Consider the following 57,671-nt stretch of genomic DNA (forward strand, 5'->3'; position numbering starts at 1 on the left):
TGCCTATTTAAATTAGATAACTCTATAGTATCACCATCTATTAATACAAAATTCTCAAAACCTAACCTTAAGGCTGCTTCTGCTATTACACTACCTAACCCTACTCCTGCAAAAACAATTTTAATATCTCTTATATTGTTTTGCTCTTTTGGAGAAATATATAACACATTTTTATGATACCTTTCATTTTCATGCATTTCTGGTATAACTTTTAAAGCTTTCATCATTTTATATTCTAATTTTTTATTAAAATTCTTTTCTAAAAATTATTATGACACTAATTCTAATTCTTCTATCTTATTTCTAGTAAGCCAATTCTCAACATCTGTAATAATTACAGGGTAAGTAGGACTTCCCAAACATTCCTGACACTCGCCTATTATTTGCATATTCACTCCTAAATCTCTAAAAATATGATATATTAAAACATCAGATTCAGCTATAATTAAGCTATTAGGTTGCTTATTAATTACGCCAAAAATTTGAACTAGTAAATTATGAATTAACCTCTTTGATGTAAGTGACGAATCATGTTCTTTAAGTTTTTTAGAATTTACTGCTAACCTTCCTAAGTGCCAAATTTGATTAACCTCTAATTGTTTTTCTTTAATTACTTCAAAAACATTAATGTTAAATTCATATTCTACAGCAAAAAGTGTCCTACCAGTTTTTAAGGTTGCTTTAATAGTACCTATTAAAATATTTTCTAAATTTTTAAATCCAAAATAAATTGAGTTTTCAAATTGTTTAATATCTTCATTTCTCATATCATTCTGTTCATTATCCATAGGAATCCATGAATATTTTTTATAATAATGATAAGAATACATTTTAAAAACAAAATCAGAAAAATTAGTAAGGTCCTCCTCTCCTATTTGACATAAATTTAATTGCTTATAAGAACTAACAAGTTTACTTTTAAATAGTTTTTCGAAATACATTTTTAGAATTATTAATAGATTACTGAATACATATATTTTCAGCAAAATTAGTAGGATATTAAAACAGGAAATCACCCATAACGGGTGATTTTTTATTATAAAAACTTTCACTTTTCAAACAACTTCATTCAATGAAGTTTTCCTTATTTTTGCTGAAAACAATATTATTTTGAAAAAACTATTTATTTTATCACTTTTACTATTAGCCTTTAATAGTTTTTCTCAAACAAAAAAAATTAGAATTATTTCTAGTGAATTTTCTGAAGCTGATGAAAAAAAATACCCAGGAGCAACCATTTTAATTGGAAATGTTAAAATTGCCCATGAAGGTGCAACTCTAGACTGTAAACAAGCTTTATTATACAAAAAAGAAAACTTGTTTAAAGCTGCTGGTGAAGTGGTTATTGAACAAGGTGATAGTATTATACAGTATAGTGATTTTGCAATTTATAATGGAGATACAAAAAAAGCTGTTTCTTGGGGAAATGTTGAAATTAACGATAAGGAAATGAAGATGAATACTGATACACTTCATTTTGACCGAAAAGAACAGGTATTATTTTACCAAACTGGTGGTACTATAAAAGATAAAAAAAACACATTAAAGAGTTTAAAAGGAACCTATTTTTTAAAAGAAAAAAAGTTTATCGCTAAATCTAAAGTAACTGTTGTTAATCCTGAAAGTCATTTAGAATCTAACCATCTTGATTATTACACCAATACAAGTTTAGCTTATTTATATGGACCTAGTACTATTACCAATTTGAAAGATAGTACTAAGGTATATTCAGAAAGAGGGTTTTATGATACCAATACTGAGATTTCTTATTTTGTTAAAAGAGCTAAACTATTCTTAAAAAACAGAACTATAGAAGCTGATAGTTTGTATTATGATAAAAGAAAAGGATTTGCTTCTGCTACTAACAGGATAAAAATAATAGACACTTTACAAAACACTGTTACCAAAGGAAATTATGCTGAATTGTATGAACAAAAAGACTCTTTGTTTATTATTGATAGAGCTGTAGCAATTACTGAGCAAGAAAAAGATTCTATGTATGTTCATGGTGATAAAATATTAATTACTGGTAAGCCTGAAAAACGAATAGTTAGAATTTTTAATAATGTAAAAATTTTTAAATCCAATTTACAAGGAAAGTGTGACTCTATACATACTAGTCAAATAACAGGTTTAACAAGAATGTTCAGATCTCCCATTTTATGGTCAGGAAAAAGTCAGATTACTGGAGATAGCATTCATCTAGTGTCAGATAAAAAAACAAATGAGTTGGACTCTCTACGTGTATTACAAAATGCTTTTATTATTCAAAAAGACTCGTTATCCGACGATAACTATAATCAAATAAAAGGAAGAAACATCTACGGTAAATTTATTGAGAATGATTTAAGAACTATGCTTGTAAAAGGAAATGCAGAATCTTTATATTACAATAGAAATGATGAAACTCAAAAATTAGAAACTATAACAAAAGAAATTGCTAGTGATATTGAGTTTAAACTAGAAAATAACGAAGTTGTAGAAACAAAATATTTTAAAAAATCAGAAGGAAAAACATTTCCTCCTTCTGAATTTCCTAAAGGAGAAAAGAAATTTAGAGGCTTTGTATGGCGTGGAGATGAACAACCCTTGGTTATGGAAGATATTTTTATTAAAGATAAAGCTTCAATTTTTCTTAAACCTAAAAGAAATAATAAAGCTGTTATAAAAGCTAAGAAAAAACTAAAAAAGGAAAACGAGAAAAGAAGAACTTTACCAAAATATGATTTTAAACGAGAATAGTTTTTTTAATGAAAAATGATTTTTTAAAGTATCAAGCACAAACAACGCCTCACCCATTAGCAATTGAAATTTCACACGCTAAAGGAAATTATATTTATGATAGCTCAGGTAAAAAACTTTTAGATTTTGTAGCTGGTGTTTCTGCAAATAGCATAGGACACAATCATCCAAAAGTAAACGAAGCTATTCAATATCAATTAACACAATATACCCATGTAATGGTATATGGTGAATTCATTCAAAAACCACAACTAGAACTTTGTAAAGCTTTAGCTAAAACATTACCAAAAAACCTTTCTTCTGTTTATTTAGTTAATTCAGGAACTGAAGCAACTGAAGGCGCTTTAAAACTTGCCAAAAAATTTACTGGTAGAAGTGAAATTATAGCTGCTAAAAATGCCTACCATGGAAATACACAAGGAGCTATGAGTGTTTGTGGTGCTGAGCAACAAAATCAAGCCTATAGGCCATTACTACCTGGAGTTAAATTTATTGAATTTAATAATGAAATTGATTTACATAAAATAACAAAAAATACAGCTGGAGTAATTTTAGAAACTATTCAAGGAGGTGCTGGATTTATTGAACCTAAAAACAATTATTTAACCAAAGTAAAAAACCGTTGTAAAGAAGTTGGAGCTTTATTAATTTTAGATGAAATTCAAACTGGAGTTGGTAGAACTGGAACCTTTTGGGGCTTTGAAAATTATAATGTAATTCCTGATATTATTATTGCTGGTAAAGGACTTGGAGGAGGAATGCCTGTTGGTGCTTTTATTTCTTCAAATGAGATAATGAGCTGTCTTAATAACAATCCTAAATTAGGACATATTACTACTTTTGGTGGTCATCCTGTTATTGCAGCTGCTAGCCTTGCTACTATCAAGGAAATTTCTGAAACAAACCTTATAAAAGAAACTTTAAGGAAAGAACAATTAATTCGTAGTATTTTAGAAAAACACCCTAAAGTGAAAGAAATTAGAGGGCGTGGTTTAATGCTAGCTTTAATTGTAGAGAGCCCTGAATTAGCTTCCGAAGTTATTTTAAATTGCCTTGATAAAGGATTAATTTTATTTTGGTTACTTTTTGAAGGAAAGGCTATTCGAATTACCCCACCATTAACCATAAGTGATGAAGAAATACATGAAGGATGTAACATCCTATTAAATGTATTAAACAAATAATTATTTTTTTTAGTAGATTTATAGCAAACAACCCTATATGCAAAAATCTACTTCAGTTAAACGACTTTTTGATTTCCCATATTATCAACTAGATAAATACCCTCAAAAAAAATGTTTTGTTTATAAAAATCTTGATTCATGGAAAAGTATTTCAACACATGAATATATTGAGCAAGCTAATAAAGTGAGTCGTTCATTACTTAAACTAGGTATAAAACCAGGTGATAAAGTAGCTGTAATTACAGCAACAAATCAACCTAAATGGCATATTTTAGATATTGGTATATTACAAATAGGAGCTGTTAATGTTCCATTATATCCTACTTTTTCTGAAAACGATTACGGATATATCTTACAACATTCTGATAGTGTTTTTTGTTTTGTTTCAGATAACGAATTATATAAAAAAGTAAAAAGCGTACAAAACAACACAAATTTAAAAAAGATATACTCTTTTGAAGAACTCGGTACTGAAAATGGTTGGGAATCCTTTTTAGAATTAGGAACGAATAATGAACTTCAGCCACAAGTTGAGTGTCTTAAAAAAGAAGTTAAACCTAATGATTTAGCAACTATCATTTATACATCAGGAACTACAGGAACCCCCAAAGGAGTTATGCTTTCTCATAACAACATCGTAAGCAATGTTTTTGCTGTTGGTAATACTTTAAATTTACACGATAATAAAAAAAGAGCTATTAGTTATCTTCCTGTTTGTCATATATTCGAAAGAGCATCTTCCTATTATTGTCAATACATGGGCTTCGAAATTTATTTCGCAGAAAGTATTGATAAAATTGGAGATAATTTAAAAGAAGTTCAACCCCATTTTATGGCTGTTGTTCCTCGATTACTAGAAAAGGTTTTTGATAAAATTGTAGATAAAGGAAGTAATTTAAATGGGTTAAAAAAACAACTCTTCTTTTGGGCTTTAAAATTAGGAGAAGCTTACCAACCTTATAAACAAAATGGCTGGTGGTATGAAAGTAAATTAAAAATAGCTCAGAAAATTATTTTTTCAAAATGGAAAAATGCATTAGGAGGCCATCTAGAATTTATGATTGCAGGAAGCGCTCCTATGCAATCAAGATTAATAAAGGTATTTACCGCAGCTGGAATACCTGTTTTAGAAGGCTATGGCTTAACGGAAACTTCACCAGCCGTATCTGTAACAGATATACGAAATAATGGCTTTAAAATAGGCACAGTAGGTAAAGTACTTAATGACGTTACAGTTAAGATAGCTCAAGATGGTGAAATATTGGTAAAAGGCCCAAATGTAATGCTTGGTTATTATAAAAATATTGAATTAACCAATAGTGTAATAAAAAACAATTTCTTCCATACTGGTGATATTGGAGAATTAGATAGTAATGGTTTCTTAAAAATTACTGATAGAAAAAAAGAAATTTTTAAAACATCTGGAGGAAAATATATTGCCCCAGCAGTGCTTGAAAGTGAATTTAAAAAATCTCGCTTCATAGAACAAATAATGGTTATTGGTGAAAGTGAGAAAATGCCTGCTGCACTGATTCAAATTTCTCAAGAATTTGTTCAGAAATGGGCTAAAAGACATAACTATCAAATTTCTAGTTTTACTACTAATGAAAAACTTATTGAAAGAATATCAAAAGAAGTTAATTTTTATAATAAAAAATTTGGAAAATGGGAACAAATAAAACATTTTGAAATTACTCCAGATGAATGGAGCATCGAAGAAGGTCATTTAACACCAACACTCAAAATGAGAAGGAAAATTATCTTAGAAAAATACAACTATTTGTATAAAAAAATATATAATCAACAATAAATCAAACATTAAAGCTTTATTTGTGCAATCGACTTAATTTTTATAATTTGCAGAGCCCTAAATATGAATTTATGCCGATTGAAATTACACGTCTTTTTGACTTCCCTTATTACCAATTAGAAAAATATAACTTACCAAAAGCATTTACCACAAAATATAATGGTAAATGGGAATCTATATCAACGAAAGAATATATAGCCCAAGCCAACACTTTAAGTCGTGGTTTAATTCGTTTAGGTGTTCAACCAAACGATAAAATAGCTGTTATATCTACCAATAATAGAACTGAATGGAACATTTGTGACATTGGTATTTTACAAACTGGAGCACAAAACGTTCCTATTTATCCAACAATTTCTAAAGAAGACTATGAATATGTGTTAAATCATTCTGAAGCTACTTATTGTTTTGTTTCAGATACCACTATTCTAGCAAAACTTAACCAAATAAAATCAAACACAAAACTTAAGAAAGTTTTTACTTTTGATGATATTCCTGGAGAAGAAAGTTGGACTGAAATTTTAAAACTTGGTAAAGATGAAAGTAATCAACCTGAAGTTGAAGAAAGAAAAGAAGCAGTTACCTCAGAAACTTTAGCTACCTTAATATATACTTCAGGTACTACAGGTAGACCTAAAGGAGTTATGCTTTCTCATGGTAATATTGTATCAAATGTATTAAGTAGTGAACAACGAGTACCCTTAACCTATGGTAAAGAAAAAGGGTTAAGCTTTTTACCTGTTTGCCATATTTTTGAACGTATGATATTGTATTTATATCAATACTGTGGTGTTTCTGTGTACTTTGCTGAATCTATAGAAAAATTAAGCGAAAATGCACAAGAAGTCAAACCTAATGTTATGACTGCCGTTCCTCGTTTATATGAAAAAATTTATGATAAAATTTACGCTAAAGGAGCTGAATTATCTGGCATAAAAAAGAAACTTTTCTTTTGGGCTATTGATTTAGGTTTAAAATATGAACCATATGGAGCCAATGGATGGTGGTATGAAAAACAATTAGGTATTGCTCGTAAATTAATCTTTTCTAAATGGCAAGCTGCCTTAGGAGGCGAGTTAAAACTAATGGTATCTGGTTCTGCTGCATTACAATCAAGATTAACAAGAGTTTTTGCTGCTGCTGGAATGCCAGTAATGGAAGGTTATGGACTTACTGAAACTTCTCCTGTAATTTCTGTAAATGATGTTAGAAATGGCGGATTTAGAGTTGGAACAGTAGGAAGAATAATTAATGGTGTTGAAGTAAAGATTGCTGAGAATGGAGAAATTTTAGCAAAAGGACCTAATATAATGATGGGATATTATAAAGATCCTGAAAAATCAGCTGAGGTACTTAAAGATGGTTATTTTCATACAGGTGATAAAGGTGAAGTTTGTGAAGAAGGTTTTCTTAAAATTACAGGTAGAACCAAAGAGATGTTTAAAACATCTGGCGGTAAATATGTTATTCCACCATTATTAGAAGGTGAATTAAAGCAATCTCGTTTTATAGAACAAATAATGGTTATTGGTGAAGGTGAAAAAATGCCTGCTGCATTTATTCAACCAAATTTTGCATTTGTTCGTGAATGGGCTAATCGTCATAATATTAATTTAGATGACAATAAAGACCTTATAGCAAATCATAAAGTAATTGAACGTATTCAAGAAGAAGTTGATGCTTGTAATGCTAAATTTGGTAAATGGGAACAAATCAAGCGTTTTGAACTTACCCCTGAAGAATGGTCTATAGATGGAGGGCATTTAACTCCAACTATGAAAATGAAACGTAAAATAATCAAGCAAATCTATTCAGATTTATATGATAAAATTTATAGGTGCTAATTTATTAGAATACTAACACATACTATCACTGTATATTTGTAACGACAAACATACAGTGATTTTTTTTTGCGAAACTCTATGAACAAGCTACATTATTTTAAATCTGATACAACAAATATTCAGTTACCTAAAAAAATAGGATACCCTCATAATTACACACCTCATTCAATAGCAAAAATAGCTGCAGAAGAACTACAAGAATATCTATTAACACAATCAGATTTTAAACATGATTTTGGTTTATCTAATAATAGTACTAAAGCTTTAGGTAAAATGTTTGGAGTTTTAGTTGTTAAGCACCCTACAGGTAAAATAGGTTATATAGCTGCTTTTTCAGGTAAGATGGCTAATAAAACACAGCATAATTTTTTTGTCCCTCCTGTTTTTGATATCCTGGCTCCTAATGGTTTTTATATACAAATAGAAAACAAATTGAATATTATAAATGAACAAATACATTTATTAACTAATAAAAAAGAATACTTAGAATTAAAGAAGCAATACTATACACAAAAAAAAAATCATGAAGAGCTATTAAATCAAGAGCATTCTAAAGTTAAAAGAAATCGTAAACTTAGAAAAAAACAACAGTTAGTTAACAACCAACTAAATATTAATGAAGAGTTTTACTTACGTGAATACGAGGTTTATTTAAATGATAAGATAAACTCATTAAGACAAACTTTTTTGAATTATGAAAATAAAATTGAGTTATTAAAAAAACAACGAGCGGAAACTTCAGCAAATATTCAACAAAAAATATTTAAACATTATCTATTTACAAATGCAAACCTGCAATCTAAAAATTTATTAGATATTTTTAATAATACTCAAAATATTCCAGCAGGAAGCGGTGACTGCTGTGCTCCAAAACTTTTTCAATACGCTTTTAAACATCAACTAACTCCTATTGCTTTAGCTGAATTTTGGTGGGGTAAACCGTTAACTACTTCTATAAGGAAACATTTACACTACTATGTAGCGTGTTCTGGTAAATGTAAACCTATTCTAAATCATATGTTACAAGGATTAATAGTTGAAGAAAACCCATTGATAAAAAAATTAAATAAACCACAAGAGTTAAATATTATTTATGAAGATAAATATATGTTAGCTATTAATAAACCTGCTGAGTTTTTAACCGTAGCTGGAAAAGAAATCTCCTATACAATTGAAAGCTTAGTCCGTGAAAAATATCCAAACGCTACTGGGCCTTTAGTTGTACACCGATTGGATATGTCAACATCTGGTATATTACTTATTGCAAAAACAAAAGAAACTCATAAAGAGCTACAAGCTCAATTTATTAATAAAACTATTCAAAAACGGTACGTAGCTATAGTAAATGGTATTCTACCAAATCAAAAAGGTACCATCAATCTTCCGTTACGTGTAGACTTAGAAGATCGTCCAAAACAATTAGTATGTTACGAATATGGAAAGGAAGCTCTCACTCATTGGGAAACAGTTAGTGCTAACAAAGGAAGGACTAAAATTTATTTATACCCTATAACTGGTAGAACACATCAATTGAGAGTACACATGGCTCATCATTTAGGCCTAAACTCTCCTATTGTTGGTGATGACTTGTATGGTACAAAATCAAATCGTCTTCATTTACATGCAGAAAGCATTTCTTTTATTCACCCAGTTACTAAAAAAGAGATGAAATTAACAATTCCAGTTCCTTTTTAGATGTTTACTTAATTTTATACAACAAAAAATCTCCCTTCATTTCTGAAAGGAGATATCCCTTAAATATTAGCAGAATGTATTGTGTTTGAAACTCTTAGACAAACACACTGCAATTTATACAAAATAAAAACAACAAACACTAAGGGTTATCCCTATAAGTAAGCTAAGGGTTTACCCTTAATTTACTACACACTAACCATTAGTTAACAATAAAAAAGCTCTCCGAAGAGAGCTCAAACTAAAAACTAACTTAAAAAATCTATTAATGAAATAACTTTTTATAAAAATACAACAGAGGCTACCTTCATTCTTATAAATTAAGTTTACTTACTTGTAAGCTACGGTAAAATGATAGAAAAGTGTAGATAAACGAATTTCTCTCTTTTTATAAAACTATTAAACAAATGCTTATATCTAAATTGCTTTTTTAACTTAAAAAGTAAACAATTATTCAGAAGCATTTTATCTATAAATACACTTTATTTATATTTACACTATGGATGTTATTATTATTACAGGAGGAAGTAAAGGTATTGGAAAAGCAATAGCTAAGAAATATGCGATTGAAAACTATAAAGTATATTCTTTAGCTAGAAGTACTTCAGATATAAAAAATATTACTCAAATTACTGTTGATTTAAGTAATTTAAAAGATACAGAAACTTGTTTTAAAAATCTTCTAGAAGAAATTAAACAACTTGAAATTACCTCTATCACATTAGTAAATAATGCAGGTAGATTAGGTAAAATAACAACAATTGAAAATTTAACATCTAACGATATTAATACTACTATTCAATTAAACATAACTACTCCAATTATATTAACTAGTTTATTTATCAAATTAACACAAAGTATTACTTGTAAAAAACAAATAATAAATATCTCATCAGGAGCTGCTACTAAGCCTTATGAAGGTTGGAGTGCTTATTGTACATCTAAAGCTGCTATTGACATGCTTACCAAAACAACTGCTTCTGAACAAGCATCTATTAAAAATGGAGTGAAATGTATTGCTCTATATCCAGGTGTAGTTGACACTAATATGCAATCACAAATAAGAAACACAAGTGAAAATGATTTTAAAAACCTACAACGTTTCATTGATTTAAAAGAAAACAATGAGCTATATACCCCTGAATTTGTAGCTAATACTATTTATACAATTGATATAGAAGACAGGTTGGTAAACGGAGCTATTTTTGATATTAGAAATGTTTAATTTTAGTAGAAATAAATGTAATGACAAATTCTAACTTCATAGTAAGAACAACGAAGCTATCTTAAAATTCTAAAGTACAAACTGAAAAATTACTTCAGTCGTTATCATTCTTTCGTAATGAAAGTATAAAACGTCATAGCGAGGACAACAAAGCTATCTTAAAATTCTAAACTACAAACTGAAAGAATACTTCAGTCGTTATCACTCTTTCGTAATGACAATATAAAACGTCATAACGAAGACAACGAAGCTTTCATAAAATTCTAAACTACAAACTGAAAGAATACTTTAATCGTTATCACTCTTTCGTAATGACAAATTCAAACGTCATAGCGAGTGCAATGAAGCTATATTAAAATTCTAAACTGCAAACTTAAAGATTACTTCAGTCGTTATTACTCTTTCTTAATGACAAATTCAAACGTCATAGCGAGTGCAATGAAGCTATATTAAAATTCTAAACTGCAAACTTAAAGATTACTTCAGTCGTTATTACTCTTTCTTAATGACAAATTCAAACGTCATAGCGAGAGCAATGAAGCTATCTTAAAATTCTAAACTACAAACTTAAAGATTACTTCAATCATTATTACTCTTTCGTAATGACAAATTCAAACGTCATAGCAAGAACAACGAAGCTTTCATAAAATTCTAAACTACAAACTTAAAGATTACTTCAGTCGTTATCACTCTTTCGTAATGACAAATTGTAACGTCATAGCAAGAGCATCAAAGATATCTTAATATACTATGTTTAACCTGTTTTATCTAAAAATAGTATTATCTTTTATAAATGCATTTTTGTAACGCTCACTAAAAGGTATTTGGCCTTTGTTCTGTAGAATAATTAAGTTATCTTCAAAGTAAATCTCTTTTATTTTTTTAATGTTTACCAAATAATTACGATGTACCTGCTTAAAGTCAGGATTTGATAACATCTCTTTTAATTTTGTTAATGATAGTTTTATTAAATAATTCCCTTCATCACAAAGTAAACTACAATACTTCTCTTTAACTTCTATATAGTTTATAGAACTAACATCTACTTTAACAACACTCCTTTTCTTTTTTATAAATAAAAAAGAAGGACTTAATACTGCATTTTGCTCATTAAAACTGATACTATTAGATTGCTGATAACACGATTCAATAGCTAATTCTAATGAATATAAAAGCTCTAATTCATTATATGGTTTTAATAGATAAACCATAGGATTAGTAAGCTTAGCTTCATCAAAAACAGTTTTGCTTTGCATACTCGTTAAAAATAAAAATGGCACATTCATATCACGTTGATTCAAACGTTGAGCCAACTCTATTCCTTCTGGCCTACCATCAATCATGATGTCTAAAATAATCACATCAAAAAATCGATTTTTAATCTCCTTCTCTGCCTCCTCTGCATTTGCCACTCTAACAACCTCATAGTCATTTGTTTCTAAAAAAGAAATAAGCGCATTAGCTTCTTTATCTAAATCTTCTAGTAGTAATAGTCTTAGTGTGTTCATAGTATAAAAATATAGCTAATTTGTTAACAAAACCAATTTTTCTACTTCTTTATAACAAGTTTTAATCTATACGTTTGTTTTTCTGATTTTTACCCTAAATGATTTAAATGTAAAAGTTAGAAAGGTTATTGCTTTAGTACTTTAACCCTAATGACAAATTATTAACGTCACAACGAAGTACGAAGTTGTCTTTATATAATGCACTTCAAATACAAAGATTACTTCACTCCACTGTATTTCGTTCGTAATGACACTATCAAAACGTTACAACGAGGCACGAAGTTGTCTTTGTATTACGTGTTCCTAACTAAAAGATTACTTCACTCCACTGTATTTAGTTCGTAATGACACTATCAAAACGTCACAACGAGGTACGAAGTTGTCTTTGTATTATGTGTTTCTAACTAAAAGATTACTTCACTTCACTGTGTTTCGTTCGTAATGACACTATCAAAACGTCACAACGAGGTACGAAGTTGTCTTTATATAATGCACTTCAAATACAAAGATTACTTCACTCCACTGTATTTCGTTCGTAATGACACTATCAAAACGTTACAACGAGGCACGAAGTTGTCTTTGTATTACGTGTTCCTAACTAAAAGATTACTTCACTCCACTGTATTTAGTTCGTAATGACACTATAAAAACGTCACAACGAGGCACGAAGTTATCTTTATATAATGCACTTCAAATGCAAAGATTACTTCACTCCACTTCGTTTCGTTCGTAATGACACAAGTATAACGTCACAACGAGGCACGAAGTTGTCTTTGTATTGCGTGTTACTAACTAAAAGATTACTTCAATCATTACAACTATTTCGCAATGACATAAAAAAAAGAGATTGCAAATTACAATCTCTTTTTTTATTTAAACTGGTATACTTGGCAGTAGAATAGTAATTTTTGTTCCTTTACCAACTTCACTGTCAAAAGTAAGTGTTCCGTTATTTTTCTTAATTAATGTTTGACAAAGTATTAATCCTAGTCCAACACCTTCAGAGCGATCTATTTTATCAATACTTAAATCTTTAAGTGCATTAATTTTCACTAATCTATCTTTAGGTATTCCAACGCCAGTATCTTCTATTGATATAAATGCTTCTGTTTCAGATTTAACACCAGTAGTTACCTTTATCTCTCCTGCCCCATTCATATACTTTACAGCATTGTCAAGCAAGTTTCTCAATACTATTTTCAGCGACTCTTTATCTGCTTTTACCAAAGCGTTTTTTAAATCACTTTCAATACGGATGCTCTTAGCTTCTACTAGTATTGTATAATCATGTAATACATGTTGCACCATAGGACGTAATGCATACTCTTTTTGATCAAATATTAACTGATTACTTTGCTCTAATGACCAATGCAAAACATTATTTAATAAATGACTGGTACTATTAGTTACAGCAATTGCTGCATTAGTGGCTTCTTTTATGGCTACTAAATCTTTATTATCAATATGAGTTTTTAACTCTTCATGCTGATACCGAATAGTATTAATAGGCGAACGCAAATCATGTGAAACGACAGAAAATAAATAATCTTTGGTTTTATTAGCTACATTTAAATCTTCTTTCTGTTCCGTAATTAACTTATTTTTCTTTTTAAGTTTTCTATAAAAAAGGCCTAAGAATCCAATAAATATTAATAACCCAGAAGAACCAATAATCAAACCATCTCTTTGTATTTTTTGACGCTTTAATTTTTCATCCTGTACAGCAATTTCTTGCTGCTTTTGTGCTAAAGATAATTTTTTATCTCGCTCAGTAAGTTCCCATATTTTATCTCGATTCCAAATGGAATCTTTCCATTTACCATACTCTATATAATAACCAACACTTTCTTTATAATTCTTTCTATTTCGCTCAACAACAGCCATATTTTTAGATGAATTTTGTTTAAGCTCTATATCCGAAAAGTCTTTGGATAAAAGATAAGCCTCTCTAAACAAAGGAATAGCCTCATCATCTAAATATTGATTATAATACACGTTTGCTAGTTCCATTTTGGCAGTTATCAATCCTGTTGTGTCTCTATCTTCTATTAATGATAATCTTTTAGTGAAAAATTCTTTAGCCTTATCATACTTCTTCGTATGCATATAACATACTCCCAGGTTATGATAAGAAGCTTTCCGCAATCTTAATGTTGTTACACTACTTTTTTTACTCCATTTTTCGTAATAGAATATTGCTTTATCGTAATTTTTTAAACTCAAAAATACTCTTCCTAATTTTTGTAGCTTTAGGGTCTTAATCTCATTATTTTCAGAAATAGATAAAAAACTAGATAAAGCCTTTTTATATAATCTTTTTCTGATAGCTGAAGTTCCCTGAACATAATTAAGGATATCACTTTCGTTTTCCCCAAAATTCTCTAAAAGAGCTTTATTACTATAAGCATAGCAAGAGTCATAATTTTTGTTTTTATAAAAATCAATCGCCTTACAAAATGACTCTCGTTTATTTATTAAACATAAACTATCAGCTTTTTTTAAAAATAAATCTAAATCATACCTTTCAACTTGTCCATAAGTATTTAGAAACACAAACAAGAATAAAAAGAATAATTTAGATTTTAAAAAAAAAATATTACTAATCTCCATCTACAGGAGTACTTACAGTCCCTCTATCTGTTTCAGGATCTTCATCTTCATCTCTAACCCAAATCATATCTGCTGAAGCACCTGACTCTACTTTATAAGTAAACTGAATATAGTATAAATCATAATTAGTAGTCTCCTCTTTACAATTAAACTCTACACGGAACTCTCTTCCTTGAACGGTATCAGTTCCTCCTTCTTTATTTAAAATATTTACAGGGTTTATACCATAATAATTTAAATAAATTTCATTACCTTGTAACTGTAACCCACTTGTGTTTTCTACTCTGTTCAAAGGATTGTCTGGTAAATAAGCTAATACGGTTACTGTGTATGGAGTGCTATTAGACCCTTCGGCTCCAGATATATTAACTAAAGGACCTGTAGGCCTATTTGCGGCTGGAATATTTGTTACAAATTTTTCAAATTTTACTAATGATAACGTTACATGATTAACTGTTACTGAGTTTCCCATAATTTTTATATTGTTTGGTTTGTCTATAGAATCAAAAATACAATAAAAAATGAATTATGAAATAAAAGTAAAATTTAGTTATTAGGTATTACTTAACAATTGTTCTAAATGTTAAGTTTACTCGAGGTCTATGAACTTTTTTTGTAGGAGGTAATCTATGCAGCCAATTACTTTGAGTTTCACCTTTCATTACTAATAATGATCCATGTTGTAATATTAATGAAACTACTTCTTTTGTTTTTTTATGTTTAAATCCAAATTTACGCTCTGCTCCAAAAGTTAGTGAAGCTATAGCTCCATTTTTCTTTAAATCTTTTTCGCCATCAGCATGCCAAGCCATACCTTCTGAACCATCATGGTATAAATTTAATAGGCATGAATTATAGGTTTCATTCGTTTCTTCTTCAATAAGTTTCTTGAGTTCTAATAATTCTTTAGTAAAAGTTAATGCTACTTTAGTAGTATTAGAATAAGAATACTCAAAAGGTTCTGTTGCATACCAAGCAACTTTACGTTTGGTTACAACACGTTTTCCAAAAATAATGGCTTCATCGTTTCGCCATTCAATAGCTTCTAACAAATGTTTATAATACCAATCCGCTTTGGCTTTAGAGGTAACTAATCCATAATATAAAACTGTTCCCTCTTTAGGTAATAAGTTTTTAGGCTGTTCTTCAAACTGTGAAAACAAATCCATTAATTTTTTTATATCAAAGATACGTGTTTTAATTATCTAGTATTAAATCTAACATAATTTCACCAATAAGCTTTTCATATAGTTCTAGCTTATTAGCAATTAAAAATGCCACTAAGAAGAACGATATAGTCTAACTGCAAACAGATTACTTCAAACCTTTATAACCTTACAAAGACGATTTAGTTATAATGATTTAAACATTGTTCACAACTTTCATTTTCACTTTATAAATTTGTTTGTGTGTTGTTGCTGGGTTTTCTATTTTTGTTCAAGTAAACAATAAGAGTTAATGGAGCATTTTATAGTATCAGCACGTAAGTATCGTCCTCAAAATTTTGAAGATGTAGTAGGGCAACAAGCCATTACTAATACGTTAGAGAATGCTATAAAAAATAATCATTTAGCACAAGCTTTATTATTTACTGGACCTCGTGGAGTTGGTAAAACTTCTTGTGCTCGTATTTTAGCAAAACGAATTAATCAAGAAGATGCTACTACAGATGATGAAGATTTTGCTTTTAATATTTTTGAATTAGATGCTGCTTCCAATAACTCTGTAGATGATATTCGTAGTTTAACAGACCAGGTTCGTATTCCTCCTCAAACAGGTAAATACAAAGTGTATATTATTGATGAGGTTCATATGCTGTCTCAAGCGGCTTTTAATGCTTTTTTAAAAACATTAGAAGAGCCACCAGCACATGCTATTTTTATATTAGCAACTACTGAAAAGCATAAAATTATACCTACTATTTTATCACGTTGTCAAATTTTTGATTTTAACCGTATTGGTGTTTTAGATGCTAAGGAGTATTTAAAAACTATTTGTGCTAAAGAAAGTATAACAGCTGATGATGATGCTTTACACATTATAGCACAAAAAGCAGATGGTGCTATGCGTGATGCATTGTCTATTTTTGATAGAGTAGTAAGTTTTTCAGGAACTAATTTAACGCGTGAAGCGGTTACTCAAAACTTAAATGTTTTAGACTATGATGTTTATTTTCAAATAACTGATTTACTATTAGAAAATAAAATTCCTGAAGTTTTAATGGCCTATAATACAGTTTTAGGTAAAGGCTTTGAAGGACATCATTTTATTAACGGTTTAGCTAGCCATTTTAGAGATTTATTAGTTGCTAAAGACACTGCAACAATAGCACTTCTTGAGGTAGGCGACTCAACTAAAAAGAAATATTTAGACCAAGCAACCAAAGCTAATATGCAGTTTTTAATACCTGCAATTGATAAAGCTAATGATTGTGATTTAAAATATAGGGCTAGTAAAAACCAACGTTTGCTGGTTGAACTAACATTAATGCAAATAGCCTCTATCACTTTTGATGGAGCAAAAAAAAAATCTAGCAACTACATAATTCCAGCTACTTTTTTTACATCATTATCTCCAGCCAAGCCTAAAGTGGTTAAACAACAAGTTGATACAATTGTAAAGGAAGCTGTTTCAAACGCTAAACCTGTTTCTCCTAAACCAAAGGAAATTAAACCTAAAGAGGAATCAACTAAACCCCTACTTAAAAATATAAAGAGACGTACCTCTGCCCTATCTCTAAAAAGTATACATCAAAAGAAGGAGTATAAAAGTACTCAGGAAGAAGAAAACTATGATAATCACCCTAGAACACCTTTTACTCAAGAAGAGCTAAAAGATGCATGGAAAAAGTATTATTTTAAGCTACAAGATATGGGTGAGCGTAGTATTGCTGCAATTATTGCTTCTGACGAACCCCAATTAAGAGAAAAGTTTCAAGTTGCAATATCTTTACCTAATGATTTAATGAAATCTCAGTTAGAAAAAGGTAAACGTAAATTATTAACTTTTTTACGTGAAAAACTTAATAATTATGGTGTTCAAATTGTTATAACAGTTAATGAAACAGTAGAAAAGAAATTTGCTTATACTCCGCAAGAGAAATACTTAAAGTTAAAAGAAAAGAACCCTCTTCTAGAAAAATTGAAAAGTACTTTTGGTTTAGATGTTTAATTTTTTTTAGTAACAAAACAACTTTTTGTGATACTAATAATTTATACTATTAAATTACTTTAAAAATTAAAATACTATGAATTATATTTTAGGGGTTGCTTTTATATTAATTCTACTTTTTTTAATTAATAACTTTCTAAAAAAAAGACAATTAATTAAATTCAGAAAACATCTTTATAATAATTGGGGTAAGAAAAAAGAAAACGAATACTACAATTTTTATGTAATAGAAAAGTATTTTAAAAACAATCCCCATAAAGACAAAGCGTATCATATAATTACTGAAAAAAGTAAAATAGATATTGATATTGATGATGTATTTAAATTTATAGATAGGACAGTTTCAAAAGTTGGACAGCAATATTTATACTTTAAATTAAGAACCATTGATTCAATAGATAACTTATTAAAATTTGAAGGTTTAACTTCATTGTTTCAAAAAAACAAAGACCTTAGTATTTCATGTCAATTAGAACTTTCTAAACTAAATAGTAATAATTCATATTACTTAGAAGAATTAATTAATGGGAAACAACTTACAAAACCCAAATTTTTATGGTTAGTTAAATTATCAACTCTAATATCTATTACTTCATTTGTTGTAATGTTCTTCTATCCTATTGTAGCTCTATTATTAGTACCTGTTTTAGCTGTTAACATGGTTTTACATTATAAAAACAAAAATAATATAGGATATTATTTAAATGGTGCTTATCAGCTTTCAAGGGCTTTAAAAGTAAGTAAATCATTAAGTAAAATAAATGAAATATCATATCATTTTGGAAACTTGTCTTTTCTAAAGAAAATAAATTCAATAAAATTCAAAACAGAATTTATTGCTTTTGAAAAAAAAATTGATAATGAATTTTTATTTACTTTTTGGTTTGTTGCTGAAATTTTTAAGATTTTATTTAATATTGAATACTTAGCTTTCTATAGCTTTGTTGGAGCCATAGAGAAAGAAAAAGAAAGTATTGATGATATGTTTGTTTTTATAGGTAAAATAGATGCTGCTATATCAACCGCTTCTTTAAAGTCAGGAAATCTTAAAACCTGTACTCCAGAATTTAATAAAAATAATGTTTTAAAAGCTTTAGATATCTATCATCCACTTATAGATAATTGTGTTTCTAACACAGTTAACTTAACTAATAAAAGTATGTTGTTAACAGGCTCTAACATGTCGGGAAAAACTACATTTATTAGAACAATAGCTATAAATAGTATTTTGGCACAAACATTACATCTTTGCTTTGCTAAAGAATATTCTGCACCATTTTATAAAGTATTTTCATCAATTAGAATAACTGATGATTTACTAGATAATACGAGTTACTATTTACAAGAAGTTTTAACTATTAAAGATTTAATTAAAGCTTCTGAAGATAAACATCCTTGTCTATTTGTTTTAGATGAAATTTTTAAAGGAACCAATACAGTTGAAAGAATATCTGGTGGAAAAGCTATTCTTAAGTATTTAAATAAATTACAACACACAGTTTTGGTTTCTACCCATGATATTGAACTCACTGAATTATTAGTAGAAGAAAACTATGATTTATTTCATTTTAGTGAACAAATAGAAAATGAAAAATTAGTTTTTGATCATAAAATAAAAAATGGAAAGTTGAAAACTAGAAACGCAATTAAAATTTTAGATTTATACAAGTACCCTAAAGAAATAATCGTAGATGCTAGAGAGGTAGAAACTACTTTTAACAAATAAATTCTAAAAAATATAACTAAATACTAGTTAATTTTTTTCCATTTATCTTCATAAGTTGGAGCTATCTTTTGTAATACTTGAATCATTTTTTGCTGATTTCTAGTAGGCTTACCGTCAGAAAAAACATTTACTATTTCATCTCCTTTGGCATCTAAAAAAATTCGAATCATGTAATTACCAACCGTAATATTATGAAGTCTATCTAGTTGAATTACATTAGTTTCAATTGTTTCTTTTGCTTTATCTTTATTTTCAGCAAAGCTATCAAAACCATTTCTATGGTAATTATAATATATATTTCTAAGTACAGTAAACTTTTGTGATAGTAAATTATCTATTAAACTAAACCTATTCTGTTTACCTATATTATTTTGCCATCCACTTTCTCCATTAGATTGTGCTTGTAGCATAGCATTTTCAGCTTGTTTTAAATACTTTTCACCACCTTTTTTGGCAAATGTATCTGCATCAACTCCTACAATTACATACGCATAAAATGCTATTACAGAAACTAAATTAGAGTCGTATGAATTTGGGTTGTAAATTAATGGATCAAATTCATTATACTTAAAGTTAAAATTAATATCATTAATATTCAATATAGGAGTAGTATATGAAGATTTATATACAGGTCTAGTAGCTTGAACTTGTAAACTTGCTGAAAAATTATTGCCGTTTTGTTCGTTTATGATAATAGTAAAAGCACAATTTATACGTTCTTGAATTTTAAACGTTTTATTGGTCCATTGCTTTTGATTTATAAACTCTGTTAAAGAACTTTGTAAAGTTTCATAAACCTGCTTATTAGAACTTTGAATTTTATCAGAATTAATAGTTACTAGAGCATTTAATTCTTGTGAACTAACAGCTGTAGTAACCAATAATGTTAAAGCAAAAATGAAAAACTTACGCATATAATTTGTTTATTATTTCGTTAATAATGTCTTTAGAAACTTCTTTTTTAGATTTTAATTCAAATACATTTTGATTAAAATCAACATCAATAATATTAATTTTATTAGTATCAGTTGCAAATCCGGCTCCTTCATCTCTTAAAGAGTTTAATACAATCAAATCTAATTTTTTTCGCTCTATTTTGCTTTTTGCATTTTCTACTTCGTTATTCGTTTCTAATGCAAACCCTATTAATAACTGATGCTTTTTTATTTCTCCTAATGATTTTAATATATCTTTAGTAGGTTCTAATTCAATAGTTAACGCTGCATCCTTCTTTTTTATTTTCTGAGTAGCAATATTTTTTGGTTTGTAATCAGCAACAGCTGCTGCCAAAATAGCAACATCAACGTCAGCATAGTACTTGTGACAAGCGATATACATATCTTCAGCAGACTTTACGTCTATTCTATGAATCAGTGAGTGGTTTACTTTTTGAAATGATGGACCTGAAACTAAAAATACTTCAGCACCTAAATTAGCTGCTGTCTTTGCTATTTCAAACCCCATCTTTCCTGAAGAATGATTACCTATAAATCGAACTGGATCAATTGCTTCATATGTAGGTCCAGCAGTTATTAAAATTTTCTTTCCTTTTAATGGAAGTGTTGATAAAATATCATTTGTAATAAACGATACAATATCTTCTGGTTCTGCCATTCTTCCCTCTCCTACCAATCCACTAGCTAATTCACCTGAAGTAGCTGGTATCATAACATTTCCGTAGGATTGTAGTTTATCCAAACTGTTTTTAGTTGACGGGTGCTTGTACATATCTAAATCCATTGCTGGAGCAAAATATACTGGACATTTAGCTGACAAATAGGTTGCTAATAATAAATTATCGCAAGTTCCATTAGTCATTTTAGATAATGTGTTTGCTGTAGCAGGAGCGATAATCATTATATCAGCCCAAAGACCTAAATCTACATGGTTGTTCCATAGTTCATTTTCTTCTTCTTCTTTATCATAAAAAGTAGAATGAACAGGGTTTTTAGATAAGGTTGATAAGGTAAGAGGGGTTATAAAATCTTTAGACGCAGGAGTCATAATTACTTTGACTTCTGCGCCTGATTTTATAAATAAACGAACTAAGTTCGCCGTTTTGTATGCGGCAATTCCAGCTGTTACGCCTAGTAATACTTTTTTACCGCTTAATACAGACATATTATTCTGCGTCTGGTGTTCTGTAATATACTTTACCATCTAACCACTCATCAACTGCAATAGCATGTGGTTTTGGTAAACGTTCGTAGAATTTAGAAACTTCTATCTGTTCTTTATTTTCAAAAACTTCCTCTAAACTATCATTGTAAGTAGCAAACTCATCTAACTTATCAACTAACTCCTTTTTTAAATCAGAGTTAATTTGTGTAGCTCTTTTTGCTATTACAGAAATTGCCTCATAGATATTATCTGTAGAAGCTTCGATAGCTTCTTTATCATAAGTTATTGTACTTACAGGTGCTTTCGTTTCTTTATAATCCATTTTTTAACTTTTAACTAATTGTTCTTGTGCCTTTTGTAATGCTGATAGCATATCATTAGAATCTGTCATGAATTTTGATTCAGGAAAGTTTCTTTTTAATTTATCATATGCTTTTACAGCACTTTTTATTCTTTCTGCTTTTCTTCTAGCAGTACTTTTCATTGCAAAGTCATGAGCCGCTTTTAAACGGTAAAACAATGCTTCTTCTTTAAAACTTGTACCTAAATAATCAGATAACAAATTATCAAAAGCTACTATAGCTGCTCTATAATTTCTAGTATCATAATCAGCAGTTCTATAATATGTTTTTGCTATTTCAAATGCCTTCTTTTCTAATTTATAACGTAATTCAGCATAATACTTGTTTGCTTCTGGTAATTTATCTGAATTAGGATAGTTATCTATAAATCCTTGAAAAGACTCCAACGCTTTGTCGGTATCTGTAGGATCTAAACTAAACCTTGGTGCTGCCTTATAATAACTTAAAGCTGATAAAAAAGCAGCTTCTTCTTTTTTAGAACTCTTAGGATAATTTCTTGTAAACCTATTAAAATAATACCCTGCTAAACTATAATTTTTTTCATTAAAGTTTGATTGAGAAACCATAAATTGGATACGTTCCATTTGTGGTTTACCTCTATAAGAAGGTGTTATTTTTTCAAATAAACGTAAAGCCTTACTGTATTTTTGAGATTCATACATTTTTACAGCCATTTTATACTGCTCTTCTACTGTACCTCTATTTAATACTTTTTGATATTGGCCACATGATGTTAATACCAATAACATTACAATTATATACGCTAAATTTTTATTTTTTTGCATCTGGCAAAATTAATGATTAATTATGGATTATTAAAACGATTTTTTTACTCAATGTAAAGTATTGCAATAAACCATAAAATCTGCTATAAAAATCGTAAACAACTCCTAAATCTTTGTTAATCTTATTGAGGCGCATCAGGTGCTTGCCCTACTAACTGCTTTACATCATTATCAAATAAATATAAGCCTCCTTTATCATCACCAATTAAATTAATTTTATCTAAAATGTTTCTTGCTAAAGCTTCCTCTTCTATTTGTTCTGATACATACCATTGTAAAAAGTTATGAGTTGCATAATCTCTTTCTTCTAATGTAATGTGAACTAAATCATTAATAGATTTAGAAACCATAACCTCATGATCAAATAATGTTTGAAACATATCTTTAAATGAACCAAACTCAGTTGGAGGCGCTGCTAATTCAGAAATTTGTGCATGACCACCACGTTCATTAACAAACTTTACCAACTTTAACATGTGCATGCGTTCTTCATCTGAATGTGCGTACATAAACTGAGCAACTCCTTCAAAACCTTGAATTTCTGCCCAACATGCCATTGATAAATATACCTGAGACGATTCTGCTTCTATTTTTATTTGTGTATTTAGTACTTCTTCTATTTTTTTTGATAACATACTTGGGTGTGATTTATTTCTTATACAAAGATGCTAAAAAAAGACTACAATTAAGTTATTGTAGCCTTTTCTATATATAATTTTTGTTTAGACAAATTATAGATTATCTATAAAGTCAGATATTTTAGTTTGTAATTCTTCTGAAGCCTTTACTAATGGTAAGCGAACTTCATCTAAACAAATACCTTTTTTCATTAATACTGCCTTAATTCCTGCTGGGTTATTTTCTTCAAAAATATAATCAACAATATCCATTAATTTATAATGAATATCAAATGCTTCTTTATTTTTACCAGCTAACCCCAATTGAATCATTGTAGAAAACTCTTTTGGTAAACCTTGACCAATTACTGATATAACTCCTGCTCCACCAGCTAAAACAACTCCTAAAGTTAAATCATCATCACCTGATATAACTAAAAAGTCTTCTGGTTTGTCTTTAAGTAAAGAATAATATTGCTGCTGAATATTTGCTGCTTCTTTTACCCCAATAACATTATCAAAATCATTTGCTAAACGTAATGTAGTTTCTGGCAGCATATTTTTAGCTGTTCTTCCAGGTACATTATATAATATTATTGGCTTAGGGCTAGCTAATGCAACTGCCTTAAAATGTTGGTAAAAACCTTCTTGTGTTGGCTTACTATAATATGGAGCTACTGATAATATTGCATCAATATTAGATAAATCTAAAGTTTGAAGTTCTTCAACAACTGTTTGAGTATTATTTCCTCCAACTCCTAATACTAAAGGTAAACGACCTTTGTTTGTTTCTACAATTACTTTTATTATTTCTTTCTTTTCCTCTTTTGTTATAGTTGCACTTTCAGCTGTTGTACCATTAATAACTAAATAATTTATTCCGTTATCAATATTATAATCCACTAACTTTATAAGTGCATTATAATCTACTGTTAAATCCTCTTTAAAAGGAGTTACTAAAGCTACTCCTGTACCTATAAACTTTTGCATTATATTTTATTTAAAATCGTTAAATATTTTTTTAATTCTTGATTTAAAATTGCTTCATTAAATGTAGCATCTGCTACAACTAAATCATATAATCTATCATCAACTTCAGCAAACCCTACTTTTAGTTTTGCTTGCGATTGCAAAGTTATTACATTAGTGTATAAATTTGATGATTTTGTATAATTTATAAGCAAGTCATACTCTTTTTTAACAAAGTTTTTTAAATTGTCTGATTTTAAACTAGCTTTATACCCTAATTCTTCTTCAGTAAAAAACATTGGTGTTATTTCTTGTTTTTTTGAAAACTCTCTCTGCACTAAAAAAGTTATATCTTCCTTTTTAAAAGGCAATTTATTTGTTAAGTTAGCTTGAATTACGTTGACTAATGATTCATTATCAAGAATTACAGCTATTGATTTTACTTTTCCATTCTTACTTTTAACTATAGGTTTTCTTTCTATTAATTTATTATAGTACTTTTCTATTGACTTCTGCTTAAGTTTACCTATCATTTCACTTTATTTCTTCTGCTAAAATAATTTATTTATTTACAATTTCTAATAATATAAACTGATTAAGTTGCTTACCATATTTTTGAAAATTATCATCAGAAACTAACAGTAAAGATTGATTTCCATTTGGTAAAGTTGGTCCAAAAGTTATTCCCTCTATATTGTCTATAATACCACCTGTTAATTTTTCTTTCACCGATGTAAAATCAAATAATAATTCTTTCTTTAAAGAAATAAATTTTTCTTTTTTCAATGATTGAATTTCTAAAGTATTTGTAGTATTACTTTGAACCGTTGCTTTAAAAATTCTTACAGTATTCCCATGACTCCCATAACCACTTTGATATATTCTTTCAACAACAAAAAAACTATCATTAGTATATTGTAAAATAGCTGTTACACCATTAAGGTTTATATTTCCTTTTGCTGGTTTGTCAATTTTTTCTAATTGATAAGCATATTGTTTTGTTGCTTTGTTTGAAGTACTATCAAAATAACTAATTCTAATTGGTGAATTGGTTACTTCAAAAGTAGGTTCTTCTCCATCTACCCCTAAAGGCCCTTCCATAGCAACCCAAAAACCGCTTTTGTCTATACTCTTAGTCGAACTTTCAAAAGCTGCATTATGTTTTGGCTTTCCTAAATCTATATTTTTAAAATAGCTAGGTATTTTTACTTCTTTTTTAAACTTTCCTAATGAGTCAATTACAAAAACTGAAGGCCTTTTTCCTCCATTTATATTCCCTTCACTAGTTAAATTTATATTATTCTCATTATCAATAAAAATAGATTCTAAATCTAACGCATTGTTTTTAAAAAAAAGACTAGTAGTATCTTTTACTGATATAACATCTATAAAATTAATAGTTGAAATTTTATTTTGCTCAATAGCTATTTTACTAACTAAAATTCTTGGATTAGAAGAATCATCAACTACCATGTAGTATTTATTATTTGAATAATCTATACCAGAAAGGCCTCCAACCATATTATTTTTAAATAGTATAGAATCACCAACTACGTGCTCATCTAAATAATTTAATTTAATAGATTTTTTTTTACAACTCGAAAAGATTAATAAAAATATAATTAATAGGTTATAACGCATACAAAAACTATATAAAAAAGGATTGTTTTCTTAAAAACACAAAAATACTATTTTATACTTGTAAGAATTAAAGTTTTAATCGTCTAAATCAAAAAAACAATTATCATGAATAAATACTTCCCCTTTATTTTAAAATTAATAATTGCAGTAATTATGCTACAAACGTTATTTTTTAAATTTACTGGAGCTCAACAAAGTATTAATTTATTCACCAAAGTTGCTGGAGAGCATGAAGCTATCGTAAGAATCGGAACAGGAATTTTAGAACTAATAGCTTCAATTTTATTATTTACACCAAAAAAAACTTGGATAGGTTGTTTCTTAACTATTGGATTAATGAGTGGAGCCATCATGGGACATCTTACCAAAATAGGTATTGAAAATAATGGTGATGGTGGTCTTTTATTTTCACTTTCCATATTTACATTACTTTCAGCAATAGTATTACTATATATACATAAAAAAGATATACCCTATTTAAAATAAGAATTTGTAATTATTGTTTGTTTAATACAGTACTTCATTGAGTTTAGAAAAACTAAATCAATGAAGTACTTTTTATTTATATAGTTTTAAAGCCATATCAAAAATTTGATAAATTTTGTTTATGGGAATATCTTCATTTGGGTTTATATACAACAACTTTACAAATGTTCGATTGCCTTGTACTAAATCAGGATGCTCTATTTCTACACCCCTTCCTATAGCTATATATGGGAATTGTGTTTTTTTATCAACCCATAAATAACAAAACAATTTATTTTCATACATAAAGCATGGGAGTTTGTAATACCATTTTGAAATAAACTCTTTATTATAAGTTTGTATAATGTTTTTTAAAGCTAACAAACACCCTTTTACTGGCTCTTCTTTATCAAAATAAAAGTAATCAATATCAGTCATAAACCTAATTAATATAATTTTAAAGCTTCTTTTAAAAGTGATTGAATAGTATCAATTGGAATATCTTGATTTGCATCTATTCTAAATATTTTCATTTTTGAACGATTTCCTTTTTCTAAACCAGGAAAATTAAGATCCTCTCCTTTCACCATTAAAATATACGGCTCTAACGTTTTTTTATCTATCCATAAATAACAAAAAAGTTGTTTCTTATACAAAAAACAAGGCATTCCCCATTTTTGAGTTTCAGTTATAGCATCAATATCTAAAATAATTTTCCTCAATGCTAGTAAACAACTTTTAATTGGTTCTTCTTTTTCTATATAAAACGTATTAATATTTATCATATTTACTTTACAGCTATATAAATATCTACTTCACCATTTGTAGGGTCTTCAGCTTTTTTACCATATAACTCAAAATCGGCAGTATACGTTCTATTTAAATCCATCTTCCAAATATCCATCCATTTATCAATTACTGCGTTTTTAGTTAAATCTCCTTTAGCCACAAACCTCTGGTAATTGGATTTCAGTATGGTTACACCAACCATTCCTTCAGGGATACTTTTTAAGTCGGTTACTTGAAACCCAAGAATTGTATCATAAGGTTTAGTGTGATCTGATTCATAATTGGTATAAACTGCACAAATAGCATCACTCATTCTATTGTGTATTATACCAAACATATCTTTATTCATAAATTGCTCCCATAACTTACCTATGTCTTCTTTTGCTTCTTGGTTTTCATTAGTTGTTCTAACTGAAATTCCAATTACATAAAACTCATTTTTTTGTACTACTTCCATTGTATTATTTTTTAATGTTGATACAAAAATAAATGAGGCTTATGACAAGGGTTTGTCAAGGGTATTCAAATATTTTTCTTTGCATATTTCAAAATATTCTTCTAAGCTCATTTTATGAGGCTCAAAAGTGTCTTTTAAATTCATTATACTCTGAATGCAATCTATTCTAAACGCTCTAAATTCTTTACGAAGTCTGCAATATCCTATTAGTAACCAATTTTCGTTAGTACTATACAATGCAAAAGGTTCTACTACTCTTTTTGTAAATTTACTTTCTAATGACAAATACTCTATCGTTAATAATTGAAATCTAGTTATTGCCGATTGTATTTGCATTAAATGATTACTTGTTTTTTCTTGTTCTTTATTAACCCTAAAGATAATTCTTTGCGATAATAAGTTTACTTTATCTTTTTGTGAATATTGAAGTACAGCTTTAATTTTAGTAATCGCATTTGTATAATTTTCAACAAATGAAGTATCTTTATTTTTAAGTATTAACTGTTCAGCAGTTATTAGGGCATTTGCTTCATTTTCAGAAAACATTACCGGAGGTAAATGAAATCCTTCTTGCATTGAATATCCTTTACCTTCTTCTGTAAAAATAGGAATACCTGAATTTTCTAATGTTTTAATATCTCTGTATATCGTGCGTAAGCTTACATTATATTTTTCTGCTAATTCACGGGCAATGACAATTCTTTTTGACTGAAGTTGTGTAAGTATTTGAGTTAACCTGGTAATTCTTGGCTTTTCCATACTTATTCATTTTTAGCTATCATGGCTTTACAAATTAAGTACTGAGAAATTATATACAACACTATAATTGCAATATCAAAAAGATGTTTAGCTGCATAAAAATTATTCAAGGCTATTAAACTATCAGATGCAATAAAAATAATAGCCCCTAAAAGCAACCATGAATTAGCCATTGATTTTTCTTGTCGATAATTTAACAGTGCTGAAGCTCCAAAAGTTGCTATTGTTACTCCGTAAACGATAACAGGAATAAGCATTTCTTCTAAGTTATCATAAATTAAATATAACAAGCATCCAAACAACAAAACAAATGGTATTGCAGATGTTATCATTTTAGCTGTTAAATCTTTTTGTAAAAAACCAGTTGTTATTTTTATATATATTACATGAGCTAATAAAAATGACCCCAATCCGAATACAAAAAAAGCTTCTTTATCTAAAAGAAAAACATCACCCCAAAATGAAAAAAACAAACCACTTACAAACCAGAAGTTAGGCTTTTTTACAGATAACAAATACACCATAACCAATGTTGTCATTAATAATGGCTTAAAAATCATTTCGATGACTTTATTTTGAGTTATTACTGCATAAATATCAGCAATAGCTACTAGTAAAAATAATACTGAGGCTATTGTTATTTTAGTTTGTTTGGTCATTTTTAATCTAATTTAATAATTAAAAAAATTTTAATACAAAAATGTTATTCTTATATCATATCAATAAAATCTTGCTCAGATATAATAGGAATACTTAAACTTTCTGCTTTAGTTAATTTACTTGGCCCCATATTATCACCCGCTACAATATATGTTGTTTTCTTAGAAATTGAAGAACTTACTTTACCTCCATTATCTTCAATTGCTTTTTTAAGTTCATTTCTACTCATTTGATGAAAAACACCAGAAACTACAAATACTTTTCCAGCAAGTTTATCAGTTTGTCCTTCCAAACTTTCTGCTGAAACTTCTAATTGTACTCCATACAATTTTAATCGGTGTATTAACTCTTTATTACCTTCATCAACAGAAAAATCAAGAATACTTTGTGCAATTCTATCTCCTATTTCATCAACCCCAATTAAAGTATCAAAATCGGCTTGCATTAAATTATCTATTGACTTAAAATGCTTTGCTAACTTTTTAGCTACAGTTTCACCAACAAATCGAATTCCTAGTGCAAATAATACTTTCTCAAACGGAATTTCTTTTGATTTTTCAACTCCTTCAATCATATTTTGAGCAGATTTCTCAGCCATTCTTTCTAAAGGAATAACTTGCTCTACTTTCAAATCATATAAATCTGCATAATTCTTTATCAACCCTTCTTTACGAAGTAAATCCACCGTTTCTCCTCCTAAGCCATCAATATCCATTGCTTTTCTACTAATGTAATGTTGAATTCTTCCAGTTATTTGTGGGGCACAACCAAATTCATTCGGGCAATAATGCTTAGCATCTCCTTCAGTTCTAATCAATTCTGTACCACATTCAGGGCAATTAGTAGCATATTCAGTAGGCTTAGAATATTCAGGTCGTTTTGTTAAATCAACTTTTATAATTTTAGGAATAATCTCACCTCCTTTTTCAACAAAAACAGTATCATCAACACGAATATCTAACTTTTCAATTTGATCAGCATTATGTAAAGACGCTCTTTTTACTATAGTTCCTGCTAATTGTACTGGCTCTAAATTTGCAACCGGAGTAATTGCCCCAGTTCTTCCTACTTGATATGTTATTTCATTTAAAACTGTTGATACTTGCTCTGCTTTAAACTTATATGCAATTGCCCAACGAGGTGCTTTTGCTGTATATCCCAATTCTTCTTGTTGTTGTAAATTATTAACTTTTACAACAACTCCATCGGTTTCATATGGTAACTCATGACGCTTCACATCCCATGCGCTCACAAAATCAAATACTTCATCTATTGATTTTGCTAAAACGATAGTATCAGGAACTTTAAAACCAACTTTTCTAGCAGCTTCTAAACTTTCAAAATGTGTTTTGTATTTACGTTCATTTGTTACCACTTGATACAACAAGCAATCCAAAGGACGTTTAGCAACCTCTGAACTATCTTGAAGTTTTAAGCTTCCACTAGCAGTGTTACGAGGATTCCTATAAGTTTCTTCTCCATTAGCTATACGTTCTTCATTCATTTTATTGAAACCTTGCAACGGTAAAATTATTTCACCACGCATTTCAAAACTTGAAACATAATCTCCATTAGGAACTAAAGGAATAGATTTTATCGTTCTAATATTAGTAGTTACTTCATCTCCTTGAAAACCATCACCACGAGTTACTGCTCTTATAAATTGTCCATTCTCATAGGTTAAATTTATAGAGGCTCCATCGTATTTCAACTCACAAGTATATTCTATATCTTCAGTTCCAAGATTCTTTTGTACTCGTTTTTCCCAATCTAATAAATCATCTTTGGAGTATGAGTTATCTAACGAGTACATTCTATTTTTATGAGTAATCGTTTCAAAATTTTTAGTAACATCTCCTCCTACTCGCTGAGTTGGTGAATTAGAATCAAAGAAATCTGGATTTTCTTCTTCAAGTTTTTCTAACTCTTTTAGTTTAATATCAAAATCGTAATCAGAAATAGTAGCATTGTCTAATACATAATAATTATGATTATGCTGACGTAACTCTTCTCTAAGCTGTTGTATTTTTTGTTCCGTGGTCATTTAATTTTTCTTCAAAAAATTTTCTATCTGTCTTCTATGTCTTAGAATGTGTACAATGGCATGTTCTAGTAATTGTTCTATATCATAAGTAACATTCCATCGAGTTTTAAAAGAGTATTTCTCTAACTCTTTAGTTGTTTTATACCAGTTATTGTGAAATGACTTTTTTGTATAAACTATCATTTCACCTAATTCTTTAATAGCAATATTAATACTATCTATTTCGGTATCATATTCTAACCATTCTTTTGTAAATATTGATTGAATATAGTTAGCGTATGTATAACCAGATTGAATAACATGAAAAGTTACTGTTTGAATGGACATACAGTCCTTATTCTCAGTTTCATAATCTCTAACAATAATAAATTCTTCTTCTGAAATACTTTTTAAAATTAATTTATAGTCCATTAACGCTCTTTCATACTCTTCAATCAAAGCGACTAACATTCCATTTTTTTTCATTTATTATTTCCTTACTTTTCCCGTTAGTAAACTAACACCTTTTGGAAGCGGATTTCCAGCTGAGCGTCTAAAAGTAACTACTTGACCAACATGCCAAATTGCATCAGCGATAGGACCATTTAATTGGTTCCAAAATGGGTATTCTTCAACACCATTTTTTCTCTTTATTTTCATTTTAAAAGATGACAAATCTTTAGCGTTCTTTAAAATTTCGCTCGACTTCTTAAAATTCTCTAATGTCATTTTACGAATATCTTCAAATGATAATGTTTCGTCTTTAGAAAAATCTACTTCTTTACCCTCTAACGCGCTTAATGTCATTACAGATAGTACTAATATATGATCTATCGTTTCTAAGGTTGTTCTTGCTTCTTTTGTAGGTTTATATTTTAAGTCTTTAACTGTTAACCCTTCCGTTGCCCAATAGTAACGAAAACCTAGTCCATCTACCATTCTACTTGCTACTGTCCCCGCTGTATATTCTTTAGGTACTTCCTCTAATTCATAGTATGGTAAATTTTGTGAATTCATGCTAAATGTTATTAATAAAATTAAAAAAGTTACAATTGATTTCATCTAAATATTTTGATGCTAATTTACAGAAAAGTTTTTGAGATTATTACCATCTTTTGATTTGGTTATAAACAAAAAACCGAAGCAAAGGCTTCGGTTTTTTGTTTATATGCGGAAAGTTTTTACTTTTTTAATGTCATTGTATAAACCACATCATTTTCTTTTGTTGAAAACAACAATTCTTTATCATTTAATTTAAGTATTTGAAAACCATTAGTATCATCACCTTCGTTTTCAAATTTTATTGTTTTTTTATCTTCCAATAATTTCCATTGTCCTTTTTTTTCAGTTTTCCTTATCACTAGTTGATAGTTACCATCTTTTTCAAAAACCATCCAACTGTTTTTACAATTTGAAAGATCTTCTTTTTCTTCTCCAATTTTAAGCGATTCTATACGCCATTTTCCTGAAGTTAAACATGCTGATTTTTTTGTTTCTTGAGAATACATTAGAGCAGAAAAGCTCAATAAAAATGCAATTAAGAGTATTGCTTTTTTCATTATTTAAGGGGAATTAGGGTTACTTTAAATCAAATATAACAAAAAAACCGAAACATTAAAAATGTTTCGGTTTTTTATAATATGAAATTAACGGTCTGTTAATAATATGTATAACGACGTACTTTTGCTATGTGTTTTGCTAAACGCATTACTTGATGAGAATATCCATATTCATTATCATACCACACATAAATAACAATCGTATCTCCATCAGCAATAGTAGCTTTACTATCAAAAATTGATGGTGCTGTAGTTCCTACAATATCAGAAGAAACTAACTCATTACTCATTGAATATTGTATTTGCTCTACTAAATCTCCTTCTAAAGCATATTGTTTCATGATAGCATTAACTGCTTCTGCCGTAGTAGTTGAATTTAATTGTAAATTTAAAATTGCTAATGATCCATTTGGTACAGGAACACGAATAGCATTTGATGTTAATTTACCTTCTAAAGCTGGTAACGCTTTTGATACTGCTTTACCTGCTCCTGTTTCAGTAATTACCATATTTAATGCAGCAGCTCTACCTCTACGGTATTTGTTATGCATATTATCTACTAAATTTTGATCATTAGTATAAGCATGAATAGTTTCTAAATGCCCTTTTTTAATTCCGAAATTATCTTCTAAAACCTTTAAAACTGGCGTTATTGCATTTGTTGTACATGATGCAGCTGAAAAAACATCAACAGTATCAGGGTTATTTTCTATATGATTAACTCCATGTACAATATTTGGTATTCCTTTACCTGGTGCAGTTAATAAAACTTTACTAGCACCTTTTGGCACTAAATGACGATTTAAAGCCTCTTTATCTCTAAAAGCTCCGGTATTATCAATAATTAAAGCATCATTAATTCCATACTCAGTATAATCAATATCTTCAGGTTTAGCGGCAGATATCATATATACAGTTGTACCATTAATTATTAATGCATTATTTTCAGCATCTACCTGAACAGTTCCTAAGAAGTCTCCATGTACAGAATCGATACTTAATAATGAAGCTCTTTTTTCTAAAACAGACTCATCTATTTTTCCACGAGTAACAACAGCTCTTAAACGTAATTGAGAACCTTTACCCATTTTACTACTTAACTCACGAGCTAATAAACGACCAATACGTCCAAAACCATATAAAACTACGTCTTTAGGTTTAATTCCATTAGCTTCTGTTGCTCCTTCTAATTGTTTTTTTACAAAATCAACTTTATCTATATTTTCGTTTTCAGATAAATGAAACTCATAGGCTAATTTACCGATATCTAATTTAGAAGCAGGTAATTCAATTGACTGTATTGCTTTAGCAATATCTAACGCATCTTGAATAGAGATTGGTTTAGCTACAAACTCTTTTGCATAATCTATTAAATTTAAAACTTCACTAGCTCTTTTATCTACTAATGGGTTTCTAAATAATACTAATTCAATAGATTTATCGTACCATAAATCATTAACAATGTTAATAAATTCAACAGTAGCTCTTCTTGTTTGAGCTTGATTTACTACCTCGTTTTCGTAATTTGTTATTGTTGACATAGTTGTGTGTTAACTAAGATTTAAAAAATTTGGTGCAAAAGTAATTGTTTTCAATTAATTTTAGAATTATTTTAAAAAGAAAAAAACGCTTTTAACAAAATATTAAAAGCGTTTTCTTAAGTTCTTTATTTATCCTGAATAATTTAAAAACCGTACCTCACTGTTTCTCCTTTTAAATTAATTACTTCAATAACAAATGAATTGTTATTTCCTAAGTTTAATAATTTCTGTCTTGCATCAACTGAATTTAAAACTTCTTGATTGTTTATTTTGGTAATAATAAAACCTTCTTTTATTCCTAATCGATTAAGAACCCTGTTCACATTTGAAATTACTTTAGCTCCAGAACTTATCTTGTTTTTTTTAATTTCATTTTCAGAAATATCTTTCAGAACTAACCCTAAACTTCTTACTTCTACAAAATCTTTCTTACTTAAAGTAACAACTTTTTCTACCTTTTCGCCATCTCTTAAAACTGTAACTACAACCTTTTCTCCTGGTCGTTTAGCCGTTAACTGACCTTTTAACTCTGAAAATTTGGTGATTTTTACACTATTTAATTTAGTTATTACATCTCCTTCTCTTAAACCTGACTTTAAGGCTTCACTTTCTTTTTCTATTCTTTTAATTTTCACTCCTTCAATAGCTCCTTCAGTATCATTATAAGGCTCAAAGCCTATTAAAGCCTCTTGAACATCTCCATACTCTAATAAATCATCAATAATTTTTTTAGCAATATTAGATGGCACTGCAAAAGAATACCCAATAAACGAACCTGTTCTTGATGAAATAGCTGTATTAATACCTATCAACTCTCCTCTAGTATTCACCAATGCTCCTCCACTATTTCCTGGGTTTACTGCTGCATCTGTTTGAATAAAAGACTCTATATTTCTATTTCCTTCTAAATCTCGTCCTTTAGCGCTGACTATCCCAGCAGTAACTGTAGAGGTTAAATTGTAAGGATTTCCTACTGCTAATACCCATTCTCCAATTTTTACATTATCAGAATTTCCAAATGAAACTGTAGGCAAAACAATGTCAGATTCTACTTTTAATAAAGCAATATCTCTTTCTTTATCTGCTCCTATTAATTTAGCTTTTAACTTTTTACGATTATTAAGTGTAATCTCAATCTCCGATGCTCCTTCAATTACATGATTATTAGTTACAATATAGCCATCAGGAGAAATAATAACACCACTTCCTGTACCTACTTGTTCATATTTTCTAGAACCACTTCCTCCAAAGAAAAAACTCATAGGATCTTGCTTTGTCCGTATTGCAGTATTTTTTACGTGTACAACCGCATTTACAGTACTTTCTGCTGCATCCGTAAAATTTGTAGGTACAGATGATGTATTCATTACTGGTGTTGTATAACTTGCCTTTACTGTTTGTAAAGTTGGCTCATTAGATTTTTGAATTACAACTTGAGGTTTTTCAATTAATACTTTGTAGCCTGTAAGCGCAACTGCACCACCTATAAACGCTACTCCTAGAATTCCTAATATTTTCTTCATATGCTTATAAATGTTTTAATTACTCAAATATACAATTTTAACATTTTAACAAAATGTGTTTAACTTGGTTTTAACGATTTTTAACCACCATTTAACACTCTTTTTTACTCTATGAAATATGTATCTTTGCCTATCTATGGAAGTAACTTTTTATAAATATCAAGGAACAGGAAATGATTTTGTTATAATAGATAACAGATTAAATACATTTCCAAAAGAACAAACTAATGCAATTTCGTTTTTATGTGACCGTAATTTTGGCGTTGGTGCTGATGGTTTAATTCTACTGGAAGAAGATGAAAGTACTGATTTTAAAATGATCTATTTTAATGCTGATGGTAATGAAAGTACTATGTGTGGTAATGGAGGTAGATGTATTGTTGCTTTTGCTCATAAATTAGGTATCTTTAAAACTAAAACAACTTTTACTGCAATTGATGGTTTACATCATGCATCCATTAAAAATAATATAGTATCATTACAAATGATAGATGTAAATACTATTGATTTGTATGATAATTATTGTTTTGCTAATACCGGATCTCCACATCATGTTCAGTTAGTTGATAACCTAGATAATTATGATGTATATAATTCGGGGAAAAGTATACGAAATGATATTTATGGAAAGGAAGGTAGTAATGTAAACTTTGTAGAACAAATTAACAATACTACTTTTAAAGTTAGAACTTATGAACGTGGAGTTGAAAATGAAACTTTAGCATGTGGTACTGGTGTTACTGCAGTAGCAGTTGCAATGCATAAAACAAACAAAACAAACAGTGCAACTATTAATCTTCCTGTAAAAGGAGGAGAATTGGAAGTTAGTTTTAATGAAAATAATGGAACATATACCGATGTTTTTTTAACAGGACCAGCTACCTTTGTTTTTAAAGGACAAATAACTATTTAATGCAAACTTTAAAAGGGCAACATATAAGTTTACGTGCCTTAGAACCTGAAGATTTATCTTTTCTTTTTTCTATAGAAAACAATGAAGCATTTTGGGAAATAAGTCATACACAAGCACCTTTTTCTAAGTATTTACTAAAACAGTATTTAGAAAATGCTCATCTAGATATATACGAAGCTAAACAATTACGATTAGTTATTCAACTAAATAACACTAATCAATCAATTGGTACTATAGATATATTTGATTTTAACCCACAACATAAAAGAGCAGGCATCGGTATACTTATTGATCCTCTTTTTCAAAAAAACGGACATGCTTCTGAAGCTTTAGATTTATTAATTAAATATTGTTTTTCACACCTACAACTGCATCAATTGTATGCTAATATTACTGCTGATAATATAAATAGTTTAACTTTGTTTCAGAAAAAAAATTTTTCAAAAATTGGATTAAAGAAAGATTGGATATATAGCCAAGGTAAATTTAAAGACGAAATTCTATTTCAATTAATTAATGAATAAAAAAATTATATACGGAAGCATTATTACTCTTTTTATTGTTGGAGCAATAATTGGATTTAATTATTATCAAAAAATTTTTGGTAAAGCAGTAACTAAAGAAACAATATTATACATAGGCTCAAAACACTCTTTAGATGATGTAAAAAAACAACTTAGTACAAGTATTGAAAGTCCTGAAAATTTCATTTGGGTAGCCAATCGAAAGAAATTTACAACTCCAAAAGGAGGGAAATATATTCTTAAAGAAGGAATGAGCATGAATGATCTTGTTAACCTTTTAAGAAGTGGAAATCAAACTCCCATTAAAATTTCTTTCAACAATCAAGACACTTTAGAGAAACTTGCCGGTAGAATTTCTGAACAAATAGAAACTGATTCAGTTTCATTGCTTCAAACAATGCTTGATGATACATTTTTAAAGACTAATGGTTTTACGAAGAAATCCGCTTTAGGTATGTACATTCCTAACAGCTATGAATTTTATTGGAATACTTCTGCTAAAAAATTTCGTGCTAAAATGTTACGAGAGTATAAGCGCTTTTGGAATGAATCAAGAATAAAAAAAGCTAGAAACTTAAACCTAACTCAAGATCAAGTTATCACTTTAGCTTCTATAATACAAAAAGAAACAGCACAAAAAGTTGAACGTCCTATTGTTGCTGGTTTATATTTAAATCGTTTAAAAAACAATTGGCCTTTACAAGCTGATCCTACCATAATTTATTGCGTAAAAGAGGTAAACGGACAAGATTTTATAGTAAAAAGAGTATTAACTAAAGATCTTGAAATAATATCACCTTACAATACCTATAAAAATACTGGCTTGCCTCCTACTTTAATTGCAATGCCAGATATTTCTGCTATCGATGCAGTATTAAATTATAAAAAACACAGCTATTATTACATGTGTGCCAGTGTAGAAAAGATTGGTTTTCACGAGTTTGCAAATTCATTGGCACAACATAATAGAAATGCTGCAAAATATCAACGATGGATTAGCAACAGAGGTATTAACCGATAAATTTTAACAAAATTTTATTTATAAAAATTAACTCATTTCATTTTGTTTTAAATAAAAAAAGAGGCATTTATGTTTTTTTTTCATAAAACATTCAACGAATTACTAAACAAAATACAACCTTCCTAAAAACACAAATAATTAATACCCAGTTATTTGTGTTTTTTGTTATATCTTTGCCCCCGCTAAACAGAAAGTAACTAATTATCAGACATTTAGTTTTTATATTTTTAGGATTTGTTTTACTAACTAGCTTTACTGCAAATCCAACTAAGAAAGAAAAAATTACTATAAAACCTTTAATAGAGGTTACAAATAAAAGGGATTTTAACTTTCCTTTTTTACAGAAAAATTTTATTGGTTTTCGTGAAGCCTTAGCATTCAAAGAGTCACAAGGTAGATATACTGTTGTTAATAAGCTTGGTTATCTTGGAAAATATCAATTTGGAAAATCAACCTTAAAAAGGTTTAGAATATATAACACTCATAAATTTTTAAAAGATCCTGAATTACAAGAAAAAGCATTTATAGCACTTTGTAAAGTTAATAAATGGATTTTAAGAAAAGATATTAGAAGAAGTGTAGGAAAAAGAATTAACGGTATTAAAATTACAGAATCAGGTATTTTAGCTGCAGCCCATCTTAGTGGTGCTGGTAACGTTAAAAAGTTCTTACGATCAAATGGTAAAATAAAATTTAACGATGCTTTTGGAACATCTATAGAGCAATATTTAAAGAAATTTGGCGGATACAATGTATCCAACATATCGCCTAATAAATCCCCGATTATTTAGCAGAAAGCCGGTTTACTTGTGCACTATGAAAATAGCTGGACGTTTATGTAAATCGGTTTTTACATTTTTCCACTCTCTTACTGTCAATGTTTTTATGTACTCAGTTGGTAATGTAATATCACAAGCCACACAAACTCTAGTTTCTGGAGATAATACAGCACGTAAATCTTCTAACATTTTTTCATTCCTATAAGGTGTTTCTATAAAAATTTGTGATTGATTTTTATCTCTAGAAAGTTTCTCTAAATCCTTTATAGCTTTTTTTCTATCAGATTTATCAATCGGCAAATATCCATTAAAGGTAAAGCTCTGTCCATTCATACCAGAAGCCATCATAGCCATTAATATTGATGACGGCCCCACTAATGGAACCACTTGAATTCCTTTTTGATGTGCTAGTTTTACAATAGTAGCACCAGGATCAGCTACTGCAGGAACCCCAGCTTCAGACAATAAACCAACTGATTTACCCTCTTCACAAGCATCTAAATAATTTCTAGTTTCCAACTCATCTGAATATTTATCTAACAACATTAATTGTAATGATGGTTGAGCTTTAGTTGGTGTTATTTTTTTTATAAATCTTCTAGCAGATTTTTCGTTTTCAACAATAAAAAAATCTAAGTGCTCTATAACTTTTTTTACAGATATAGGCATTACTTCTAAAGGCTCAGTATCTCCTAAAGTAGTTGGTATTAAATACAGTTTACCTTTCATTATTTGTTTATTTTAGAGCTAATTTCTTCACAAGCATTATTAAGCATTTGATATACATTTTCAAAACCTAATTCACCTCCATAATATGGATCTGGCACATTCAATTTTTGATCAGGATCTAATTCTTGTAGAATCATTTTTACCTTACTTTTATCTTCATAACTTCTAGATAAAGCAACTATATTATCATAGTTACTTTCATCCATTGCATAAATTACATCAAAGCTATCAAAATCTGTTACTGAAAATTTCCTAGATCGCTGATCTGTTATATTAATACCATATTTTTTTGCTACTGCAATAGACCTTTTATCAGGTAATTCACCTTCATGGTATCCAGCTGTTCCAGCAGAATCTACTTGCACATAGTCTGAAGAAACTTTAGATTTTAAAATACCTTCGGCTAATGGAGAACGACAAATATTCCCCAAGCAAACCATTAGTATTTTCATTTTATATCTATCTTTATAATGTTAATTTCTTAGTAAGATCTTCTACATACTTCTTAAATTGCTTGTCAGTTTCTGTCAGATTATCTACAGTTTTACATGCATGTAAAACTGTAGCATGATCTCTTTGACCTATTTGACTTCCAATACTAGCTAAAGAAGATTTTGTCATACGCTTAGCAAAGTACATAGCTAATTGACGCGCTTGGACAATATGACGTTTTCTAGTTTTTGATTGTAGAGTAGCAACATCCATATCAAAATATTTAGATACTACCTTTTGAATATAATCTATAGAAAGTTCCTTTTTGGTGTTCTTTACAAACTTATCAACTATTTGCTTAGCCAATTCAATTGTAAATTCTTTTCTATTAAAAGAAGCTTGAGCAATCATTGATATAATAACCCCTTCTAACTCTCTAACGTTCGATTTAATATTCTTTGCTATATATTCAACTATTTCTTCAGGCATTTCAACACCATCTCTATATAGTTTATTTTGAAGTATTGAAATACGCGTTTCATAATCAGGTGATTGTAGTTCTGCTGACAATCCCCATTTAAAACGAGATAATAATCGTTGTTCAATATCTTGCATATCAACAGGAGCCTTATCAGAAGTTAAAATAACTTGCTTCCCATTTTGGTGCAAATGATTAAAAATATGAAAGAATACATCTTGTGTACCTGACTTACCAGATAAAAACTGAACATCATCAATTATTAATATATCAATCATTTGGTAAAAATGAATAAAATCATTTCTAGTATTTGATTTTACAGAATCAATAAATTGTTGTGTAAATTTTTCAGATGAAATATATAAAACTGTTTTATCAGGATATTTATCTTTTATCTCTACTCCTATAGCATGAGCTAAATGAGTTTTTCCTAAACCAACTCCACCATAAATTAATAATGGATTAAAAGAAGTACCCCCAGGCTTGTTAGCCACAGCCATACCTGCTGAACGAGCTAAACGATTTGAGTCACCTTCAATAAAGTTTACAAAATTATAATTTGGGTTTAATTGAGACTCTATTTTAACTTTCTGTAAACCAGGTATTACAAAAGGATTTTTAAGTTCACGTTTAGATTCTAAAGGAACCGTTACCTTTTGCGGTTTTAAAGGATTTCTATTAGAACTAGGTATTTTTACAGTTTGCGGACTATTACTACTATACGTATTTTCCATACGTACATCATATACCAACTTTGCATCATTACCCAATTGCCTAACCAAAGCAACTCTTAACAATTTAATATAGTGTTCTTCTAACCATTCGTAAAAAAACTTACTAGGAACCTGAATAGTCAAAGCCTCCCCTGATAATTTTATGGGCTTTATAGGTTCAAACCAAGTTTTATACGCTTGAGGTTTTATATTATCTTTAATAAAAGACAAACATTCCATCCAAACTGAATCAGCTGTTTTAGTCATACTGGTTAAAAAACGATTTTTTTGTTAAAATTATTTAGATTATAGGGGATTCTAAACTTACATATTTGGATGAACAAAAGTGTGAATAAATTTTAGTATAAAAAAACCAAATCACTATTGATTATTATTTATTTTTTACGTATCGTTAGCTACATTTAAAAAAAATACTTTTGCACGAACATATTTCAACAATACGAATTCGATATTCAGAAACAGACCAAATGGGAGTAGTATACCATGGTAATTATGCACAGTTTTTTGAAATTGGTCGTACCGAATGGTTACGAACTCTTGGTGTTACCTACAAATATATGGAAAAAACAGGGGTAATGCTTCCCGTTATTTCATTAAACTGTAATTTTAAAAAATCTGCTTTTTATGATGATTTTATTACTATTAAAACGTACCTTAAAAAAACACCAACAGTTAAAATTGAATTTAACTATGAAATAGTTAATCAGGATAACGATATACTATGTACTGGAAGTACTTCACTTGCTTTTATTAATAGTGAAACAAAAAGACCTATTCGCTGCCCTGAATATTTACTTAACAAATTAAACAGCTAAACTAAGAACATTATTAATTTATGAAAATATATACAAAAACAGGAGATAAAGGAACTACCGCATTGTTTGGCGGTAGTAGAGTGCCTAAACACCATCTAAGAATAGAAAGTTATGGAACCATTGATGAACTTAATTCATATATAGGTCTTATTAGAGATCAAGAAATCAGTGATCATTTAAAACAGAGTTTAAATAAAATTCAGCACGACCTATTTACTTTAGGAGCAATGTTAGCAACTCCACCTGAAAAGGAAACACTTAAAAATGGTAAGGAAAGATTAAATATTCCAAAAATCGATACTACATCAATTGAATTTTTAGAAAATGAAATAGATATAATGAATGATTCACTTCCTCAAATGACTCATTTCATTTTGCCTGGTGGTCATCAAACTGTGTCATTTTGTCACATTGCTCGTTGTGTATGTAGAAGGTCAGAGCGCCTATCTGTTGCTTTAAACGAAGAAGATACAATTAGTGATACTATTTTAATGTATTTAAACCGACTTTCTGACTACCTTTTTGTGTTGGCACGGAAGTTGTCACATGAATTACAAGCAGAGGAAGTTAAATGGATTCCTGAAAAACTGTAAACTAAGTTCTTTAATTTATTTTTGCACATTTTATAAAAAAAACTTGACTTTTTAAAAAAAAAAATTATTTTTGCGAGAATCAAAAAACAAACCGATAAAGAAATGTATTGGACACTTGAATTAGCATCATATTTAGCAGATGCACCATGGCCTGCAACCAAAGACGAATTAATTGATTATGCTATTCGTACAGGAGCCCCTTTAGAAGTAGTGGAAAACCTACAAGACATTGAAGATGAAGGCGAAGCATACGATTCTATTATTGAAATTTGGCCAGATTATCCCACTGAAGAGGATTATCTTTGGAATGAAGATGAATATTAAAAAAATAACAAAAAAGTCTCTTTTTAGAGGCTTTTTTTTTGCTTACTTTTAAGCACAAACTTAATAACTATATAAACATGTTAATTAAATTTTTTAATTAACTGTAAAACAATATTTTAAAAATGAGTATTTTAAATTCGATTATAAAAGCTTTTGTTGGAGACAAACAACAAAAAGATCTAAAATCACTACAACCCATCGTTGAAAATGTAAGAGCTTTTGAAAGCTCTCTAAGTAACTTGTCTAATGATGAACTTAGAGCAAAAACTATCGAATTTAAAGAAGCTATAAAAGAAGCTACTCAATCTTTTAACAAGCAAATTGCTACTTTAGAAGAAGAAGTTTTAACTGCTGATATTGATAGACAAGAAGAAATTTACACAGAAATTGATAAATTAAAGGATGAAGCATATGAAGCTTCTGAAGTAGTTTTAGAAAAAATAATGCCTGAAGCTTTTGCTTTAATTAAAGAAACAGCGAAGCGTTTTACAACTAATTCTGAACTTGAAGTAACTGCAACTCCTTTTGATCGTGAGTTATCAGCTACCAGAGATCATATCGCTTTAGAAAATGACAAAGCTTTTTGGGCAAACTCTTGGGATGCTGCTGGTAAAGATGTTACATGGGATATGATTCACTATGACGTACAGTTAATTGGTGGTTCAGTATTACATAAAGGAAAGATTGCTGAAATGATGACAGGAGAAGGAAAAACATTAGTTTCTACCTTACCTGTTTACTTAAATGCATTGACTGGAAATGGAGTACATGTTGTAACAGTTAATGACTATTTAGCAAAACGTGACCGTGCTTGGATGGCTCCTATTTTTGAGTTTCATGGTTTAAGTACTGATTGTATTGATTTTCATCAACCTAATTCGGAAGCACGTAGAAAGGCTTATAATGCAGATATTACTTATGGAACCAATAATGAGTTTGGTTTTGACTACTTACGTGATAACATGGCTAGTTCTAAAGAAGATTTAGTTCAACGAGCTCCAAACTATGCAATTATTGATGAAGTAGATTCAGTATTGATTGATGATGCTCGTACACCTTTAATTATTTCAGGAGCAGTTCCACAAGGAGATCGTCATGAATTTAATGAATTAAAACCATTAGTTTCTGATATTGTTTCTTTACAAAATAAACATTTAGTAGGTGTTTTAGCAGAAGCAAAAAAATTAATTAAAGAAGGCGATACCAAAGAAGGTGGTTTTCTTTTATTAAGAGTTTATAGAGGTTTACCAAAAAACAAAGCATTAATCAAGTTTTTATCACAAGAAGGAGTTAAACAAATTCTTCAGAAAACGGAAAACTTTTATATGCAAGACAACAATAAGCTAATGCCTGAGGTTGATGCTGAATTGTGGTTTACTATTGAAGAAAAAAATAACCAAATAGATTTAACAGATAAAGGTATTGCTCATTTATCAGATGTTACAAAAAATGATACTTTCTTTGTTTTACCAGATATTAGCGTTAAAGTAGGAGAAATTAATAATAATGACGCTACTCCTGAAGAAAAAGCAGATCAAAAAGAAGAATTATATAGAGACTTTAGTATCAAAAGTGAGCGTATTCATACGATGAATCAACTTTTAAAAGCATATACTGTTTTTGAAAAAGATGTTGAGTATGTTGTTATGGATAATAAAGTAATGATTGTTGATGAGCAAACTGGACGTATCATGGATGGTCGTAGATACTCTGATGGACTACACCAAGCTATAGAAGCTAAAGAAAGTGTAAAAATTGAAGACGCGACTCAAACCTTTGCTACAGTAACTTTACAAAACTACTTTAGAATGTATCGTAAGTTATCTGGAATGACAGGTACTGCTGTTACTGAGGCTGGTGAATTTTGGGAAATTTATAAATTAGATGTTGTAGAAATTCCTACAAATAGACCAATTCAAAGAGATGACAGACAAGATTTAGTTTATAAAACTACTCGTGAAAAATATAATGCTGTTATTGATGAAGTTGTTGAATTAGTAAATCAAGGAAGGCCTGTTTTAGTAGGTACTACTTCTGTAGAAATTTCAGAGTTATTAGGAAGAATGTTACAAATGCGTAAAATTCCTCATAATATATTAAATGCAAAACTACATAAAAAGGAAGCTGATGTTGTTGCCGAAGCAGGGAATCCTGGAGTGGTAACTATAGCTACAAATATGGCAGGGCGTGGTACCGATATTAAATTATCTGATGAAGTTAAAGCTTCAGGAGGTTTAGCTATCGTAGGTACTGAGCGTCATGATTCTCGTCGTGTTGACCGTCAGTTACGTGGACGTGCTGGTCGTCAAGGAGATGTTGGGTCTTCTCAGTTTTTTGTAGCCTTAGATGATAACTTAATGCGTAAGTTTGGTTCTGAAAGAATTGCTAAAATGATGGATAGAATGGGATTAAAAGAAGGTGAAGTAATTCAGCATTCTATGATTTCAAAATCGATTGAGCGCGCTCAGAAAAAAGTTGAAGAAAATAATTTTGGGGTTCGTAAACGATTATTAGAATATGATGATGTTATGAATGCACAACGTGAATTTATTTACAAACGTCGTCGTCATGCCCTAGATGGACAACGTTTACAAATTGATATAGCAAACATGTTATATGACACTTGTGATTCTGTTGTTAAGCAAAATAAACCTACTAAAAATTTCCAAAACTTTGAATTTGAATTAATTCGTTTTTCTTCAATGACTTCTCCTGTTTCAGAAGAAGAGTTTAATACTTTATCTGAAGAAGAATTAACTGATAAGTTATATAAAATAGTTTCAGAAAATTATAAAAATGATACTCAAAGAAACGCATCACAAGCATTCCCAGTAATTAAGAATGTTTTTGAAAATGAGGGTGATCGTTATGAACGTATTGTTGTTCCTTTTACAGACGGAAGTAAAACATTACAGGTAGTAACTAACTTGAAAGAAGCTTATGAGTCAGAAGGGAAATCATTAGTTAATGATTTTGAAAAAAATATTACCCTTGCTATTATTGATGAGAACTGGAAAGATCATTTACGTAAAATGGATGAATTAAAGCATACAGTTCAAAATGCAACTTATGAGCAAAAAGATCCTTTATTAATTTATAAGTTTGAAGCTTTTGAACTTTTCCAAGTTACTATAGACAAAGTAAACAAAGAAGTATTATCGTTCTTATTTAAAGGAAGACTTCCTTCTGAAAATGAATCTCAAATTTCAGAAGCACGTGAACAACAACGTGAAAAACTAGATTTACGTAAAGACGAAGTACAAAATTCAACACAACAAGAAATTAGTAATGCTCGTAACAATCAAACTCAAGAACAACAAGTTGTTGAAACAATTGTAAGAGATCAGCCTAAAATTGGACGTAACGAACGTGTTATTATCAAAAATGTAATGACAGGTGAAGAGAAAGAGGTAAAATTTAAACAAGCTATTCCTTTATTAGATCAAGGAACTTGGGTATTGTATAATAAATAATACTTATTAAAATATTCACAAGTAAAAGCTCGGTTATACCGAGCTTTTACTTTTTCCTAACAATCTACTTACAAAAAAGTAATCTTTTAATTACCAACACTTCACAATTTACTATCAGTAAGAAAACATAGAAAAAGTAGTTTTGAATTAAGATAAAGTATTATTAATAATTGCTTTATACGTTCAATATACTTTTAATATGAAGAAAAATAAAAAACGTAAACTAGATATTGTAGTTATTTCTGATGTTCATTTAGGTACTTTTGGTTGTAGAGCTACTGAATTAAATAACTACCTTAAAACAATAAACCCTAAAACAATTATTTTAAATGGGGATATTATTGATATCTGGCAATTTAACAAACGTTATTTTCCTAAACCTCATATGAAGGTTATTAAACAATTAATGTCTTTTATTACCTCAGGTACTAAAGTGTATTACATAACAGGTAACCATGATGAAATGTTACGAAAATTTAAAGGTTTTCGTCTAGGTAGTTTCGAAATCGTAAATAAAGTAATATTAGATATAGATGGTAAAAAAGGGTGGTTTTTTCATGGAGATGTATTTGATGTAACAATGCAGCATTCTAAATGGCTTGCTAAATTAGGAGGAATTGGATACGATACACTAATAATGATAAACACTGCTGTGAACTGGATTAGTGAAAAACTTGGTTACGGAAAACTTTCTTTTTCCAAAAAAATTAAAAATAGTGTAAAAAGTGCTGTAAAGTTTATTAATAATTTTGAAACTATTGCCTCTGATATTGCTATTGAAGAAAGCTATGACTATGTAGTTTGTGGACATATTCATCAACCAGAAATAAAAGAGATTGAGAATAATAATGGTAAAACATTATACTTAAATTCTGGTGATTGGATAGAAAATTTAACTGCTTTAGAATACCATGATAAAAAATGGAATTTATATGAATATGAAAAAGATGAAACAGCCAAAAGTATTCATCTTAATTATAAAATAAAAGACCTTGAGTTAATTGAAACTGAAAATGATAATACAAAACTCTTTGAAGAGCTTTTAATTGAATTTAACCTTAATAAAAACGTAAAATAAATACCATATGAGAATATTATACGCAATACAAGGAACAGGAAACGGTCATGCAAGCAGAGCTATTGAAATTATTCCATTTTTACAACGAAAAGCAACTGTTGATGTTTTAATAAGTGGGTATCAATGTGAATTAAAATTCCCTTTTGATATAAAATATAAATTATATGGGTTAAGTTTCATTTTTGGAAAAAAAGGAGGAATAGATGTTTGGAAAACACTACAAAAAATAAAGCTTAAAAAGCTATATAATGAAATACAATCAATTCCTGTTCAAAATTATGATCTTATAATAAACGACTTTGAACCTATAACTGCATGGGCTGCAAAATTAAAAAATGTTCCTATTATTTCTTTAAGTCACCAAAACGCTGTTTTAGATGATAAAGCCCCAAAATACGGAACTTATAAGTTTGAGCGTTTAATTTTAAAATATTATGCTCCAGCTAACGTAAAATTCGGGTTTCATTTTAAAGCATATTCTTCTGCCACCTTCTCTCCTATCATTAGAAAAGATATTAGATATAGAAATAGTACAAATAAAGGACATTATACTGTATACTTACCCGCATATAGTGACAAGAAAATAATTAAAGTTTTATCTGAATTTAAAAATGTTAAATGGGAAGTATTCTCTAAACATACTGATACCCATAAATACAAAAACAATATAGCAATTAAACCTATTAATGGTAATGACTTTATAAAAAGTATAGCATCTTCTGCAGGAGTATTATGTGGAGCTGGTTTTGAAACACCAGCAGAAGCTTTATATTTAAGAAAAAAACTTTTGGTAATACCTATGAAAAATCAATATGAACAGCAATGCAACGCTCTAAGTTTACAAGAAATAGGTGTTACGGTACTTAAAAAATTTAATAAAAATCAATATTCAAAAATTGCAAAATGGGTAAAATCAGCAAAAATTATTGAAGTAAGTTACCCAGATATTACTGAGGATATTTTAGATGCAATAACCTTACCTTTTTACAATCAATCTATACTTCCTACCATTGTATAGTTAACATATTTTTATTTTCTAAAAATATGTTTGTCTTGGAAAAATGTTTATTTCCAAACCAATAACCTCTGTTGGCACTTAAAGGTGATGGGTGCCCTGAGGTTAATACACAATGCTTGGAAACATCTATTTTTGCTCCTTTCTTTTTTGCATAACCTCCCCATAATAAAAAAACCACATCCTCTCTATGTTCAGATATTGCAGAAATAACCGCGTCGGTAAAAAGCTCCCAACCTTGTTTTTGATGACTTCCCGCTTCTCCTTCTCTTACGGTTAATGTTGCATTCAATAAAAGCACTCCTTGTTTTGCCCATCTTGACAAATCACCAGATTCTGGGTATGGGATGTTTATATCTGATTCAATTTCTTTAAAAATATTAATTAATGATGGTGGATGCTTTATATTTTCATGAACTGAAAAACACAAACCATTCGCTTGGCCTTCTCCATGATAAGGATCTTGCCCTAAAATTACCACTTTAACATCTTCAAAAGAACATGCTTCAAAAGCTTTAAAAATAGTTGAATTTTCAGGGTAGCAGGTAAAAGTGTTGTATTCATTTTTTACAAATGAAATTAACTTCTTAAAATATTCTTTATCAAACTCTTCTTTCAAAACATTTTTCCAACTATCAGCTATTTTTACTTCCATTGTTTCTTATTTTTGTTCACCTAAAAATCTGAATTATCTATTTTTTGGATTTTTGTAATTAAATTTAATCAAAAATAAACATTGAAAACCGCAATAACTGACAAAACACTACAAGATTTAGAATTCAATTCTGTTCTAGAACAAGTGAGTGAGTTTTGTATTTCTGATTTAGGAAAAGAAAACGTTTTAATATCAAAACCATTTTCTCATGTAAAAAAACTTTTTTTTGAGTTAAACATGGTAAATGAGTATGTAAGTTCATTTGAAAACGAGAACCGAATACCTAATCATAGTTTTGAAAATATTACCGAACATATTAAACGATTAGCTATTGAAAATAGTTTTTTAGAAACTGAGTTTTTTTTAAAATTAGCAACTACTACAGAAACTGTAAATGAATTAAAAAAGTTTTTAAAAAAATTCACCGACTACTATCCTAAATTAGCTCAGTTAAGTGATACTGTTGAATACACAACTTTTGTTTCTGATGCTATTACAAAAATAATTACTTCTTATGGCGAAGTAGCTGATAATGCCTCACCTGCATTAAAACAAATTCGAAAAGATATAAATAATGTTAGAAGTAAAATATCAGAAAGTTTCTCTCGAGCATTAAGTAAAAATATCGCAAGTGGTTATTTAGATGATATTAAAGAAACAATAGTAGATAACCAACGTGTTTTAGCTGTTTTAGCTATGTATAGGCGAAAAGTTAAAGGAAGTTTATTAGGAGCTTCAAAATCAGGTAGTATTGTATATATAGCTCCGCAAGCAACTTTAGCATATAGTAGAGAACTACAAAATTTAATATACGAAGAGAAACAAGAGGTTGTAAAAATTTTACGCGCTCTAGCTGAAGAAATTAGACCTTACACACCTCTATTAGAGCAATATATTTCATTTTTAACACACATAGATGTTATTGGTGCAAAAGCAAAATATGCTAAAGAAATTAATGCCATTTTACCTAAAATAGGAAAAACTAAAAAGGTATTTTTTAAGAATGCCTATCATCCTATTTTATGGAGAAAAAATAAAGAGAAAGAAATAGAGACTATTCCTCAAACAATTGAATTAAATGAGAAGCAACAAATAATTGTTATTTCTGGACCAAATGCAGGAGGAAAAAGTATTACTCTTAAAACCATTGGATTATTACAATTAATGCTTCAAAGTGGATTATTAATTCCTGTTCATGAGCGGAGTGAAACTTGTATTTTCAGTACAATATTAACCGACATAGGAGATAATCAATCTATAGAAAACCAACTAAGTACTTATAGCTATCGATTAAAAAACATGCGCTATTTCTTACGAAAATGTAATGAAAACACATTGTTTTTGATTGACGAATTTGGCACTGGATCTGACCCAGAGTTAGGTGGTGCTTTAGCTGAAATATTTTTAGAGGAATTTTATGAGAAAAAAGCATATGGTATTATAACAACACATTATGCAAACCTAAAAGTATTAGCTAATGAATTAGATAATGTAACCAATGCTAACATGCAATTTGATGAACGTACTTTAGAGCCTCTTTATAAATTATTTATAGGTCAAGCTGGAAGTTCTTTTACCTTTGAAGTAGCTCAAAAAAATGGTATTCCTTATAGTTTAATAAATAGAGCTAAAAAACGTGTTGAAACTGAAAAAGTTCGTTTAGACAAAACAATTTCTAAACTTCAAAAAGAAAGAAATAGGCTTCAAAAGACGTCAGATACCCTTGAAAAACAAAAAACTAAAGAGTTAGAACATCTTGAAAATTTAAAAGAAAAAGACCAAAAAGTTCGTAAAAAATTAGAAGGTTTTCAAGAGCTATATGATAATAATCAACGTATGTTATCTTTAGGTCGTTCTGTTAATGAGCTTTTTAATAAATATTTTCAAACAAATAATAAAAAAGAGCTTTCTACAAATTTTTTTAAGTGGGTAATGGCTGAAAAAACTAAATACACTAAAAAAAATCCACCTAAGAAAAAAACAAAGACTGAAAAAAACCAAGAGAAAATTATTGAAAAAGAACAGAAAGAGATTATAAAAAAAGTAGAGCAAGAAGTTTTACAAAAAGTAGTTAAAGTTAGAGAAGAAAAGAAAAAAGAAGCAGAGAAAATTGCCAAAGAAAGAGCTGCTTACGTTTTTAAAATTAATGATAGAGTTCGATTAATTGATGGAAATTCTGTTGGTAGTATTGATAAAATTGAAAAAAATACTGTTTTTATTAATTATGGAATATTTACCACTAAGGCCACTATTAGCCAATTAGAATTAGTTGAACGCGCAAAAAAATAAATTAAACTTCAAATTTTTATTAGGGTATTTTATTATTTGATTGTTTTATAGCTGCAAAATAATATTCTCTGAAAAATGAAGGGGTCAGAAAATATTTAAATGCTTAAATTGTTTGGTTAAGCCTCTCGTGTATTTGAGAGGCTTTTGTTTTTTATATTAAATTAAAGCTTCTTTAATATTTTCTAAATTTATTTAGTTAAAAATTACTTCTCCTAAATCTAAAATTTCTTTAACATTTGTAAGCCTTACTAAACGTTGTTTTTTTACTTCATTTTTACTTCCATAAAACTTATACATTGTTATTTTAAGAAAAGTAGGTCCAGATATTTTTTCTTGACCAGTTGAATAATACTTAATTTTAATTTTATATTTCCCCTTTAGCCCTTTTTTTAATATGAATTGTTCTGGTCCAAAACCATCAGTCATATCATTTGACATTAACCCTCCTATTTTCGTTTTTTTATGTTTATAATAGCACTTTTCTCCATTTGGATCAATAACCCATAAATCAATATCTGTATCATTATGATTCCAATCAATTAATACTCTTATGTCTGTATTTATTTTTTTTAAAACTCTTTTATCTAAATGAGATGTTACTAATTTATCATTATACAAGTTAATCATTCTATTTAACTCATTTAAAGTTATCGTTTCAATTCCTGAAAAGCGTCTATTTTCATCCTTACTTAACAATTCTCCATTAACTATTTTATATAATAAATCAACAGATTTTTGATACTCTCCAACATATTCATATACTAATGCTAAATCTCTATACGATTGAATATCTTCTGGTCTTAACTTTAAAATTTCTTTATAAATAAAAGCTGCATACTCATATAACTTATATTCTTCAAATTTATAAGCTAAAGCTTTTAATAACTCATAATTATCTAAATCAATTTCTGCTACGTTTGTTAAAACTTGAATAGCTAATTTCAAATTCTTACTCTTTTTAAAAAAATCCGCAACATCTATATAAAAAGAAGGAGATTTTCCATAATTTTCTCTTAACTCTAAATATTTAGTATATGCTTCTTCTATATTTTTGCACTCATCTAACAATTTTAAATAAGGCGTTTTAGGATTCCATCCTTTTAACTCAATTTTTTCTTTTACTAATTCTTCAAAATCAAGAATATCATCTGAATCGTCTTCATGTCCCTTCTTTGTAATATATACTAGAATTCCATTTTTTCCTTTCTGTCCATAAATACTTATCCCTTGATCTGATGTTAAACTATATAAAGAGTGAATCTTATCTGCATTTATACTAGGCTTTTTAATAACTTGTATACCATCAACTATATACAAAGGCTCTTTATTTTCTATATTTAAAGAATTGACACCTCTAGTATTTATTCTACCACTTTTATTTATATTAACTCCTGGCGTAACTCCATCTAAACCTTGATCAACAACACTTTCTGCTCTAATAACACTTACTGAAGCCCCTAATGCTTTTACCTCTCGTCTAGCTCCATAAGCAGTTACCACAACTTCATCTAAAACATTATCATTCTCCATTAATATATTTACTCTATTAGATACTCCTATTACTTTTTGAATAGTTTTCATACCTACAAAGCTAAAAACAAGTTCATCTCCTGTTCTAACCTTTATGGAATACTTCCCATCAAAATCAGTTTCGGTTCCCGTAGTTGTTCCTTTAACTAATACAGTAACACCCGGTAAAAGCCCAGATTCATCTCTTACAACACCTCTTGCAAAGAACTCTCCTCTTTGTAAAATCGTATCACTAATTATTTGAACAGTACGAGGAGTAATGATAGGATTCTTATTTTTTTTTATTGCTACTGTTTTAATTATTTTAATTGGTTTAAAATCTTTATCATACCATCTAAAAAGTGTATTATACTCTCTAAATAAATCACCTTTTAAATTATTTAATAGCTGTTTTTTATTGTTCACTTTTTGTGCTAATAATTCTTCATATTTTTCTTGTAGTTCACTAGGTGGTTTTATATTATGAGTCACATAATCTTCTACTCTATCTAAAATAAGCATAGAAGTAAATGGACTTATTATATCATACTTCTTACTTAGTTTAAGAATTTCTTCTTTATTTTTTTCTGACTCTAATACTAAATCATTCATCTTATTTTGAGCCCATATTTTTGACACTAATTTATTTCTATTTTTCCTTTTTTTGATTTTAAATGATATTGTTTTTACAGTATCAAATCCATTACCTAAATAAATTTGTATTTTTTTATTAATGAAGTTTCCTTTGCCTGATATAAAAAATTGATTATCAACAACACTTCCTTTTTTAGGATAAAATTCAATCTCTTCACCTGCTAAGTTAGTTCCTAATATTTGTATTTTTTTTTCTAAAAACTTATTGAATGCTTGTTTTATAGATGTTTGAGATAAATTTAAATAAGCTCCTCCACTTTTTTCTGCCTTATCTTTCAATAAAATATGATTAGCTGATTCACTACTGTTTATGATATATGAATTTTTATTAAAATTGAATTTTAAAGTACTTAATGTATTTAAACCATCAGTGAATACCATGTTTATAGCACTAGTACTTTTATGCTTTGATAAAAAATTAAATGATGATGCTCCATCATAAACTGTATTTTCAAGTTTCGTTTTTAACTTATTCCAATTTCCATTAACTACCGAAAACCTTTCTTTAACCCTGATTTCTGTATTAAATAATAATAAATCTACCTTACAATTTTTTACTTCTTTAAAATACAAGTTTAGCAATGCTAATTCTCTTTTTACATTTTTATTTTTTTGAGACAATGATTTATCCCATAAAATGGTAATCTTCTTTTTTAACTTCCTACTTACTTTTTCAATATTCAAACTTTTAGTAAAATATAAATAGTTTTTATAAGTAAGTATTTTTTCTTTGTTATGATTTAATGGTATCTCTATTAATACAGGTTTTGATACCCTTTGTTTATTTCTATTTATTTTTAAAAAGAACGTGTTTTTATCTGAATCAAAAACAAATTCTTTATTAAACCCCTTTTTTAAAATTGGTTTATTTTTTTGATTTAAAACTTTTATTGATAATGAAAACTCCTCTAATTTATTTTTAAAATTAAATGGTAATTTATAATAATAAGAACCAGAGTTAACTATAAGTTTTTGCTGAAATTCAACAACTACTCTTTTATATCCTTTAGCCGGTATTGGGTAAATTCTTGCTTTATAATTGTTTCCTTTAGTTTGTTCTAATAGTGCAGGATCTATTTTAGTTCTGACTGTAGTTTCAAATGCTACTCTTGCTTTTTCTTTTTCAACAATTACTGCCTTTCTTAGTTTGTCATTTATTTCAAGGGAAAAACTAGTAACTGATTGATTTTCGCCTAAAGGAAATACAAACTCTCCCTCTAAAACTCTATTATTAGGATTGTAAAAATGCATATCAAAAGTAGTTGTTGCAATATCTCCTGTAATGATAGTTCTTACATGTAGTTTTTTTACAGAAATATGCTTTTTTCCTATTTTAATTTTTGGAATTTCCTGTGCTTGAAGTATTACTGAAGTTAGTAATAAAAATACGTATAATAATTGTTTACTCATAGTGCTTCATTTTATTTACACTAAAAGTATTTGTATTAATTATCGTAAAAAAACAGCTATGAGTAAACTATAACTTTTTATTAGTAAACTGACTCTTTTAATTAGTCTATTGTTTTATGTTCATATAATAGCTAACTAATATTACTCCAAATACCTGTTTTCTTTTGTAATTGTGTGTAAATTTTTAATAAACCAGAATTCTTAGGTTGAGACAAAGCTGGGTCTTCTTGTAATAAATTAATAGCTGTTTGACGAGCTTTATATAGTATAGGAGAATCTTTTATCACGTCTGCTATTTTAAGGTTTAACACACCACTTTGTTGAGTTCCCATTATATTTCCAGGACCTCGAAGTTTTAAATCTACTTCTGCTATTTTAAACCCATCAGTAGTATCTACCATTGTTTTTAAACGTGTTTTCCCGTCAGAAGATAACTTATAACTAGACAATAATATACAATAGCTTTGATCAGCTCCCCTACCTACTCTTCCTCTTAATTGATGTAACTGACTTAATCCAAATCGTTCAGCGCTCTCAATTACCATAACAGATGCATTAGGTACGTTAACACCTACTTCAATTACAGTAGTAGCTACCATAATTTGTGTTTCACCATTTACAAAACGATTCATTTCATAATCTTTATCAGCAGGCTTCATTTGTCCGTGAACAATACTAATTTGATATTTAGGTGAAGGGAACTCTCGTGAAATACTCTCATATCCATCCATTAAATCTTTATAATCCATAGCTTCAGATTCTTGAATTAACGGATAAACTACATATACCTGCCTTCCTTTAGTAATCTCATCTTTTAAAAACTTAAAAACTCCTAAACGATTGCTATCATACCTATGTATTGTTTTTATTTCTTTACGCCCAGGAGGTAACTCATCAATAACTGAAATATCTAAATCACCATATACAGACATTGCCAAGGTTCGAGGTATTGGAGTTGCTGTCATTACTAAAATGTGAGGAGGTACTATTTCTTCATTTTCTTCTTTTCTTCCTTTATTCCATAGCTTAGAACGCTGAGCAACTCCGAAACGATGTTGCTCATCTATAATAGCTATTCCTAAATTTTTAAACTGTACTTTATCTTCTAATATAGCATGGGTTCCTATTAAAATATGTAAACTTCCATCTTCCAATCCTGCATGAATCTCTCTTCTTTTTTTAACTTTTGAAGAACCTGTTAATAAATCAACTTTTATTGTTGTATTCTCTAAAAGCTCAACAATACCATTATAATGCTGTATAGCTAAAATTTCAGTAGGGGCCATTATAGTAGCTTGAAAACCATTATCAATAGCTAACAACATTGTTAATAAAGCTACAATAGTTTTTCCTGACCCTACATCACCTTGAAGTAACCTATTCATGTGTGCACCTGAACCTAAATCTTTTCGTATTTCTTTTAATACTTTTTTTTGTGCATTTGTTAAATCAAAAGGTAAATTATTATTATAGAAACTCGTAAAATTCTCTCCAACTTTTTCAAAAACAAATCCTTTTATTTTTGATTTTCTAATCAATTTTTTTTGTAATAATTGTAATTGAATAAAAAATAGTTCTTCAAACTTTAATCTAAATTGAGCTTTAGTTAATAGCTCTTGATTTTTAGGAAAGTGGATATTTAATAAAGCTTCTCGTTTTGCTATTAGTTGGTGCTCATTTAATAAATAAGTAGGTAATGTTTCTTCAATTGATCCAAATACTTGCTTAAATAGGTATTGGATCATATTTCCAATTACCTTATTACTTATCCCTTTATTAGTTAATTTTTCAGTTGAAGGATACACTGGCTGCATAGCCATTTGTAATTTGCTTTTATACACTTGAACTGTTTCCATTTCCGGGTGTGGCATGCTAGCAGTTCTATTATACCAATTTAGCTTACCATAAATAACATAAGGTACATTTACTTTTAAATTATCTTTAATCCATTTCGCTCCTTTAAACCAAACTAACTCCATAGAACCTGTAGCATCAGTAAATGTAGCTACTAACCTACTTCCTCTTTTTTGTTTTACATTTTTAATACCTGTTATTTTACCTACAATTTGTACTTCAGAAGAATTTTGTTGTAGTTGATTAATTGTATAAAACTGAGTTTTATCTACATAACGAAATGGAAATAAATGCAGTAAATCTCTACACGTTTTTATCCCTAATTCAGAATATAATAATTCTGCTCTTGCAACACTAACTCCTTTTATATATGTAGTAGGATGATTTAAATTCATAGAATTTAATAACGACTATTTTTTATTAGTATCAATAATTAATTCTTTTCCTTGCCAAACAAATTGTTTAGTTTCTATTGTTATTTTTTTATGTTCTGTAACTTCATCTATCATTTCTCCACGTTCACTTTTTAAAATAATTTTATCTTTTTTACCACCAAAATCAGAAGGAAAAACAACATCTTCCTTTAACCAATATAAACCACCATCTGCT

At 28.8% G+C, this 57,671-nt stretch carries 52 protein-coding genes (2 of these 52 running past the window's edge); 19 read left to right on the forward strand and 33 right to left on the reverse strand.

The window, feature by feature from the left end:
• Both BLV71_RS15105 and BLV71_RS15110 read right to left on the reverse strand, forming a co-directional pair.
• Window positions 1-227, reverse strand: the start of a protein-coding gene (locus BLV71_RS15105) for a HesA/MoeB/ThiF family protein (protein WP_093871351.1). The gene continues 562 nt to the left of window position 1, outside the view; the window shows 227 of its 789 coding nt (coding positions 1-227); its start codon is at window positions 225-227; the stop codon falls past the left edge of the window.
• Window positions 228-269: 42 nt separating this feature from the next.
• Complete coding sequence (locus BLV71_RS15110; RefSeq protein ID WP_093871352.1) at window positions 270-941, reverse strand: hypothetical protein; 672 nt, start codon at window positions 939-941, stop codon at window positions 270-272.
• 169 nt (window positions 942-1,110) lie between these two features.
• Here BLV71_RS15110 and BLV71_RS15115 point away from each other — a divergent pair, with 169 nt between their 5' ends.
• The 6 genes from BLV71_RS15115 to BLV71_RS15140 all read left to right on the forward strand — a co-directional run bounded on the left by BLV71_RS15115 (window position 1,111) and on the right by BLV71_RS15140 (window position 10,497).
• Window positions 1,111-2,742: an OstA-like protein gene (locus tag BLV71_RS15115; protein ID WP_093871353.1), complete on the forward strand. Its 1,632-nt coding sequence runs from the start codon at window positions 1,111-1,113 to the stop codon at window positions 2,740-2,742.
• A gap of 8 nt (window positions 2,743-2,750) precedes the next feature.
• Complete coding sequence (locus BLV71_RS15120) at window positions 2,751-3,926, forward strand: aspartate aminotransferase family protein (RefSeq protein WP_093871354.1); 1,176 nt, start codon at window positions 2,751-2,753, stop codon at window positions 3,924-3,926.
• 37 nt (window positions 3,927-3,963) lie between these two features.
• Window positions 3,964-5,736, forward strand: coding sequence for an AMP-dependent synthetase/ligase (locus tag BLV71_RS15125; RefSeq protein WP_093871355.1), 1,773 nt, complete (start codon window positions 3,964-3,966; stop codon window positions 5,734-5,736).
• Window positions 5,737-5,807: 71 nt separating this feature from the next.
• Complete coding sequence (locus BLV71_RS15130) at window positions 5,808-7,580, forward strand: AMP-dependent synthetase/ligase (RefSeq protein WP_093871356.1); 1,773 nt, start codon at window positions 5,808-5,810, stop codon at window positions 7,578-7,580.
• 78 nt (window positions 7,581-7,658) lie between these two features.
• Complete coding sequence (locus BLV71_RS15135; RefSeq protein WP_093871357.1) at window positions 7,659-9,275, forward strand: RluA family pseudouridine synthase; 1,617 nt, start codon at window positions 7,659-7,661, stop codon at window positions 9,273-9,275.
• Between the two features lie 496 nt (window positions 9,276-9,771).
• A complete protein-coding gene (locus tag BLV71_RS15140; protein ID WP_093871358.1) occupies window positions 9,772-10,497 on the forward strand; it encodes a (S)-benzoin forming benzil reductase in 726 nt (241 codons plus the stop codon).
• 764 nt (window positions 10,498-11,261) lie between these two features.
• Here the strand turns inward: BLV71_RS15140 and BLV71_RS15145 are convergent.
• The 4 genes from BLV71_RS15145 to BLV71_RS15160 all read right to left on the reverse strand — a co-directional run bounded on the left by BLV71_RS15145 (window position 11,262) and on the right by BLV71_RS15160 (window position 15,784).
• A complete protein-coding gene (locus BLV71_RS15145) occupies window positions 11,262-12,005 on the reverse strand; it encodes a LytR/AlgR family response regulator transcription factor (RefSeq protein ID WP_093871359.1) in 744 nt (247 codons plus the stop codon).
• 873 nt (window positions 12,006-12,878) lie between these two features.
• Window positions 12,879-14,615: a tetratricopeptide repeat-containing sensor histidine kinase gene (locus BLV71_RS15150; RefSeq protein WP_093871360.1), complete on the reverse strand. Its 1,737-nt coding sequence runs from the start codon at window positions 14,613-14,615 to the stop codon at window positions 12,879-12,881.
• Entirely contained in the window at window positions 14,605-15,087 is a 483-nt protein-coding gene (locus tag BLV71_RS15155; RefSeq protein WP_093871361.1) for a hypothetical protein, read from the reverse strand. Before BLV71_RS15155 ends, BLV71_RS15150 begins: the two co-directional genes overlap by 11 nt.
• An 88-nt stretch (window positions 15,088-15,175) precedes the next feature.
• Entirely contained in the window at window positions 15,176-15,784 is a 609-nt protein-coding gene (locus BLV71_RS15160) for an alpha-ketoglutarate-dependent dioxygenase AlkB family protein (RefSeq protein ID WP_093871362.1), read from the reverse strand.
• Window positions 15,785-16,073: 289 nt separating this feature from the next.
• Between BLV71_RS15160 and dnaX the strand changes: the two genes are divergently transcribed.
• Both dnaX and BLV71_RS15170 read left to right on the forward strand, forming a co-directional pair.
• Complete coding sequence (dnaX, locus tag BLV71_RS15165; protein ID WP_093871363.1) at window positions 16,074-17,786, forward strand: DNA polymerase III subunit gamma/tau; 1,713 nt, start codon at window positions 16,074-16,076, stop codon at window positions 17,784-17,786.
• A 76-nt stretch (window positions 17,787-17,862) separates the two neighbouring features.
• Window positions 17,863-19,512 carry a MutS-related protein gene (locus BLV71_RS15170; RefSeq protein WP_093871364.1) on the forward strand — a complete coding sequence of 550 codons (1,650 nt, stop codon included), beginning with the start codon at window positions 17,863-17,865 and terminating at the stop codon, window positions 19,510-19,512.
• A 23-nt stretch (window positions 19,513-19,535) separates the two neighbouring features.
• On the opposite strand, the gene BLV71_RS15175 is transcribed toward BLV71_RS15170, so the two are convergent.
• From BLV71_RS15175 to BLV71_RS15210, 8 genes are all read right to left on the reverse strand, one after another.
• A complete protein-coding gene (locus BLV71_RS15175) occupies window positions 19,536-20,426 on the reverse strand; it encodes a type IX secretion system protein PorD (protein WP_093871365.1) in 891 nt (296 codons plus the stop codon).
• Window positions 20,419-21,633, reverse strand: a complete 1,215-nt coding sequence (coaBC, locus tag BLV71_RS15180; protein WP_093871366.1) for a bifunctional phosphopantothenoylcysteine decarboxylase/phosphopantothenate--cysteine ligase CoaBC — start codon at window positions 21,631-21,633, stop codon at window positions 20,419-20,421. Before coaBC ends, BLV71_RS15175 begins: the two co-directional genes overlap by 8 nt.
• 1 nt (window position 21,634) lies before the next feature.
• Complete coding sequence (locus BLV71_RS15185) at window positions 21,635-21,955, reverse strand: DNA-directed RNA polymerase subunit omega (RefSeq protein WP_093871367.1); 321 nt, start codon at window positions 21,953-21,955, stop codon at window positions 21,635-21,637.
• 3 nt (window positions 21,956-21,958) lie between these two features.
• On the reverse strand, window positions 21,959-22,780 hold the full coding sequence (locus tag BLV71_RS15190) for an outer membrane protein assembly factor BamD (RefSeq protein WP_093871368.1): 822 nt from the start codon (window positions 22,778-22,780) through the stop codon (window positions 21,959-21,961).
• A 122-nt stretch (window positions 22,781-22,902) separates the two neighbouring features.
• The gene (locus tag BLV71_RS15195) at window positions 22,903-23,415 is read right to left on the reverse strand and encodes a ferritin (protein ID WP_093871369.1); all 513 of its coding nucleotides are present in this window, start codon (window positions 23,413-23,415) and stop codon (window positions 22,903-22,905) included.
• A gap of 96 nt (window positions 23,416-23,511) precedes the next feature.
• Window positions 23,512-24,387: a 4-hydroxy-tetrahydrodipicolinate synthase gene (gene dapA / locus BLV71_RS15200; RefSeq protein ID WP_093871370.1), complete on the reverse strand. Its 876-nt coding sequence runs from the start codon at window positions 24,385-24,387 to the stop codon at window positions 23,512-23,514.
• A complete protein-coding gene (locus BLV71_RS15205) occupies window positions 24,387-24,899 on the reverse strand; it encodes a DUF6913 domain-containing protein (protein ID WP_093871371.1) in 513 nt (170 codons plus the stop codon). Before BLV71_RS15205 ends, dapA begins: the two co-directional genes overlap by 1 nt.
• A gap of 28 nt (window positions 24,900-24,927) precedes the next feature.
• Window positions 24,928-26,007: an esterase-like activity of phytase family protein gene (locus BLV71_RS15210; RefSeq protein WP_093871372.1), complete on the reverse strand. Its 1,080-nt coding sequence runs from the start codon at window positions 26,005-26,007 to the stop codon at window positions 24,928-24,930.
• A gap of 105 nt (window positions 26,008-26,112) precedes the next feature.
• Here BLV71_RS15210 and BLV71_RS15215 point away from each other — a divergent pair, with 105 nt between their 5' ends.
• A complete protein-coding gene (locus BLV71_RS15215) occupies window positions 26,113-26,493 on the forward strand; it encodes a DoxX family membrane protein (RefSeq protein ID WP_093871373.1) in 381 nt (126 codons plus the stop codon).
• A gap of 72 nt (window positions 26,494-26,565) precedes the next feature.
• Here BLV71_RS15215 and BLV71_RS15220 read toward each other — a convergent pair whose 3' ends face one another.
• From BLV71_RS15220 to BLV71_RS15270, 11 genes are all read right to left on the reverse strand, one after another.
• Window positions 26,566-26,910, reverse strand: a complete 345-nt coding sequence (locus tag BLV71_RS15220; RefSeq protein WP_093871374.1) for a DUF1801 domain-containing protein — start codon at window positions 26,908-26,910, stop codon at window positions 26,566-26,568.
• Between the two features lie 8 nt (window positions 26,911-26,918).
• Window positions 26,919-27,257, reverse strand: a complete 339-nt coding sequence (locus BLV71_RS15225; protein ID WP_093871375.1) for a DUF1801 domain-containing protein — start codon at window positions 27,255-27,257, stop codon at window positions 26,919-26,921.
• A gap of 2 nt (window positions 27,258-27,259) precedes the next feature.
• Entirely contained in the window at window positions 27,260-27,718 is a 459-nt protein-coding gene (locus BLV71_RS15230; protein ID WP_093871376.1) for a GyrI-like domain-containing protein, read from the reverse strand.
• A gap of 39 nt (window positions 27,719-27,757) precedes the next feature.
• Window positions 27,758-28,483: a helix-turn-helix transcriptional regulator gene (locus tag BLV71_RS15235; protein ID WP_093871377.1), complete on the reverse strand. Its 726-nt coding sequence runs from the start codon at window positions 28,481-28,483 to the stop codon at window positions 27,758-27,760.
• Window positions 28,480-29,136, reverse strand: a complete 657-nt coding sequence (locus BLV71_RS15240) for a lysoplasmalogenase (RefSeq protein ID WP_093871378.1) — start codon at window positions 29,134-29,136, stop codon at window positions 28,480-28,482. The genes BLV71_RS15235 and BLV71_RS15240 overlap by 4 nt, the downstream gene beginning before the upstream one ends.
• Before the next feature lie 50 nt (window positions 29,137-29,186).
• Entirely contained in the window at window positions 29,187-31,181 is a 1,995-nt protein-coding gene (gene ligA / locus BLV71_RS15245; protein ID WP_093871379.1) for an NAD-dependent DNA ligase LigA, read from the reverse strand.
• Window positions 31,182-31,646 carry a DinB family protein gene (locus BLV71_RS15250; protein ID WP_143032800.1) on the reverse strand — a complete coding sequence of 155 codons (465 nt, stop codon included), beginning with the start codon at window positions 31,644-31,646 and terminating at the stop codon, window positions 31,182-31,184.
• Between the two features lie 3 nt (window positions 31,647-31,649).
• Window positions 31,650-32,222, reverse strand: coding sequence for a DinB family protein (locus tag BLV71_RS15255; RefSeq protein WP_093871380.1), 573 nt, complete (start codon window positions 32,220-32,222; stop codon window positions 31,650-31,652).
• Window positions 32,223-32,341: 119 nt separating this feature from the next.
• Entirely contained in the window at window positions 32,342-32,719 is a 378-nt protein-coding gene (locus tag BLV71_RS15260) for a lipocalin family protein (RefSeq protein WP_093871381.1), read from the reverse strand.
• 98 nt (window positions 32,720-32,817) lie between these two features.
• Window positions 32,818-34,260, reverse strand: coding sequence for a glyceraldehyde-3-phosphate dehydrogenase (locus tag BLV71_RS15265; protein WP_093871382.1), 1,443 nt, complete (start codon window positions 34,258-34,260; stop codon window positions 32,818-32,820).
• A 143-nt stretch (window positions 34,261-34,403) separates the two neighbouring features.
• Window positions 34,404-35,783: a trypsin-like peptidase domain-containing protein gene (locus BLV71_RS15270; protein WP_093871383.1), complete on the reverse strand. Its 1,380-nt coding sequence runs from the start codon at window positions 35,781-35,783 to the stop codon at window positions 34,404-34,406.
• A 136-nt stretch (window positions 35,784-35,919) separates the two neighbouring features.
• Here BLV71_RS15270 and dapF point away from each other — a divergent pair, with 136 nt between their 5' ends.
• The 3 genes from dapF to mltG are packed head-to-tail and all read left to right on the forward strand — an operon-like array spanning window position 35,920 to window position 38,241.
• Entirely contained in the window at window positions 35,920-36,696 is a 777-nt protein-coding gene (gene dapF, locus BLV71_RS15275) for a diaminopimelate epimerase (RefSeq protein WP_093871384.1), read from the forward strand.
• On the forward strand, window positions 36,696-37,220 hold the full coding sequence (locus tag BLV71_RS15280) for a GNAT family N-acetyltransferase (protein WP_093871385.1): 525 nt from the start codon (window positions 36,696-36,698) through the stop codon (window positions 37,218-37,220). The genes dapF and BLV71_RS15280 overlap by 1 nt, the downstream gene beginning before the upstream one ends.
• Window positions 37,213-38,241, forward strand: coding sequence for an endolytic transglycosylase MltG (gene mltG, locus BLV71_RS15285; protein ID WP_093871386.1), 1,029 nt, complete (start codon window positions 37,213-37,215; stop codon window positions 38,239-38,241). The genes BLV71_RS15280 and mltG overlap by 8 nt, the downstream gene beginning before the upstream one ends.
• A 481-nt stretch (window positions 38,242-38,722) precedes the next feature.
• On the opposite strand, the gene BLV71_RS19070 is transcribed toward mltG, so the two are convergent.
• From BLV71_RS19070 to dnaA, 4 genes are read right to left on the reverse strand one after another with little or no spacing between them, the layout of a single operon-like run.
• A complete protein-coding gene (locus BLV71_RS19070) occupies window positions 38,723-39,004 on the reverse strand; it encodes a hypothetical protein (protein ID WP_158530849.1) in 282 nt (93 codons plus the stop codon).
• A gap of 40 nt (window positions 39,005-39,044) precedes the next feature.
• A complete protein-coding gene (locus BLV71_RS15295; protein ID WP_093871387.1) occupies window positions 39,045-39,749 on the reverse strand; it encodes an SAM-dependent methyltransferase in 705 nt (234 codons plus the stop codon).
• Window positions 39,749-40,201 carry a low molecular weight protein-tyrosine-phosphatase gene (locus BLV71_RS15300; RefSeq protein WP_233487164.1) on the reverse strand — a complete coding sequence of 151 codons (453 nt, stop codon included), beginning with the start codon at window positions 40,199-40,201 and terminating at the stop codon, window positions 39,749-39,751. The genes BLV71_RS15295 and BLV71_RS15300 overlap by 1 nt, the downstream gene beginning before the upstream one ends.
• A gap of 13 nt (window positions 40,202-40,214) precedes the next feature.
• Complete coding sequence (dnaA, locus tag BLV71_RS15305; RefSeq protein WP_093871388.1) at window positions 40,215-41,639, reverse strand: chromosomal replication initiator protein DnaA; 1,425 nt, start codon at window positions 41,637-41,639, stop codon at window positions 40,215-40,217.
• A 170-nt stretch (window positions 41,640-41,809) separates the two neighbouring features.
• Here dnaA and BLV71_RS15310 point away from each other — a divergent pair, with 170 nt between their 5' ends.
• The 6 genes from BLV71_RS15310 to BLV71_RS15335 all read left to right on the forward strand — a co-directional run bounded on the left by BLV71_RS15310 (window position 41,810) and on the right by BLV71_RS15335 (window position 48,694).
• Window positions 41,810-42,208 carry an acyl-CoA thioesterase gene (locus BLV71_RS15310; protein ID WP_093871389.1) on the forward strand — a complete coding sequence of 133 codons (399 nt, stop codon included), beginning with the start codon at window positions 41,810-41,812 and terminating at the stop codon, window positions 42,206-42,208.
• Window positions 42,209-42,228: 20 nt separating this feature from the next.
• Window positions 42,229-42,801, forward strand: coding sequence for a cob(I)yrinic acid a,c-diamide adenosyltransferase (locus tag BLV71_RS15315; RefSeq protein WP_093871390.1), 573 nt, complete (start codon window positions 42,229-42,231; stop codon window positions 42,799-42,801).
• Window positions 42,802-42,903: 102 nt separating this feature from the next.
• The gene (locus BLV71_RS15320) at window positions 42,904-43,125 is read left to right on the forward strand and encodes a DUF2795 domain-containing protein (protein ID WP_047789198.1); all 222 of its coding nucleotides are present in this window, start codon (window positions 42,904-42,906) and stop codon (window positions 43,123-43,125) included.
• A gap of 122 nt (window positions 43,126-43,247) precedes the next feature.
• Window positions 43,248-46,598 carry a preprotein translocase subunit SecA gene (gene secA / locus BLV71_RS15325; RefSeq protein WP_093871391.1) on the forward strand — a complete coding sequence of 1,117 codons (3,351 nt, stop codon included), beginning with the start codon at window positions 43,248-43,250 and terminating at the stop codon, window positions 46,596-46,598.
• Window positions 46,599-46,797: 199 nt separating this feature from the next.
• Window positions 46,798-47,676, forward strand: coding sequence for a UDP-2,3-diacylglucosamine diphosphatase (locus BLV71_RS15330; protein ID WP_093871392.1), 879 nt, complete (start codon window positions 46,798-46,800; stop codon window positions 47,674-47,676).
• A 7-nt stretch (window positions 47,677-47,683) separates the two neighbouring features.
• Window positions 47,684-48,694: a glycosyltransferase family protein gene (locus tag BLV71_RS15335; RefSeq protein ID WP_093871393.1), complete on the forward strand. Its 1,011-nt coding sequence runs from the start codon at window positions 47,684-47,686 to the stop codon at window positions 48,692-48,694.
• Here the strand turns inward: BLV71_RS15335 and ung are convergent.
• Window positions 48,681-49,346 carry a uracil-DNA glycosylase gene (ung, locus tag BLV71_RS15340; protein ID WP_093871394.1) on the reverse strand — a complete coding sequence of 222 codons (666 nt, stop codon included), beginning with the start codon at window positions 49,344-49,346 and terminating at the stop codon, window positions 48,681-48,683. The genes BLV71_RS15335 and ung overlap by 14 nt on opposite strands.
• An 81-nt stretch (window positions 49,347-49,427) precedes the next feature.
• On the opposite strand from ung, the gene BLV71_RS15345 reads away from it, so the two are divergent.
• Window positions 49,428-51,635: an endonuclease MutS2 gene (locus BLV71_RS15345; RefSeq protein ID WP_093871395.1), complete on the forward strand. Its 2,208-nt coding sequence runs from the start codon at window positions 49,428-49,430 to the stop codon at window positions 51,633-51,635.
• A 192-nt stretch (window positions 51,636-51,827) separates the two neighbouring features.
• Here BLV71_RS15345 and BLV71_RS15350 read toward each other — a convergent pair whose 3' ends face one another.
• The 3 genes from BLV71_RS15350 to BLV71_RS15360 form a co-directional block, all read right to left on the reverse strand.
• On the reverse strand, window positions 51,828-55,208 hold the full coding sequence (locus tag BLV71_RS15350) for a VIT domain-containing protein (protein ID WP_093871396.1): 3,381 nt from the start codon (window positions 55,206-55,208) through the stop codon (window positions 51,828-51,830).
• 131 nt (window positions 55,209-55,339) lie between these two features.
• Complete coding sequence (gene recG / locus BLV71_RS15355; RefSeq protein ID WP_093871397.1) at window positions 55,340-57,457, reverse strand: ATP-dependent DNA helicase RecG; 2,118 nt, start codon at window positions 57,455-57,457, stop codon at window positions 55,340-55,342.
• Window positions 57,458-57,472: 15 nt separating this feature from the next.
• On the reverse strand, window positions 57,473-57,671 hold the 3' portion of the coding sequence (locus BLV71_RS15360) for an SH3 domain-containing protein (protein WP_093871398.1). The gene runs 605 nt beyond the window's last position; only the last 199 of its 804 coding nucleotides appear in the window; its start codon lies off the right edge, out of view; the stop codon is at window positions 57,473-57,475.

The organism is Tenacibaculum sp. MAR_2010_89, assembly GCF_900105985.1.
Taxonomy (GTDB): Bacteria; Bacteroidota; Bacteroidia; order Flavobacteriales; family Flavobacteriaceae; genus Polaribacter; species Polaribacter halocynthiae.

Bases quoted from the DNA above. Each gene is read 5' to 3' on its own strand.
- secA (WP_093871391.1), top strand. From the start codon at position 43,248: ATGAGTATTTTAAATTCGATTATAAAAGCTTTTGTTGGAGACAAACAA.
- coaBC (WP_093871366.1), bottom strand. From the start codon at position 21,633: ATGTCTGTATTAAGCGGTAAAAAAGTATTACTAGGCGTAACAGCTGGA.
- BLV71_RS15175 (WP_093871365.1), bottom strand. From the start codon at position 20,426: ATGCGTAAGTTTTTCATTTTTGCTTTAACATTATTGGTTACTACAGCT.
- BLV71_RS15120 (WP_093871354.1), top strand. From the start codon at position 2,751: ATGAAAAATGATTTTTTAAAGTATCAAGCACAAACAACGCCTCACCCA.
- BLV71_RS15315 (WP_093871390.1), top strand. From the start codon at position 42,229: ATGAAAATATATACAAAAACAGGAGATAAAGGAACTACCGCATTGTTT.
- BLV71_RS15330 (WP_093871392.1), top strand. From the start codon at position 46,798: ATGAAGAAAAATAAAAAACGTAAACTAGATATTGTAGTTATTTCTGAT.
- BLV71_RS15195 (WP_093871369.1), bottom strand. From the start codon at position 23,415: ATGTTATCAAAAAAAATAGAAGAAGTACTAAATACACAAATAAAAATA.
- BLV71_RS15300 (WP_233487164.1), bottom strand. From the start codon at position 40,201: ATGAAAATACTAATGGTTTGCTTGGGGAATATTTGTCGTTCTCCATTA.
- BLV71_RS15270 (WP_093871383.1), bottom strand. From the start codon at position 35,783: ATGAAGAAAATATTAGGAATTCTAGGAGTAGCGTTTATAGGTGGTGCA.
- BLV71_RS15130 (WP_093871356.1), top strand. From the start codon at position 5,808: ATGCCGATTGAAATTACACGTCTTTTTGACTTCCCTTATTACCAATTA.
- BLV71_RS15160 (WP_093871362.1), bottom strand. From the start codon at position 15,784: ATGGATTTGTTTTCACAGTTTGAAGAACAGCCTAAAAACTTATTACCT.
- BLV71_RS15145 (WP_093871359.1), bottom strand. From the start codon at position 12,005: ATGAACACACTAAGACTATTACTACTAGAAGATTTAGATAAAGAAGCT.
- BLV71_RS15215 (WP_093871373.1), top strand. From the start codon at position 26,113: ATGAATAAATACTTCCCCTTTATTTTAAAATTAATAATTGCAGTAATT.
- BLV71_RS15210 (WP_093871372.1), bottom strand. From the start codon at position 26,007: ATGCGTTATAACCTATTAATTATATTTTTATTAATCTTTTCGAGTTGT.
- BLV71_RS15320 (WP_047789198.1), top strand. From the start codon at position 42,904: ATGTATTGGACACTTGAATTAGCATCATATTTAGCAGATGCACCATGG.
- dnaX (WP_093871363.1), top strand. From the start codon at position 16,074: ATGGAGCATTTTATAGTATCAGCACGTAAGTATCGTCCTCAAAATTTT.
- BLV71_RS15125 (WP_093871355.1), top strand. From the start codon at position 3,964: ATGCAAAAATCTACTTCAGTTAAACGACTTTTTGATTTCCCATATTAT.
- BLV71_RS15150 (WP_093871360.1), bottom strand. From the start codon at position 14,615: ATGGAGATTAGTAATATTTTTTTTTTAAAATCTAAATTATTCTTTTTA.
- BLV71_RS15280 (WP_093871385.1), top strand. From the start codon at position 36,696: ATGCAAACTTTAAAAGGGCAACATATAAGTTTACGTGCCTTAGAACCT.
- mltG (WP_093871386.1), top strand. From the start codon at position 37,213: ATGAATAAAAAAATTATATACGGAAGCATTATTACTCTTTTTATTGTT.
- BLV71_RS15250 (WP_143032800.1), bottom strand. From the start codon at position 31,646: ATGAAAAAAAATGGAATGTTAGTCGCTTTGATTGAAGAGTATGAAAGA.
- BLV71_RS15140 (WP_093871358.1), top strand. From the start codon at position 9,772: ATGGATGTTATTATTATTACAGGAGGAAGTAAAGGTATTGGAAAAGCA.
- BLV71_RS15255 (WP_093871380.1), bottom strand. From the start codon at position 32,222: ATGAAATCAATTGTAACTTTTTTAATTTTATTAATAACATTTAGCATG.
- BLV71_RS15260 (WP_093871381.1), bottom strand. From the start codon at position 32,719: ATGAAAAAAGCAATACTCTTAATTGCATTTTTATTGAGCTTTTCTGCT.
- BLV71_RS15110 (WP_093871352.1), bottom strand. From the start codon at position 941: ATGTATTTCGAAAAACTATTTAAAAGTAAACTTGTTAGTTCTTATAAG.
- BLV71_RS15265 (WP_093871382.1), bottom strand. From the start codon at position 34,260: ATGTCAACAATAACAAATTACGAAAACGAGGTAGTAAATCAAGCTCAA.
- BLV71_RS19070 (WP_158530849.1), bottom strand. From the start codon at position 39,004: ATGTTGGATACATTGTATCCGCCAAATTTCTTTAAATATTGCTCTATA.
- BLV71_RS15350 (WP_093871396.1), bottom strand. From the start codon at position 55,208: ATGAGTAAACAATTATTATACGTATTTTTATTACTAACTTCAGTAATA.
- BLV71_RS15135 (WP_093871357.1), top strand. From the start codon at position 7,659: ATGAACAAGCTACATTATTTTAAATCTGATACAACAAATATTCAGTTA.
- dnaA (WP_093871388.1), bottom strand. From the start codon at position 41,639: ATGACTAAAACAGCTGATTCAGTTTGGATGGAATGTTTGTCTTTTATT.
- BLV71_RS15190 (WP_093871368.1), bottom strand. From the start codon at position 22,780: ATGCAAAAAAATAAAAATTTAGCGTATATAATTGTAATGTTATTGGTA.
- ligA (WP_093871379.1), bottom strand. From the start codon at position 31,181: ATGACCACGGAACAAAAAATACAACAGCTTAGAGAAGAGTTACGTCAG.
- dapA (WP_093871370.1), bottom strand. From the start codon at position 24,387: ATGCAAAAGTTTATAGGTACAGGAGTAGCTTTAGTAACTCCTTTTAAA.
- dapF (WP_093871384.1), top strand. From the start codon at position 35,920: ATGGAAGTAACTTTTTATAAATATCAAGGAACAGGAAATGATTTTGTT.
- BLV71_RS15230 (WP_093871376.1), bottom strand. From the start codon at position 27,718: ATGGAAGTAGTACAAAAAAATGAGTTTTATGTAATTGGAATTTCAGTT.
- ung (WP_093871394.1), bottom strand. From the start codon at position 49,346: ATGGAAGTAAAAATAGCTGATAGTTGGAAAAATGTTTTGAAAGAAGAG.
- BLV71_RS15240 (WP_093871378.1), bottom strand. From the start codon at position 29,136: ATGACCAAACAAACTAAAATAACAATAGCCTCAGTATTATTTTTACTA.
- BLV71_RS15225 (WP_093871375.1), bottom strand. From the start codon at position 27,257: ATGATAAATATTAATACGTTTTATATAGAAAAAGAAGAACCAATTAAA.
- recG (WP_093871397.1), bottom strand. From the start codon at position 57,457: ATGAATTTAAATCATCCTACTACATATATAAAAGGAGTTAGTGTTGCA.
- BLV71_RS15295 (WP_093871387.1), bottom strand. From the start codon at position 39,749: ATGAAAGGTAAACTGTATTTAATACCAACTACTTTAGGAGATACTGAG.
- BLV71_RS15155 (WP_093871361.1), bottom strand. From the start codon at position 15,087: ATGGGAAACTCAGTAACAGTTAATCATGTAACGTTATCATTAGTAAAA.
- BLV71_RS15335 (WP_093871393.1), top strand. From the start codon at position 47,684: ATGAGAATATTATACGCAATACAAGGAACAGGAAACGGTCATGCAAGC.
- BLV71_RS15185 (WP_093871367.1), bottom strand. From the start codon at position 21,955: ATGGATTATAAAGAAACGAAAGCACCTGTAAGTACAATAACTTATGAT.
- BLV71_RS15170 (WP_093871364.1), top strand. From the start codon at position 17,863: ATGAATTATATTTTAGGGGTTGCTTTTATATTAATTCTACTTTTTTTA.
- BLV71_RS15205 (WP_093871371.1), bottom strand. From the start codon at position 24,899: ATGATAGGTAAACTTAAGCAGAAGTCAATAGAAAAGTACTATAATAAA.
- BLV71_RS15220 (WP_093871374.1), bottom strand. From the start codon at position 26,910: ATGACTGATATTGATTACTTTTATTTTGATAAAGAAGAGCCAGTAAAA.